The organism is Streptomyces sp. HD (assembly GCF_028369295.1).
Taxonomy (GTDB): Bacteria; Actinomycetota; Actinomycetes; order Streptomycetales; family Streptomycetaceae; genus Streptomyces.
The window spans coordinates 1-56570 of record NZ_JAQMYP010000025.1 but is presented as its reverse complement, the minus strand read 5'-3'; the positions used below and the strand labels follow the sequence as shown (position 1 = coordinate 56570).

Annotated in this window: 51 protein-coding genes and 2 pseudogenes; 28 read left to right on the top strand and 25 right to left on the bottom strand. The window is 70.2% G+C overall.

Going from position 1 to position 56570, the window contains the following annotated elements:
- Nucleotides 1-101 precede the first annotated feature (101 nt).
- Complete coding sequence (locus POF73_RS24080; RefSeq protein WP_272118946.1) at nt 102-884, bottom strand: metallophosphoesterase family protein; 783 nt, start codon at nt 882-884, stop codon at nt 102-104.
- Nucleotides 862-3951, bottom strand: a complete 3090-nt coding sequence (locus tag POF73_RS24075) for an FAD-binding and (Fe-S)-binding domain-containing protein (protein ID WP_272118944.1) — start codon at nt 3949-3951, stop codon at nt 862-864. The genes POF73_RS24080 and POF73_RS24075 overlap by 23 nt, the downstream gene beginning before the upstream one ends.
- 131 nt (nt 3952-4082) lie before the next feature.
- Here POF73_RS24075 and serC point away from each other — a divergent pair, with 131 nt between their 5' ends.
- Both serC and POF73_RS24065 read left to right on the top strand, forming a co-directional pair.
- Entirely contained in the window at nt 4083-5201 is a 1119-nt protein-coding gene (gene serC, locus POF73_RS24070) for a phosphoserine transaminase (protein WP_272118942.1), read from the top strand.
- 522 nt (nt 5202-5723) lie between these two features.
- Nucleotides 5724-6323: an effector-associated domain EAD1-containing protein gene (locus POF73_RS24065; RefSeq protein ID WP_272118940.1), complete on the top strand. Its 600-nt coding sequence runs from the start codon at nt 5724-5726 to the stop codon at nt 6321-6323.
- A 21-nt stretch (nt 6324-6344) separates the two neighbouring features.
- Here the strand turns inward: POF73_RS24065 and POF73_RS24060 are convergent, their stop codons facing one another.
- The 4 genes from POF73_RS24060 to POF73_RS24045 form a co-directional block, all read right to left on the bottom strand.
- On the bottom strand, nt 6345-7094 hold the full coding sequence (locus tag POF73_RS24060; RefSeq protein ID WP_272118938.1) for a PaeR7I family type II restriction endonuclease: 750 nt from the start codon (nt 7092-7094) through the stop codon (nt 6345-6347).
- Between the two features lie 10 nt (nt 7095-7104).
- Complete coding sequence (locus POF73_RS24055; RefSeq protein WP_272118936.1) at nt 7105-8787, bottom strand: Eco57I restriction-modification methylase domain-containing protein; 1683 nt, start codon at nt 8785-8787, stop codon at nt 7105-7107.
- A 212-nt stretch (nt 8788-8999) separates the two neighbouring features.
- On the bottom strand, nt 9000-9983 hold the full coding sequence (locus tag POF73_RS24050; RefSeq protein ID WP_272118934.1) for an alpha/beta fold hydrolase: 984 nt from the start codon (nt 9981-9983) through the stop codon (nt 9000-9002).
- A gap of 99 nt (nt 9984-10082) precedes the next feature.
- Entirely contained in the window at nt 10083-12932 is a 2850-nt protein-coding gene (locus tag POF73_RS24045; RefSeq protein WP_272118932.1) for an AfsR/SARP family transcriptional regulator, read from the bottom strand.
- Between the two features lie 202 nt (nt 12933-13134).
- On the opposite strand from POF73_RS24045, the gene POF73_RS24040 reads away from it, so the two are divergent.
- Together POF73_RS24040 and POF73_RS24035 are read left to right on the top strand one after the other, a co-directional pair.
- Nucleotides 13135-14109, top strand: coding sequence for a hypothetical protein (locus POF73_RS24040; protein WP_272118930.1), 975 nt, complete (start codon nt 13135-13137; stop codon nt 14107-14109).
- A gap of 3 nt (nt 14110-14112) precedes the next feature.
- Nucleotides 14113-14598 (top strand): peptidase inhibitor family I36 protein, encoded by a 486-nt coding sequence (locus POF73_RS24035; protein WP_272118928.1) that lies wholly within the window; start codon nt 14113-14115, stop codon nt 14596-14598.
- A gap of 94 nt (nt 14599-14692) precedes the next feature.
- Here the strand turns inward: POF73_RS24035 and POF73_RS24030 are convergent, their stop codons facing one another.
- On the bottom strand, nt 14693-16207 hold the full coding sequence (locus tag POF73_RS24030) for a cellulase family glycosylhydrolase (protein ID WP_272118926.1): 1515 nt from the start codon (nt 16205-16207) through the stop codon (nt 14693-14695).
- 197 nt (nt 16208-16404) lie between these two features.
- Here POF73_RS24030 and POF73_RS24025 point away from each other — a divergent pair.
- A pseudogene (locus POF73_RS24025) lies at nt 16405-16566 on the top strand (TetR/AcrR family transcriptional regulator C-terminal domain-containing protein); the annotation flags it as partial.
- A 54-nt stretch (nt 16567-16620) separates the two neighbouring features.
- Here the strand turns inward: POF73_RS24025 and POF73_RS24020 are convergent.
- On the bottom strand, nt 16621-17592 hold the full coding sequence (locus tag POF73_RS24020) for a WD40 repeat domain-containing protein (protein WP_272118924.1): 972 nt from the start codon (nt 17590-17592) through the stop codon (nt 16621-16623).
- A gap of 100 nt (nt 17593-17692) precedes the next feature.
- Here POF73_RS24020 and POF73_RS24015 point away from each other — a divergent pair, with 100 nt between their 5' ends.
- From POF73_RS24015 to POF73_RS24005, 3 genes and pseudogenes are all read left to right on the top strand, one after another.
- Nucleotides 17693-18373 carry an SGNH/GDSL hydrolase family protein gene (locus tag POF73_RS24015; RefSeq protein ID WP_272118922.1) on the top strand — a complete coding sequence of 227 codons (681 nt, stop codon included), beginning with the start codon at nt 17693-17695 and terminating at the stop codon, nt 18371-18373.
- An 87-nt stretch (nt 18374-18460) separates the two neighbouring features.
- Nucleotides 18461-18859, top strand: a pseudogene (locus POF73_RS24010) (Uma2 family endonuclease).
- Nucleotides 18860-19014: 155 nt separating this feature from the next.
- Nucleotides 19015-19764, top strand: a complete 750-nt coding sequence (locus tag POF73_RS24005) for an alpha/beta hydrolase family protein (protein WP_272118920.1) — start codon at nt 19015-19017, stop codon at nt 19762-19764.
- A gap of 55 nt (nt 19765-19819) precedes the next feature.
- Here POF73_RS24005 and POF73_RS24000 read toward each other — a convergent pair whose 3' ends face one another.
- Nucleotides 19820-20749, bottom strand: a complete 930-nt coding sequence (locus tag POF73_RS24000) for a nuclear transport factor 2 family protein (RefSeq protein ID WP_272118918.1) — start codon at nt 20747-20749, stop codon at nt 19820-19822.
- Between the two features lie 144 nt (nt 20750-20893).
- On the opposite strand from POF73_RS24000, the gene POF73_RS23995 reads away from it, so the two are divergent.
- Nucleotides 20894-21886, top strand: coding sequence for an aldo/keto reductase (locus POF73_RS23995; RefSeq protein WP_272118916.1), 993 nt, complete (start codon nt 20894-20896; stop codon nt 21884-21886).
- Between the two features lie 161 nt (nt 21887-22047).
- Here the strand turns inward: POF73_RS23995 and thpR are convergent, their stop codons facing one another.
- Nucleotides 22048-22620: an RNA 2',3'-cyclic phosphodiesterase gene (gene thpR / locus POF73_RS23990; protein ID WP_272118914.1), complete on the bottom strand. Its 573-nt coding sequence runs from the start codon at nt 22618-22620 to the stop codon at nt 22048-22050.
- A 114-nt stretch (nt 22621-22734) separates the two neighbouring features.
- Between thpR and POF73_RS23985 the strand changes: the two genes are divergently transcribed.
- Complete coding sequence (locus tag POF73_RS23985; protein WP_272118913.1) at nt 22735-23322, top strand: Uma2 family endonuclease; 588 nt, start codon at nt 22735-22737, stop codon at nt 23320-23322.
- A gap of 45 nt (nt 23323-23367) precedes the next feature.
- Nucleotides 23368-23898 carry a GNAT family N-acetyltransferase gene (locus POF73_RS23980; protein WP_272118911.1) on the top strand — a complete coding sequence of 177 codons (531 nt, stop codon included), beginning with the start codon at nt 23368-23370 and terminating at the stop codon, nt 23896-23898.
- A 28-nt stretch (nt 23899-23926) separates the two neighbouring features.
- Here the strand turns inward: POF73_RS23980 and POF73_RS23975 are convergent, their stop codons facing one another.
- Together POF73_RS23975 and POF73_RS23970 are read right to left on the bottom strand one after the other, a co-directional pair.
- Nucleotides 23927-25315: an MFS transporter gene (locus POF73_RS23975; RefSeq protein WP_272118909.1), complete on the bottom strand. Its 1389-nt coding sequence runs from the start codon at nt 25313-25315 to the stop codon at nt 23927-23929.
- 31 nt (nt 25316-25346) lie between these two features.
- Nucleotides 25347-25784, bottom strand: coding sequence for a MarR family winged helix-turn-helix transcriptional regulator (locus POF73_RS23970; protein ID WP_272118907.1), 438 nt, complete (start codon nt 25782-25784; stop codon nt 25347-25349).
- A gap of 119 nt (nt 25785-25903) precedes the next feature.
- Here POF73_RS23970 and POF73_RS23965 point away from each other — a divergent pair, with 119 nt between their 5' ends.
- Nucleotides 25904-26086, top strand: coding sequence for a ribbon-helix-helix protein, CopG family (locus tag POF73_RS23965; RefSeq protein ID WP_272118905.1), 183 nt, complete (start codon nt 25904-25906; stop codon nt 26084-26086).
- 19 nt (nt 26087-26105) lie between these two features.
- On the opposite strand, the gene POF73_RS23960 is transcribed toward POF73_RS23965, so the two are convergent.
- A complete protein-coding gene (locus tag POF73_RS23960; protein WP_272118902.1) occupies nt 26106-27557 on the bottom strand; it encodes an NCS2 family permease in 1452 nt (483 codons plus the stop codon).
- Nucleotides 27558-27684: 127 nt separating this feature from the next.
- Here POF73_RS23960 and POF73_RS23955 point away from each other — a divergent pair, with 127 nt between their 5' ends.
- The 3 genes from POF73_RS23955 (at nt 27685) to POF73_RS23945 (ending at nt 30812) form a co-directional block, all read left to right on the top strand.
- Nucleotides 27685-27981, top strand: a complete 297-nt coding sequence (locus POF73_RS23955; RefSeq protein WP_272118900.1) for a DUF2530 domain-containing protein — start codon at nt 27685-27687, stop codon at nt 27979-27981.
- A gap of 114 nt (nt 27982-28095) precedes the next feature.
- Entirely contained in the window at nt 28096-30495 is a 2400-nt protein-coding gene (locus tag POF73_RS23950) for a cation-translocating P-type ATPase (protein ID WP_272118898.1), read from the top strand.
- Nucleotides 30496-30584: 89 nt separating this feature from the next.
- Nucleotides 30585-30812 (top strand): hypothetical protein, encoded by a 228-nt coding sequence (locus POF73_RS23945; protein WP_272118896.1) that lies wholly within the window; start codon nt 30585-30587, stop codon nt 30810-30812.
- A 40-nt stretch (nt 30813-30852) separates the two neighbouring features.
- Here the strand turns inward: POF73_RS23945 and POF73_RS23940 are convergent, their stop codons facing one another.
- The 4 genes from POF73_RS23940 to POF73_RS23925 form a co-directional block, all read right to left on the bottom strand.
- Nucleotides 30853-31773, bottom strand: a complete 921-nt coding sequence (locus tag POF73_RS23940) for a hypothetical protein (RefSeq protein WP_272118894.1) — start codon at nt 31771-31773, stop codon at nt 30853-30855.
- Nucleotides 31774-31996: 223 nt separating this feature from the next.
- Entirely contained in the window at nt 31997-32932 is a 936-nt protein-coding gene (locus tag POF73_RS23935) for a hypothetical protein (RefSeq protein WP_272118892.1), read from the bottom strand.
- Between the two features lie 124 nt (nt 32933-33056).
- Nucleotides 33057-33836 (bottom strand): calcium-binding protein, encoded by a 780-nt coding sequence (locus POF73_RS23930; RefSeq protein ID WP_272118890.1) that lies wholly within the window; start codon nt 33834-33836, stop codon nt 33057-33059.
- Nucleotides 33837-33968: 132 nt separating this feature from the next.
- Nucleotides 33969-37181 carry a sacsin N-terminal ATP-binding-like domain-containing protein gene (locus tag POF73_RS23925; RefSeq protein ID WP_272118888.1) on the bottom strand — a complete coding sequence of 1071 codons (3213 nt, stop codon included), beginning with the start codon at nt 37179-37181 and terminating at the stop codon, nt 33969-33971.
- A gap of 254 nt (nt 37182-37435) precedes the next feature.
- Between POF73_RS23925 and POF73_RS23920 the strand changes: the two genes are divergently transcribed.
- The 4 genes from POF73_RS23920 (at nt 37436) to POF73_RS23905 (ending at nt 40538) form a co-directional block, all read left to right on the top strand.
- A complete protein-coding gene (locus tag POF73_RS23920; RefSeq protein WP_272118886.1) occupies nt 37436-38581 on the top strand; it encodes an FAD-dependent oxidoreductase in 1146 nt (381 codons plus the stop codon).
- Between the two features lie 74 nt (nt 38582-38655).
- The gene (locus tag POF73_RS23915) at nt 38656-39201 is read left to right on the top strand and encodes a GNAT family N-acetyltransferase (protein ID WP_272118883.1); all 546 of its coding nucleotides are present in this window, start codon (nt 38656-38658) and stop codon (nt 39199-39201) included.
- A gap of 219 nt (nt 39202-39420) precedes the next feature.
- Nucleotides 39421-40035 carry a hypothetical protein gene (locus tag POF73_RS23910; protein WP_272118881.1) on the top strand — a complete coding sequence of 205 codons (615 nt, stop codon included), beginning with the start codon at nt 39421-39423 and terminating at the stop codon, nt 40033-40035.
- A complete protein-coding gene (locus POF73_RS23905; protein WP_272118879.1) occupies nt 40032-40538 on the top strand; it encodes a hypothetical protein in 507 nt (168 codons plus the stop codon). The genes POF73_RS23910 and POF73_RS23905 overlap by 4 nt, the downstream gene beginning before the upstream one ends.
- 4 nt (nt 40539-40542) lie before the next feature.
- On the opposite strand, the gene POF73_RS23900 is transcribed toward POF73_RS23905, so the two are convergent.
- Genes POF73_RS23900 through POF73_RS23890 form a run of 3 tightly spaced genes read right to left on the bottom strand, consistent with a single transcriptional unit; the run spans nt 40543 to nt 42133 of the window.
- Nucleotides 40543-41061, bottom strand: a complete 519-nt coding sequence (locus tag POF73_RS23900; protein ID WP_272118877.1) for a GNAT family N-acetyltransferase — start codon at nt 41059-41061, stop codon at nt 40543-40545.
- Entirely contained in the window at nt 41058-41261 is a 204-nt protein-coding gene (locus tag POF73_RS23895; protein WP_272118875.1) for a DUF397 domain-containing protein, read from the bottom strand. The genes POF73_RS23900 and POF73_RS23895 overlap by 4 nt, the downstream gene beginning before the upstream one ends.
- Entirely contained in the window at nt 41258-42133 is an 876-nt protein-coding gene (locus POF73_RS23890) for a helix-turn-helix domain-containing protein (RefSeq protein ID WP_272118873.1), read from the bottom strand. Before POF73_RS23890 ends, POF73_RS23895 begins: the two co-directional genes overlap by 4 nt.
- A gap of 156 nt (nt 42134-42289) precedes the next feature.
- Between POF73_RS23890 and POF73_RS23885 the strand changes: the two genes are divergently transcribed.
- The 3 genes from POF73_RS23885 (at nt 42290) to POF73_RS23875 (ending at nt 44505) form a co-directional block, all read left to right on the top strand.
- Nucleotides 42290-42763 carry an ATP-binding protein gene (locus POF73_RS23885; protein ID WP_272118871.1) on the top strand — a complete coding sequence of 158 codons (474 nt, stop codon included), beginning with the start codon at nt 42290-42292 and terminating at the stop codon, nt 42761-42763.
- Nucleotides 42764-42998: 235 nt separating this feature from the next.
- Complete coding sequence (locus tag POF73_RS23880; protein WP_272118869.1) at nt 42999-43856, top strand: helix-turn-helix domain-containing protein; 858 nt, start codon at nt 42999-43001, stop codon at nt 43854-43856.
- 100 nt (nt 43857-43956) lie between these two features.
- Nucleotides 43957-44505: a Uma2 family endonuclease gene (locus POF73_RS23875; RefSeq protein WP_443049640.1), complete on the top strand. Its 549-nt coding sequence runs from the start codon at nt 43957-43959 to the stop codon at nt 44503-44505.
- A gap of 45 nt (nt 44506-44550) precedes the next feature.
- Here POF73_RS23875 and POF73_RS23870 read toward each other — a convergent pair whose 3' ends face one another.
- Nucleotides 44551-45477, bottom strand: a complete 927-nt coding sequence (locus POF73_RS23870) for a DUF3027 domain-containing protein (protein WP_272118867.1) — start codon at nt 45475-45477, stop codon at nt 44551-44553.
- Between the two features lie 347 nt (nt 45478-45824).
- On the opposite strand from POF73_RS23870, the gene POF73_RS23865 reads away from it, so the two are divergent.
- From POF73_RS23865 to POF73_RS23850, 4 genes are read left to right on the top strand one after another with little or no spacing between them, the layout of a single operon-like run.
- The gene (locus tag POF73_RS23865; protein WP_272118865.1) at nt 45825-47252 is read left to right on the top strand and encodes an MFS transporter; all 1428 of its coding nucleotides are present in this window, start codon (nt 45825-45827) and stop codon (nt 47250-47252) included.
- 59 nt (nt 47253-47311) lie between these two features.
- Nucleotides 47312-47785, top strand: coding sequence for a DUF2771 domain-containing protein (locus POF73_RS23860; RefSeq protein ID WP_272118862.1), 474 nt, complete (start codon nt 47312-47314; stop codon nt 47783-47785).
- Nucleotides 47786-47808: 23 nt separating this feature from the next.
- Nucleotides 47809-48480: a futalosine hydrolase gene (locus tag POF73_RS23855; protein WP_443049619.1), complete on the top strand. Its 672-nt coding sequence runs from the start codon at nt 47809-47811 to the stop codon at nt 48478-48480.
- On the top strand, nt 48470-49330 hold the full coding sequence (locus tag POF73_RS23850; protein ID WP_272118858.1) for a 1,4-dihydroxy-6-naphthoate synthase: 861 nt from the start codon (nt 48470-48472) through the stop codon (nt 49328-49330). The genes POF73_RS23855 and POF73_RS23850 overlap by 11 nt, the downstream gene beginning before the upstream one ends.
- 12 nt (nt 49331-49342) lie before the next feature.
- On the opposite strand, the gene POF73_RS23845 is transcribed toward POF73_RS23850, so the two are convergent.
- Entirely contained in the window at nt 49343-49726 is a 384-nt protein-coding gene (locus POF73_RS23845) for a cold-shock protein (RefSeq protein ID WP_272118856.1), read from the bottom strand.
- Nucleotides 49727-49891: 165 nt separating this feature from the next.
- Between POF73_RS23845 and POF73_RS23840 the strand changes: the two genes are divergently transcribed.
- Entirely contained in the window at nt 49892-50143 is a 252-nt protein-coding gene (locus POF73_RS23840; protein WP_062153452.1) for a hypothetical protein, read from the top strand.
- On the opposite strand, the gene POF73_RS23835 is transcribed toward POF73_RS23840, so the two are convergent.
- The 3 genes from POF73_RS23835 to POF73_RS23825 all read right to left on the bottom strand — a co-directional run bounded on the left by POF73_RS23835 (nt 50119) and on the right by POF73_RS23825 (nt 53661).
- Entirely contained in the window at nt 50119-50751 is a 633-nt protein-coding gene (locus tag POF73_RS23835; RefSeq protein ID WP_272118851.1) for an HAD family hydrolase, read from the bottom strand. The genes POF73_RS23840 and POF73_RS23835 overlap by 25 nt on opposite strands.
- Before the next feature lie 147 nt (nt 50752-50898).
- A complete protein-coding gene (locus POF73_RS23830; protein ID WP_272118848.1) occupies nt 50899-51945 on the bottom strand; it encodes a hypothetical protein in 1047 nt (348 codons plus the stop codon).
- A 75-nt stretch (nt 51946-52020) separates the two neighbouring features.
- Nucleotides 52021-53661 (bottom strand): substrate-binding domain-containing protein, encoded by a 1641-nt coding sequence (locus POF73_RS23825; protein WP_272118845.1) that lies wholly within the window; start codon nt 53659-53661, stop codon nt 52021-52023.
- A gap of 479 nt (nt 53662-54140) precedes the next feature.
- Between POF73_RS23825 and POF73_RS23820 the strand changes: the two genes are divergently transcribed.
- The coding region (locus POF73_RS23820) for a helicase-associated domain-containing protein (protein WP_272118843.1) at nt 54141-56570 on the top strand (2430 nt) is incomplete at its 3' end.

The window sequence follows — 56570 nt, the reverse complement described above, 5'->3', positions numbered from 1 at the left end:
GCGCCGGGAATGCGCCGGAGTGGGCCACCACCGGGCCAGGTACGGATGCAGCGTCCTGTGCGGCAGCCGGTTGATCGGGTAGCCCCACTCCCCCGGGCAGCCTACGAGGCCGTCTCCCGGCCATCCCTCGGTCCGAACACCCTCAGCGCGTCGGCGTCCGTGGCTCGGGCGTTGAGGAAGTGGTCCGCCCAGTCGGCGATGTCGGCGTAGGCACATTCCGAGGTCAGCCGGGCGATCGCGTGCGGGATGTCGTACGCGGTCACCCGGAGGTCGGCCCCCGGCCCCAGCAGGCACCAGTGGGCGCCCACGCGCCCGTACGGCATCCCGACGCTTCCCGGGTTGATCACCAGCCGCCCATGTGCGAGCCGCACATAGGGCATGTGGGTGTGGCCGCAGACCACAGTGCGGACGGAGTCGGCGACCCCGTCGAAGACCTCCGCCCACCGATCGGGGCGGGAGTCGACCAGGACGACCTCCTCGTCGTCGCGGGGCGTGGCGTGGCAGAAGAGGACGTCGCCGAGGCCGCGCACGCGCAGGGTGAGGGTCTTGGGGCGGGCGGCGAGGAATTCGACCTGCGCATTGGTGAGTTGAGCCGCCGCGTACGGGCCGATCGGGTCGGGGATCTCGTCGCGCTCGCCCCTTCGGTACTCGACCAGTTCCCGGTCCGCGTTGCCCGCGATCCACAGCACGCGATCGCCCTGCCGACGCAGGAGGTCGAGCACCTGGGCGGGCTGCGGTCCCGCCGTGATGTCCCCCGTGAGCACGATGCGCTCGGCCGCCGCGACCTCCGGCTCCGCCAGCACCGCCTCCAGGGCGGGGAGCACCCCGTGGATGTCGGAGAGGACGGCCACCCGCCCCAGCTCAACCGCCGGCTCGCCGGTCACTTCCGTCCCCACCCTCCAAGTCGTCCGTGCGCTCCAAGTCGTCCGTGCCCTCGAAGCCCTCCACGCCCTGCATGGGCTCCGTACGCCCCATGGGCTCCATCCCCTCCATGGGCTTCATGCCCTCCACGCGCTCCAGCCCCTCCGCCAGCACCTCCGCCAGATGCCGCCCCCGCACCCCGGCCAGCTGCTCCAGCTGGGTCCGGCACGAGAAGCCGTCCGCGAGTACGACCGCCCCCTCCTGTGCGTCCCGCACCGACGGCAGCAGCTGCTCCTCGGCACAGGCCGCAGAGACCTCGAAGTGGCCCTTCTCGAAGCCGAAGTTACCGGCGAGGCCGCAGCAGCCGCCGCTCAGTTCGCCGGAGAGCAGAGCGGCTTGACGCAGTCGGCGGTCGGGGGCGTCGCCGAGGACCGCGTGCTGGTGACAGTGGGTCTGGCCGACCACCGGGCGGTTCAGGCGGGGCGGGGTCCAGTCGGGGGCCAGCCGCTGGAGCGCCTCCGCGAAGGTCAGGACGCGGTCGGCGAGGCGGTGGGCCCGCGGATCGTCGTGCAGGAGTTCCGGCAGGTCGGAGCGGAGGGCTGCCGCGCAGCTCGGCTCCAGGACCACGACCGGGGAGGACGTCTCCAGCACCGGTTCCATCAGGTCGAGCGTGCGCCGCAGTACCGCGCGGGCGTGATCGAGCTGCCCCGTGGAGACGTACGTCAACCCGCAGCACACGCGCTCCCGGCCCCGTAGGAGGGACTTCGGGTCCAGTGCCACCGCCCTCGTCCCGTCACCGCCCGGCCCCGCCGTCAACCGCACCGTCGGCGGCAGTGCCACGCGCAGCCCGGCCGCCTCCAGCACCCGTACGGCCGCGTGGCCCACGGACGGCGAGAGGTGCTCGGTGAAGGTGTCCGGCCACAGGATGACCAGGTCGTCTTTCCCTCCCCCATCCACCCGCCCAACCGCTCTTCCGTCCACTCCCCCATCCACTCGACCAGCCGCTCCCCCTTCCAGTTCCTCGGCCTTCTGCCGCCGCTCCCACCACCGGCTGAACGTCCGCGTCGCCAGGCGCGGAATCTCCCGCTCCGGCGCGATCCCGCCGAGCCGTTTCGCCGCCCACGCCAACGGCCGTACGGCGGCCAGGGCGTTGACGAGCGTGGCGGTACGCGTGCGTGCCACGAGGCGGAGCCACTGCGGCAGCCGGCCCATGCTGTAGTGCGCGGCCGGGCGGCGGCGCCCCGCGTAGTGGTGGTGCAGGAACTCCGCCTTGTACGTGGCCATGTCCACCTCGACCGGACAGTCCGACCGGCACCCCTTGCAGGACAGGCACAGATCCAGCGCGTCCCGCACCTCGGTCGACCGCCACCCGTCGGTCACCAGTTCCCCGGCGAGCATCTCGTGCAGCAGCCGGGCACGTCCGCGCGTGGAGTGTTCCTCGGCGCCGGTGGCCCGGAACGACGGGCACATGACGGCGGACCCGGTCACCGACGTCGCACGGCACTTGGCGACCCCGACGCAGCGCCGTACGGCCGCCGAGAAGTCGCCGCCGTCGGCCGGGTAGCCGAAGGCCACGTCCACCGGCTCCCGGGGCAGCACGGCGAACCGGAGGTTCGCGTCCAGGGGCGCGGGACGCACCAGCATCCCCGGGTTGAGCAGGTCGTCGGGGTCCCACACCCCCTTCGCCCGCTCGAAGAGGGCCACCGTCTCGTCCCCGTACATCCTCGGCAGCAGCTCGGCCCGCGCCTGTCCGTCCCCGTGCTCCCCGGACAGCGAGCCCCCGTGGGCCACGACTACCTCGGCGAGCTCCTCGGAGAAGCGCCGGAAGCGGCCGACGCCCGTCTCCGTCAGCAGGTCGAAGTCGATCCGGACGTGGATGCAGCCGTCCCCGAAATGCCCGTACGGCGTCCCGCGCAGCCCGTGTGCGGTCAGCAGCGCGCGGAAGTCCCGCAGATACGCCCCGAGCCGCTGCGGCGGCACCGCGCAGTCCTCCCAGCCCGGCCACGCCTCGCTCCCGTCCGGCATCCGGGTCGCCGTACCGCTCGCGTCCTCCCGGATGCGCCACAGCGCCCGCTGCCGGCCCGGATCGGTGACGACCGCCGAGTCGAGCACGTCGGCGGCGCGCACGATCGCCTCCGCACGCGCGCGTGCCTCGCTCTCCGACTCCCCGCCCGTCTCCACGAACAACCAGGCCCCGCCCCGCGGCAGCACGGCCGACGCCGACTGCGGCACCAGGTCGGCCGCCATGCCCTCCACGGTCAGCGGCCCGTGGGGCAGCAGCCCGGCGGCGGCTTCCGCGGCCGCGCTCTCGTCGGGGTACGCCAGCACGGCGAGCGCACGCGCGCGTGGCGTCTCGACGAGCCGTACGACGGCCTCGGTGAGGATGCCCAGGGTGCCCTCGCTGCCGCAGAAGGAGCGGGCGACGTCGGCGCCGTTCTCGGGCAGCAGCGCGTCGAGCGCGTACCCGGAGATACGGCGGGGCAGCTCGGGGAAGCCGGTGCGCAGCCGGGCGAGCTCCCCTTCCGCCAGGTCCCGCAGTCCGTCCGGCGCACCGGCCCACCTCTGGCCGAGCCGCAGCCGTTGCCCGCGCGCGGTGCGTACCTCCAGCTCGCGCACACTGTCGGCGGTCGTGCCCCAGGCCACCGAGTGCGAGCCGCACGAGTTGTTGCCGATCATGCCGCCGAGCGTGCAGCGGCTGTGGGTGGAGGGGTCGGGGCCGAAGCGGAGGCCGTGCGGGGCGGCGGCGTCCTGGAGACGGTCCAGGACGAGGCCGGGTTGGACGACGGCGGTGCGGGTCTCCGGGTCCAGGGAGAGGATCCCGTTCATGTGCCGGGTGAAGTCCAGGACCACACCGGTGCCGGTGGCCTGACCGGCGATGGAGGTGCCGCCGCCCCGCGCCACGACCGGCACCATGTGGTCCCGGCACACCTCCAGCACAGCCGCGACGTCATCGGCGTCATGTGGTGCGACCACACCGAGTGGGACTCGCCGGTAGTTGGAAGCGTCCATGGTGGCCAGTGCCCGTGGGGTGACACCGAACCCGACCTCGCCTCGGACGACCCTGCGCAGTTCCGCCTCAAGTTCCGACATGCCTCCAGCAAATCAGCCGGCGTCCAGCGAATCAGCCGGCGTCCGGCACAACCCGGCCCGCCCACCGAAACGCCGTCTCATCCGACGGACGAGGTTTCGCCCAGGTTTCCCCCACCGGCTAACCTCACCCCGTGGCTGAGATCCAGATTCCCGCTGACATCAAGCCCGCCGACGGACGTTTCGGCGCGGGCCCCTCCAAGGTGCGGACGGAAGCGCTGGACGCGCTGGCCGCCACCGGAACCTCCCTCCTCGGTACCTCCCACCGCCAGGCCCCGGTCAAGAACCTGGTCGGCCAGGTGCGCGAGGGCATCAGCGAGCTGTTCCAGCTCCCCGAGGGCTACGAGGTCGTCCTCGGCAACGGCGGCTCGACGGCGTTCTGGGACATCGCGACGCACGGCCTGATCGAGAACAAGTCGCAGCACCTGAACTTCGGCGAGTTCAGCTCGAAGTTCGCGAAGGCCGCGAAGCTGGCCCCCTGGCTGGCCGAGCCCACCGTCATCGCCAGCGACCCCGGCACGCACCCGGAGCCGGCCGCCGAGGCGGGCGTCGACGTCTATGCCTTCACGCACAACGAGACCTCCACCGGCGTCGCCATGCCGATCAAGCGTGTGGCCGGTGCCGACGAGGGCGCGCTGGTCCTGGTCGACGCCACGTCGGGCGCCGGCGGTCTCCCGGTCGACGTCTCCGAGACGGACGTCTACTACTTCGCCCCGCAGAAGTCCTTCGCCTCCGACGGCGGCCTGTGGATCGGCGTCTTCTCCCCGGCCGCGATCGAGCGCGCCGAGCGTATCCACGCGTCCGGCCGCCACGTCCCGGAGTTCTTCAGCCTCCCCACGGCGATCGACAACTCCCGCAAGAACCAGACGTACAACACCCCGGCCCTGTCCACCCTCTTCCTGCTGAACCAGCAGCTGGAGTGGATCAACGGCCAGGGCGGCCTGGACTGGGCGGTCCGCCGCACGGCCACCTCCGCCCGGACCCTGTATGGCTGGGCCGAGGACATCAAGTACGCCAACCCGTTCGTCACCGACCCCGCCAAGCGCTCGGCGGTCATCGGCACGATCGACTTCACGGACGAGGTCGACGCCGCCGCCGTCGCCAAGGTCCTGCGCGCCAACGGCATCGTCGACACCGAGCCCTACCGCAAGCTCGGCCGCAACCAGCTCCGCGTCGCGATGTTCCCGGCGATCGACCCGGCGGACATCGAGGCACTGACGAAGTGCGTCGACTACGTGATCGAGAAGCTGTAGCCGTCTCCGCTACACAACACCGAAGGGCGCCCGGCGAACACCGGGCGCCCTTCGTCGTACGTCGGTCATCGGCACGCAGGCTAGAGGTTCTGCAACCACCAGACAGCCGCTGTCACCATGACAGCGCCTGCCGTGTACGCCGCCCCACGGACACATGCGAACAACGCGGTTCGGATCAACCGCTTGGAGGTTGACTTCCGCTCGGAGGCGGAGTTCTTCGGCATGGCTTCCAGAGCCTCCTGGTCATGCGCCCCAGGCTGGGCGCCCTGCATCCAGCGTCACCCCTCTCCAGCGGCTCGGGACGTGCGCGGCCACCCTGCGATGCCTTAGGGCGTCCGAGCACATGTTTGGATGACATGCGAGGGTTGCTGGACGTTTCTGGACGGTTCTGGACCGTCGACGGGGAGGTAAGCGGTGATTCGGTCCTTGAAGAAGCCAGGGCTTCCCCCGGGTGCTCTCAGGGAACTCAACGAAGCACTGCACGAGTTGCACTTGCGGGCCGGGTGGCCGACTTGCCCGGATATGGCGCAAGAGTCCGTCTACTCCAAGAGCCGCATCCATGCCGTGTTCAGCAGCACGGACCTGCCCTCGCTGAAAGTCGTTCGTGAACTGGCCCACGCCCTTGCCCAGCTGGCTGATCAGGACCCTGAAGAAGAGGTTTCCCGGTTCCACGAGTTGTGGATCTCAGCCGCTCGCGAGGATTCGGTCGTCCGGGGCGGCGAAGGGCCGCCGTTGCAGCCAACTCTCGGTGGTGGCCTTCCATCGGCGCGGGAGCCTCAGCGCGCCGATGGTTCATCGACGCCACTTCCCAATCTGGAACCATACAGGGCAGATTGGTCGGACATTTTCGAATCGGCCCTGTCCGCCGTGCTCTTGTCGCTCTTTCCCCAGAAGAGCAGGGCATACCAATTCCTGGACGAGGCCGGCCTGCCCAGCGATTACTACGTGGCGGGCGATCCGAGCACGATCGGCTACTGGGCCAACATCGTGGAGTATGTGCGCAGCAAGTCTTCCGTGGAGGGCTTGGAGAGGCTGATCGAGTCGGCAGCGCAGAACTCCGAAGGAGACCAGGAACAGCTACGTAAGCTCCTTCAGGCGCTACGCGACATTGTGCCGGACTGAGGGAACGGCGCACCGGTCCAGTTACAGCGGCAGAATATCCTCATCGATTCCAGGCAAGCCCAGCTCCTGCAGATACCTGATGCGCGCATTGATGCCTGCCGAGAAGTGACGCCAGTCGAGACCGACCACCGGCTCCACAGGCTTGGGATCCTCCTTCGAGGACGTGATGTAGCAGACGGAGTCGTACAAACCCTCGTCCATCAGGCGCTCACAGAAGATGGCGAACCTGTCTTGGTAGGACTTCCCCAGCCAGATCCGCTCGACCGGGAAGGGGCCCTTCCGCACCGACACCGAACTACGGGACTTGGGGTGATCCTCCATGATGAAGAAATACCCAAGCCAGGGCTTCTCTCCAGGAAAAGCATCTGCCAGTGCAGCACGGCGCAGGTCCACAGCGCTGCCTAGCGCTTCTTCGACCCGGTTGTTGTAGTTGTTTCCGAACGAAGGCCCGCCCAGAGCCTTGAGCTCGAAGGCAGCAACCAAGGTGTCGCCATGGGTCACCACGAGATCCCACTGCTTCTGGGGTCGATAGTACCCAGGAAGCTCCAGGCCCTGTTTCGTATTTACCCGGATATCCCCCGGCGCATAGCCGGCGTCAAGGAAGAACTTGGCAAGCAGCAAAGCGATATGGTCAAAATGCTTGCCTCCTCGCACCGAGCCGGCCGTCCCCGCCCCTACGGCGTCCCTGATGGCAGACAGCTCTCGCTGAGCGTTCTTGGCGTCCCAGTACGCGGCAACGGCCGCTTCGAAGTCTTCGCGACTGACGGTCACAACACGTCCCCTAGTCAGGAAAATGGTCGAGGCCGTACGCGCGCAGCGCGGCCTCGGTCGCGGCTTCCACGTCCCGCTCGTCGAAGGCCCTCGCCAGCGCCTTACGATCCTCTTCCTGCATTTCAGCGGGGTCCGGAACTCGGATCTTGCGGAGGTACTGAGCCTGGAAGCGGAGCGTTCCACCACGCATCTTGACGGCGTACGCCTCCACGAACGCCTCGGCGACCCTTGAAAGCAGGAGGCCACCAAGAACACGCATATCCCATACTTCCGACACGATGTAGTACAGGTTGTGATGAGGATACAGCCCGCCTTCATCCAATACCGGATGGATCGTCAGCTTCATGTCCGGAAACAGAAGCTTGGGCCGCCTCGCCAACTCGGGGTCGACTTTATCGATGGTCTTGTACCAGCGGCTCGGCTGCTTCATCGCCACATAGCGCTTGCCCAACACCTCGCGGTGTCGTTCGAAGTAAACGGCCAGTTTGGGATAGGCGTCAAGATCAACGAGTTGTCCCTGGGAATCCCAGGGGTTGACAAGGTAATTTCCACCCCAGTTGATCTTACCGCTGGTCGTGTCCTTGACCATGGCGAGGGGTTGCATGCGTCCTGGCTCGGCCGTTTTCCCATCATGAGTGATGAATACTTTGTCGGCGCCGGTCGCGACACCGATTCCCACACGGGTGCCGGTGCATTCATCCTCCAGGAGGCGAAAGCGATCGCTCAACTCCTCCAGCATGGCCAGGCGAGTCGGCGAAGCCGACGGCCAGGAGTCCTCGCCAGGGAACCAGTGCGGAAGACGAGCAGCGTGATAAGTCGGCTGCTCGACAAGGCCTTCGCTCGACTCCGCCGCCCACAGTGCGAACTCCCGGGCCGCCTCATCGCCGAATCCGGCCGTCGTGTCGGCCACGATGGCCGTACCTTGATCCCTGCGACTGACAACGGTCACAGCGGGATACGCGGAGACCTGCTCTTCGAAGGCGTCCACGTCATGCATCGTGAGCACCAGGTCCATGCTGTAGTCGCGGGTCACGAGTTTGCGGAGTCCACGGCCGTACTGGTTCCTCATCCAGCGGTCAGCGCAGATGAAGCCGAGCGTCCCGCCCTTCTTGAGCCTGCGCAGACCGGTCTCGTAGAAACCGATGTAGATGTCGGCCCGGCCGTTCATGCTGGTGCACGCCTTGCGATACGCCTTCATGCGGTCGTCCGGCACATCCTCCAACCGGATGTACGGAGGATTGCCCACGACAAAGTCGGCGGTTTCTGCGTTCGCCTCCTGCAGGAGGAAGTCCCCGTGCCTGATCCATGAGGAAACGACCTTCTCCACCTCGGAGGCACTCCAGCCGTCGTCGGTGAGTTGCGCTGCGACGGTCGCTCGGCTCCGTTCGACGTTCATCTCGACCAGATCGAAAGCCCTGATCGCGTCGATCGCGTCGAGGAGAGGACGGCCGTGGTTTCGACATGAGGCGCTGAGCCTCGCCGCAATAGGAGAGAGGAAGGCTCCTTGGCCGCATGCAGGCTCGATGATCCGTAGGTCGGCCAGGTCGAGCGCATCCTTGTAGCCGACCAGGTCAAGGATTGCCTCGACGACCCAGCGGCGGGTGAAGACCTCGCCATGCCGCACAGCTTCCTGCAGCGCCTCGGGAAGGGCGAGTGCGCCTGCAGGGGCGCTGCGAAGGAGCTCAGTTTCCACGCCCCGACCCTACCGCCCGGGCTGTGGGCGCGGCGCAGCTGCTGACCACCGCACTCGTGCTTCCGCAGCTCGCCCCATCCTCCCGGGAGGCCGCACGCCCACGGGGCGTCGCGCACTGTGCCCTGATCACCACAACACCGCAGGGCGCCCGGCGAACACCGGGCGCCCTTCGTCGTACCTCGGCCCTACCTCGGCCCTATCTCGGCCCTGCGTCAGTCCTGCGTGGGTCGGCCCCGCAGTCCGGTCAGGAACTCGATCAGTGCGGCGTTCACTTCCTCGGGCCGCTCCTGCTGGGTCCAGTGGCCGCAGCCCGGCAGGAGGATCGGCTCGCTGCGCAGGTTGGGCATCAACTCCGGGAGTTTGGCGATGAGTTCAGGTGTGCCCGGAAAGGCGGGGACGAGGTCACGGTCGCCGTACATGTACAGGGCGGGCGGGCTGACGACCGCGTCGTGCCAGGCGGCGGTCAGCTCCCAGTTGCGGTCGAGGTTGCGGTACCAGTTCAGGGCGCCGGTGAACCCCTTGGCGTAGCTCTCGGTGAGCTCGTCCAGGTCGTCCTCGGTGAGCCAGGCCGGCAGCACCTCGGGGTCGGTCATGTCGGCGAGCCAGCCCCGCTCCGGGTCGGCCACCAGGGCCTGGTCGGGGCGGCCGGCGTCGGGGGCGTCACCGGAGGCGGAGTAGAACAGCTTGCGCAGGGCGGTGCGCGTGTCCAGGGCGAACTCGGCGTCGGCGACCCCGGGCCGGTCGAAGTAGTTCCAGTAGAACCGTCCGCCGAACTGCTCCTGCATGGCGACGAGCGGCGGACGTTCCCCGCGGAACGGCGGCGGCACGCTCAGCCCCGCCACCCCGCGCACCACGTCGGGCCGCAGCAGCGCGGTGTGCCAGGCCACGGGCGCGCCCCAGTCGTGCCCGACGACGAACGCCCGCTCCTCGCCCAGGGCGTGGATCAGCCCGATCACGTCCCCGACGAGGTGCAGGATGCTGTACGCGTCCGCGCTCTCCGGGTGGTCACTACGGCCGTATCCCCGCTGGTCCGGGGCGACCACCCGGAACCCGGCGGCGGCCAGCGGCCCGAACTGGTGACGCCAGGAGTGCCAGGACTCGGGAAAGCCGTGCAGCAGCACGACGAGCGGCCCCTCACCCTCCTCCGCCATGTGCAGCCGGATACCGTTCACGTCGATCATGCGGTGCGAAACCATGGGGCGAGCTTACGCCTGTACGGTACACGCAGTTGCGGCCGCAACCCCTTGGCGCCGCCGGCTTCGGCCGATGGCCTTCCTCCCGTCGGCGGGCCGTGGTCACGTCACCGTCGGACCCAGGTCGTCCAGTTGGCGCTGGACGCGTTCGGCGAGGGCGCTGCGGTGCTGGTCTCCGTACATCGCCGCCGCCTCCTCCCATGTGGTGCGCGCCGCTGCCCGCCTGCCCAGGGCGTGGTACGCGTGGCCCAGGCGGTCGAGGGTGTCGGCGGCCCAGTAGTCGCCGCCGACGGCGCGGTACCGGGCCACGGCGAGCCGGTAGTGGTCCACCGCTTCCTGGTGACGGCCGGTGTGGTGGGCGATATAGCCGAGGCTGTCCAGGACGTCGGCCTCGATGCCCTCGTGCCCGATGCGCCGGGCCAGCGGCAGCGCCGCTTCGCAGTGGAGGCGGGCCTGGTCGTGGTCGCCGAGCCGGGCGCTGTACCAGCCCACCGAGTTGAGCGTGGCGGCCTTCGCCGCGGGGTGATCCAGCTCCTTGTGAAGCCGCAAGGCGCGGATGGAGTGCTCCAGGGCGTCACGGGGGCGGTCCTGCTGCCCGTACGCCTGCGCGATCGTCAGGTGGATACGGGCCTGGATGCCGCGAGCGCCGGCCCGCTCGGCCAGGGTCAGCGCATGCTTCAGGTGTCGCGTGGCCTCGTCGTGCGATCCGGCGTGGGCGGCGGCGTGCCCGAGCTGCCGGTGGACCATGACGTGCACATCCAGTGCGTCGTCGGAGTCCAGGGCGGCGAGGGCGGCCTGCCACAGCGCGACCTTGTCGTGGACGTGCCCCAGCAGACTCTGGAAGTGGTCCACGCTCCAGGCGATCTGCCACACGAGTCGCCGCCGGCCGAGGTCGGCCGCCAGGCGTTGCGCGGCGAGCAGATTGGGCAGTTCGCCGGCGAGCCACCGCACCGCCTCCGCCTGCGTGTTCAACCGTTGCGGCCGGCAACCGGGCTCGGGATCGCCGAGCCCGGGCGGCATCTCGTCCATCCCCAACAGCCGACGGGTCGCGCACGCGGTGTGCAGGTAGAACGCGATGAGCCGGCGCAGTGCGGCGTCCCGGTCGTCGGGTGAGAGGTCCGCACGGCCGCGCTCGGCGGCGTAGAGGCGTACGAGATCGTGCATCCGCCAGCGGCCGGGCTCGTGCTGCTCGACGAGGTGCAGGTTCTCCAGGGCGCGCAGCACCGCGCGGGTCTCCGAGCCGGGCAGGCCGGCCAGGGAGGCGAGCGCGAACAGCCCGATGTCTGCGCCGGGAGCCAGTCCGAGCAGCGCGAACAGCCGGGCCTGTACGGGGGTCAGGGCCTCGTAGGACCAGGAGAAGACGGCCCGTACGTCGGTGGAGAGGTCGCCCCCGGCGAAGGCGTCGAGGCTGCCGTGGCTGTCGCGGAGTTCGTCGGCGACGGCTCCCAGGGGGAAGGCCGGGTGGGCGGCGGCGCGGGCGGTGGCGACGGCCAGGGCGAGCGGGAGGCTGCCGCACCGGGTGATGATCTCCGCCACGGCGTCCGGTTCGGCGGCCACCCGCTGCGTGCCGAGCCGGTGGGTCAGCAGGTCGCGCGCCTCGGCCGGGGAGAGCACGTCCAGCGGAAGGGGGTGCGCGCCCTCCGCGGCGACCAGGCCCGTGAGCCGGCTACGACTGGTCACCACGGCCAGGCAGCCCGCCGAGCCGGGCAGCAGCGGCCGCACCTGATCGGCGTCCCGGGCGTTGTCCAGCACGATCAGGACCCGCCGCCCGGCCAGCAGACTGCGGTACAGGCCCACCCGTGCCTGAAGGTCCACCGGGAGGTGCGCGGACGGCACGCCCAGCGCGTCGAGGAATCCCCGTACCGCCTGATCGGGCGTCACGGCCGTCCCCGACGGGTCGAAGCCGCGCAGGTCGACATAGAGCCGACCGTCCGGGAAACGGTCGGCGACGCGGTGCCCCCAGTGCACCGCCAGCGCGGTCTTGCCCACCCCGGCCGTCCCCGACACCGCCGAGACGACCACCGCGGCCCTCCGTTGCGCCGTGGCGGCCAGGATGCCGTCCAGCCGGGCCAGTTCGTCCGCGCGGCCGGTGAACCCCCGTGTCTCCAGGGGCAACTGAGCCGGTACGGCCCGGCCGGACCCCGGCCCGGCACCGGCCGGCGTGCGCGGCGCGCCGCGTGCCGGGGGCGGGCCGGACTCGCCGCACAGGATCGCCTGATGCACCTGCCGTGCCTCGGCACCCGGATCCGCGCCCAGCTCCTCGGCCAGCCGCTTCTGCAGTACGGCGAAGCAGGCCAGGGCCTCCGGCCCACGCCCGGCGGCCCGCAGCGCCCGCATCAACGCCACGGTGAGCGGTTCGACCAGCGGATGCTCGGCGACCAGGGTCGTCAACTCGCCGATCACCCCGGCCGGGTTTCCCACCCGCAGCTCGACCTCGGCCCAGTCCAGCACCGCCTCGATCCGCTGCTGACGCCACCCCTCCCGGGTCCGCCGTACCCAATCCCCGGCGAGCCCCGCCAACGGCTCACCGCGCCACAGCCCGAGCGCCTCCCGCAGCACCGCCGCCCGCTGGGCGTCCGTGCGGTCCGGGTCCGCCTCGCGCGCCCGCTCCACCAGCCGCTGGAACCGGTGCAGATCGACCCGGTCGGCGGGCACGTCGAGCAGATACCCTCCCGGCCCGCGCCGCAGCTGCGCCTCTTCCTGCGGGGTGGCCGTCGCGGCCAGCATCCGGCGGATCCGGGCGACGTACGCGTAGAGCGAGGGCCGCACGTGGGCGGGCAGATCCTCCCCCCACACCCGGTCGATCAGCGTCTCCACCGCCACCCACCGGCCCGCGTCCACCAGCAACGCCGCCAGAACGGTGCGCTGTTTGGCCGGCCCCGGATCCACGACGGCTCCGTCCGCGCCGTGCAACTCGACAGGGCCCAGCACCACGAACTCCATCACGCCCATCCCCGAGGTCGCTCCGCGCAGTCCGGTCAGCGGTCCGCCACCGCCGCACCGGCCACCCGCGCTGACCAGTGAAGCAAGGTTCCCGCAAGGTTCCTGCCCACATTCACGCCACATCGTGTGGCCAACGGCCCGTGGCGCCGAGGGGCACAGGGGACTTCTCGGCCCGTCACGGGCGAGCGATGCCGGATCTGAGGAGGATGGTGTGCGTCGTCACCGGTTCCATCGGCACACTGCGCTGATCGTGGTCAGCATGGCGGCCGCGCTCGCGACGGTTTCCTGCCAGGCACCGTCGTCCTCGACCGACCCGGACGCCTCCGCGGCACGGCCGCTCACCGAGCCGGAGCGGCAACTGCTGTACGACGCCGAGCAACAGCTCACCCGTTCCTGCATGGCCGCCCGCGGCTTCCGGATGCAGCCCGTGCCGCGCCGGCCGCTCCCCGAGGACCGCGACTTCCCGTACGTCATCGACGACGTCCGGTGGGCCGCGCGGCACGGTTACGGGAGCGACCTGGAGGTCCGCCGTGAGCGGCTGCGCGCGACCGACCCCAACTCGCGCTACTTCGCCGGGCTGTCACAGACCGACCGCCGGCGTGCCGTCGCCGCCTACAACGGCGCCCAGTCCGCCGACCGGCTGGAGGTCCGGGCTCCGAACGGCATGACCGTCGGCCGCATCGACGACGGCTGTACCGCGCAGGCCCAGACACAGCTCTACAGCGACCTCGCCAAGTGGTTCCACGCCGATGTCGTCATCGGGGCGCTTCCTCCGCTGCGTCAGCAAAAGGTCGCGGCGGACGGGGAGTTCAAGGCCGCCGTGAAGAAGTGGTCGGCCTGCATGCGCGGCCGAGGAATGAACTACAGCGACCCCTACCAGCCCCGGGACGCCTTCAACGACACCACGAAGGCGACGGCGGCGAAGGACGGCGACGCACGCCGCCGAAAGGAAGTCCGCACAGCCGTCGCCGAGGCCGAATGCGCCCACGACAGCGGCCTCTCCGCAACCGCCCGACGCCTCGACCGGCACTACGACGCACAGCTGCGGAACCGGTACCGCGCCGAGGTCCGCAGCAAGCTCCGGCTGGAACGCGCGGCCCTGCAACGCGCCCGCGCCCTCCCGCCGGCCGACCGATCGACCCCAATCCCAACCCCGTCCACATCCACATCCACATCCAAGGAGTGACCAGTGACCAAGACCAAGATCACCACTGCATTGGCAGCGATAGGCCTCACCGCCCTGACGCTGTCCGCCCTGCCCGCCACCGCACAGGCGTCCGACCTCGACCGCGACCTGTCCGCACGGCGTGTTGCCGCCGAGGCGCCCGTGGGCCCCCTCGCGGACGGCAACCTCTACGCGTACGAGCACCAGAACAGGGGCGGCAGCTACTGCAAGTGGTCGCTCAACGACGGCAACTGGAACACCTGCTCCCCCGGCGGAAACATGCGCAACAAGGCAAGCTCCCTCCAGAACAGCGGTTTCCCCAGCGGGAACGACGACGTCATCGTCTACTACGGGCCCGGCCAAACGGGTGCCTGGTACTGCCTCGGGAACGGCCGCTACCTCGAAAACATCGTGCACATCAAATTCGGCCCCAACGGAGGCGGCGCCGGAGGGGACAACCAGTCCCTGAACGACAACATCGCCTCCCACAAGTGGGCCAGGGCCTGCTGAACGACGCCACAGCCGTCTCAAGCGGTACGACGATGAGGGGCGCCCGGCACTCACCCGGGCGCCCCTCGCGCTCACCCCGTCGTAGACCTCGCGCTCAGGTCGCCGTACAGCTCACACCATGCACACCCCCGCCCCCGGGCGCCCCCGAAAACCCGAAGCTCGCCGAGCCACCGGCCGCGATCGCCCCGTTGTGGTCGGCGTTCGAGACGGTGACGGTGCCCCCGCTCTGTGCGTACGACGCGTTCCACATGCTGGTGACCTTCTGCGCCCCGCCCCAAGTCCACGTCACCTTCCAGGACTTGACCGGCAAGGAACCCGTGTTCGTCACCTTCACCTCGGCGTTGAAGCCGCCGCCCCAGTCGCTGCTTACGGTGTAGACGGCACTGCAGGCCGCCGTGCCCCCGCCGGGATCCGGGTCGGGGTCGCCGCCTCCCCCGCTTCCCGGGAAGCCCGGCGCCTTGATGGTCGCCAGGTAGCCGTCCTTGACCGTGTCCACTGTCGACCAGTCGTCCTTCAGGATGCCGCCCGTGTCACCGGAGTTGGGGTTCCAGGACCAGAAGGTCCAGTGGAAGGAGTCCGCGCCGTGTGCCGAGGTCGACCTCAGATAGCTCGCCAGCGCGGTCAGCCACTTCTGGTCCACCGTCGACTGGAGTGTCGTACCGAACTCGCCGAGCCAGACCGGGGCGATGTTCTGCTTGAAGATGTAGCCCCAGTACCGGTCCCAGACGCCGGGCAGGTTGTCCGGGAAGGACGGGTCGCCGAACCAGGGCTGCTGGGCCACGCTCGTCGCGTAGTCGTGCGCGGAGTAGACCAGCCGGTTCGGGACGTCGAGCTGCACCGGGTACTGGGCCACGCCCATGAGGTTGCCGCCCCACCAGCCGCTGACGCCGTTGTACGACTGGACGCCCTCGACCATGATCAGAAGGTCAGGGTTGACGGACAGGACGGCGTTCCCGGCCCGTTGTGCGGCGAGCCGCCAGTCGCGCGTGGTGTCGCCGCAGCCCCAACAGGCGGGATCGTGGGGCTCGTTGTGCAGGTCGATGCCGATCACGGTGGTGTTGCCCTTGTAGCGCGTCGCCAGCGACTTCAGGTTGGCGATCCATGTCGACTCCGGGACCGAGGCCGTGTACCAGAGCGCCGACTGCCCGCCCGCGTCCGGCCGGTGCCGGTCCAGGACGATCTTCAGGCCGGCCTGGCCGGCGTACGCCACGATCCGGTCCAGGACCTGCACGGACGTCAGCCCCTGCAGATCGGCGTTCTTGCCGTCGGCGAAGTTGATGCTGTCCGGCATGGTGCCGGACTTGAGGATGTCGTCGCTGAAGGGGAGGCGGAGGGTGTTGTAGCCCAGCGATTTCATCTGGTCGAGCATGCTCTTGTAGTCGCGGGCCCACAGGCCGTGGACGACGTGGTTGCCGGTCTCGAAGCCGAACCAGTTGATCCCGGCGATACGGACCGGCTGCCCGGCCGCGTCCAGGATCTGCCGCCCGCTGGTGTGCCAGTAGCCGGCGCCCGCCTCGGCGGCACCGGCCGGCTGCGCACCGACCCCGGCCAGCGGTAACAGCAGCGCCGCGACCACCGCACACAGCCCTCTTCGCAAGCTGCGGAACATGTCCCTGCTCCTCTCGGAGAGGCGCGGCCCCGGAACGGATGGGAGCGCTCCCATGCACCGCGCACCTCCCAGGAAACTGACGCACCATCGGCACGTCAAGGAGGTGCGCGGCATCAGCCCGCTCAGTCAACGGCTCAGCTTCCGGAATCAGCGGCTGAGCTTCTGAAAAACGGCGCACCGCGAGCGGCAGGAACACCGCCATGCCCTCCGGGCGCTACCCCCTCACGGCCTCCCTCGACGAGAACACCTAGGGCCCCGACTTCGACCACTTCGAGTTCGGGTTGCAACGGATCCTGGACGGACTGGAGGTCTTTGTTGCCGGGCGGGGGGGGACGACGGCGACGACAGTGCCTGCCTAGGCCCTGTCGGCCAGGGCGTCGGCTCCGCGATCATGGCGATCCGGCTCAGGAGCCTCACCCCCGTCGCAGCAGCCTCCGCAGTCCGAAGACGACGACGCAGGCGACGACCACCGCGACGGCGCCGACCTTGATGTCCCCGCCCATGCCACCGCCCCCGTCGTCCGAGGAGGCCGAACTCCCGCTGCCGGAGGACGAGTCGGAGGATCCGGAGCCCCCGGGGGCGTCCTTCGCCACCACGGCACTGCCGGCCCCCTCGCTCCCGAGCATGATCTTGGTCCCGTCGGGCGAGTAGCTGATGGACTCCCCCTGCCCGAGGGGCACGCTGATGCGCTCCAGCCGCTTGAGCCTGCCGCCGTTCCAGTCGTACGCGATGCCGCCGAAGTAGCCGCGTACGGCGAGGGTCTTGCCGTCCGGCGAGAAGGCGGCGTCGGTGGCCCAGAGGTCGACGGGGGCGACGGGTTTGAAGACGTTCGTCCCGGAAGGGGAGAGCTCGGCCGGTGACTCGTACAGGTGCCCGCCGTCCTCCTGCTTGTCGATGATGTAGACGCGCCCGGTCTTGGGGTGCACGACGAGTGACTCGGCGTCACGCGTGCCGTCGGAGTACTTCACGACGTACTGCGTGGCACGGACGGACTGGTCCTTGAGCGTCTTGGGCTCGGGCAGCCGGTAGACCCACACATAGGGCCACTCGACACCGTCGTTGTCGCCGATGTCACCGACGTAGAGCTGGTTGTCCGGCCCCATGGAGATCGCCTCGACGTCACGCGGGGTGCCCACGCCGGTCATGGTGATCGTCGCGACGGTCTCGCCGGTGCTGCTGTCGACGGCGTAGAGGTAGGCGCCCTCGTCCTGGTCGTTGTGGGTCCAGTAGATGCCCGGGTGCTGCCGGGAGGCGGCGAGGCCGCTGGACTCGGTGATCCGCGGGTCCTTGATCGTGAAGTCCTCGTTCCCGTCGGCGGCGGAGGCGGGCAGGGTGAGGGCACCGGTGAGGAGGACCCCGGCGAGTATGGCGAGCGGTCGACGCATGCCCTCAAGCCTGCCATCCGCTCCGACCGTTCGGGCGGCGTGTCAGGCTTCACACCCCGCCCGCCACTACCGATAGGTAGCGATCGTCCATCATGAGCGGATGCTCAGGTTCATGCCCGTCGGCGACTCCCAGACCATCGGCAGCGCCGGCGAACACACATGGCGCTACCGCATGTGGCAGCACCTGCGTGAGACATACGACGGCCCCTTCGCCCTCGTCGGCCCGCGCGAGACCCTGTACGACAAGGCGACGGACGCGCCCACGTCGTACGAGTACGCCGACCCCGACCCCGCCTTCCCCCGCGCCCACCTGGCCGGCTGGGGCGAGGGCTGGCTGCACATGGCGCCGCTGATCGGCGAGGCGGTGCGGTCGTGCCGGGCCGATGTGCTGCTGGTCTCGCTGGGCCTGATCGACCTGGGCTTCTACACGAACGCCGAGCAGACGGCGGAGAACGTCCGCGGCTTCGTGGCCGAGGCACGGTCGGCGAACCCCCGGGTGCGGATCGTGGTCCTGCCGGTGATCCCGAACGTCCGCGCCGAGTCCGACGAGCCCTTCGGGGCCCAGGTGACCCGCTTCAACGAGTTGCTGGCGAAGACCGTCGCGGACCTGGACGAGCCCCGCTCCCCTCTCCTCCTGACCTCCCCTCCCCCGTCGTACGACATCAACCTCGACACGTACGACGGCACCCACCCGAACGCGAGCGGCGAGCACAAGATCGCGGAGGCGTTCGCGGAGGCGATGTACCAGGCCTGGGACCTGGGCGAGCCGTACGCGGCGTGAGTTTCCTCTCCGTGCCATGGTCACTGTGCGTATCGTTGTACTACGCGGCTACGCCTGTCCGTGGGGCAGCCGGGGAGGACCGTCACGATGACCGTCCTTCAAGACAGGATCAAGATGGCCGACGCGAACACCGAGCGCCTGGACGAGTGGTTCGAGCGCCTTGAGCGGATGCCCGTCCGCGAAGGATTCAGGGTCAAAGCAGGACGACAAAGGCCATTGGTGTCACCAGGACGTCGAGTTCGTCGCCGAGGTCATCTCCGAGGGCACTGCCGCCAACGACTACGGGCCGAAAAAGGCTGCCTACGCAGTGGCGAGGTCCCCGTCTACGTCATCGCCGATCCCTACCAGGGGCGGTGCTACGTCTACACCCACCCCAAGGACGGCGACTACGCCGTGAGGACGTCGGTGGACTTCGGCACCGACATCGACCTGACCGACACGGTGGTCGACCTCGTTCTCAAGACCGACGGCTTCCCCCGCGACTGAGCGAAACACGGCCGCCGGTGTTAAGTTGACAGCCGCCGTGCACCGTGACGCCCCGAGGAGGTGAGACCGATCAACGCACTGACAGGTCGGGCCCCCCTCCCCCGCATGGCCTAGGGGAGCGCCCGCAGCAGGCACCCCGAAAGGCTCGAAACGCTATGCGCTTCACCTCTGTTGTGACATCCTCCGACGGCGTCTCCGAACGACTCTTCACCCTCGGTGAGACTCCCGACGACATACCCGGCGTCCTGTGGACCCCGGAAGGCGCCACCGGTACCCGGCCCCTGATCCTGATGGGGCACGGCGGCGGTCATCACAAGAAGGCCCCCGGCATCGTGGCCCGCGCCCACCGCTTCGTGGCCGAGTGCGGTTTCGCCGTCGTGGCGGTCGACGTACCCGGCCACGGCGACCGGCCGGTCCACGAGGAGTACGACCGGATCGCCACCGAGAACCAGGCCCGCGTGGCCGCCGGAGAGGAACTCGCCCCGCTGATCGCCGACTTCCAGGCGCTCGTGGCCCGCCGGACCGTCCCGGAATGGCAGGCGGTTCTGGATGCGGTCCAGGAGGTCGAGTACGTCGGCCCCGGCCCCGTCGGCTACTGGGGTGTGTCCCTCGGCTGCGGCCTCGGCGTTCCCTTCGTCGCCGCCGAACCCCGGGTGCGCGCCGCCGTACTGGGCCTGGGCGGGGCACTCGGGTCGGCGGCCGAGGTTGCCGCGCGGATCACCGTCCCGGTGGAGTTCCTGCTGCAGTGGGACGATGAGCGCGTGCCGCGCGCCCAGGGCCTGGCGCTGTTCGACGCGCTGGCCTCGGCCGAGAAGACCCTGCACGCCAACCCCGGCGGGCACGCGGAGCTCCCGGCCTTCGAACTGGACAGCACGCTGCGGTTCTTCGCCCGCCACCTCGGCTGAGAAGAGGGAGGCGGGCGCAGACCAGTGACCTCGTGACGAGCCACTGGGACAGGGTCTAGAACATGGTGTTGTCGTTCGCGGACGTGGCCGGCACATCCTGGATCACGTCCCAGTGCTCCACGATCTTCCCGGCCCGCACCCGGAACAGATCCACGATGGCCTGCCCCCGCTCTCCCGGCGCGTTCACGTAGTGGCTGTGGACGGCGACCAGGTCCCCCTCGGCGATCACCCGCTTCGGCGTGACCTTCAGCTGCGGGAACGCCTCGAAGAACCCGCCCAGGCCGGCCTTCACGCCCGCTACGCCGTCCGCGATCGACGGGTTGTGCTGGTGGTACTCGGGACCCCAGTACCGGTCGATCGCGGACAGGTCCTTGCGGACCAGCAACTGGTCGAAGGCCTTCGTGACCAGCTGCTTGTTGTACGCCGTCAGCCACGCCGGCCCCGGCTGCTGCGTGCGCGGCCAACTCTCCGTCGAGAACATGTCGTTGCCGTTGGCCGAGGTCGCGGGGACGTCCTGCCCGACGTCCCAGTGCTCGGCGATCCGCCCGCCCTGGAAGCGGAAGATGTCGAACACGGCCTGCCCCCGCGCCCCCGGTGTCGCGACGACGTTGGAGTGCACCAGCACGAGGTCGCCCTCGGAGATGACCCGCTTGATGTCGTACCGGAAGTCCGGGAACTGCTGGTGGACCGAGACACCCAGGTTCTTCAGCGTCTCCGCCCCGTCCGGCGCGAGCGGGTTGTGCTGGATGTAGTCGGGGCGGACGTAGCGGTCGACGACCTCGGTGTCGCCCTGCTCGAACACGCCCTTGAGGACGCGCTCGGCGACGGCCTTCTGGTAGCCGAGGCTGGCGGCATCGCCGTAACCGACATGACGGACGGAGGCGGTGTGCGGTGCCGCGACCGCCGGTACGGCGGCGGCGCCCAGGACGGCGGCGGAGGCGAGGACAGCCACGAGGGCACGGCGAACTGACGTGGTGGGGGGCATGGTGTTCTCCCGTCAGGGACATGGGAAGGAGATATTGAAAGTTCAAGGTTGCACTTCCCGAAGGAAAGCACTATCCCTCAGTTAGTGTCAACACCGTCAGGACCCCTTGCCTAGAGCGCACTCCACACAGCTAGCGTTCAAGCCATGAAGTACACGCAGCTCGGACGCACGGGACTCAAGGTCAGCCGCCTCGTCCTCGGCACCATGAACTTCGGTCCGCAGACGGACGAAGCGGACAGTCACGCGATCATGGATGCGGCCCTGGACGCGGGCATCAACTACTTCGACACGGCCAACGTGTACGGCTGGGGCGAGAACAAGGGCCGTACCGAAAGCATCATCGGCAACTGGTTCGCGAAGAGCACCGCCAACCGCGACAAGGTCGTCCTCGCCACCAAGGTGTACGGCAACATGGGCGCGGACGGCGCGGCTTGGCCCAACCACGACAAGCTGTCGGCCGTGAACATCCGGCGGGCCGTCGACGCCTCACTGAAGCGGCTGCAGACCGACTACATCGACGTCTACCAGTTCCACCACATCGACCGCGCCACTCCCTTCGAGGAGATCTGGCAGGCCATCGACGTGCTGGTCCAGCAGGGGAAGATCCTCTACGTCGGGTCGTCCAACTTCCCCGGGTACAAGATCGCCCAGGCCAACGAGATCGCCGCCCGGCGCGGCGGCACCATCGGCCTCGTCAGCGAGCAGTGCCTCTACAACCTCTTCGAGCGCCGCGCCGAGATGGAGGTCATCCCGGCCGCGCAGGAGTACGGCCTCGGCGTGATCCCCTGGTCGCCGCTGCACGGCGGACTGCTCGGCGGCGTCATCAAGAAGGAGGTCGAGGGCGGCCGGCGCGGCTCCGGGCGGGCCGCCGAATCCCTCGCCGACCCGGCCGTACGGGCGAAGATCCAGGCCTACGAGGACCTGCTCGACAAGCACGGCCTGGAGCCCGGCGAGGTCGCGCTGGCCTGGCTGCTCACCCGCCCGGGCGTGACCGGCCCGATCGTCGGCCCGCGCACCGCCGAACAGCTCGAATCCGCGCTGCGGGCGTCCGAGCTGGAGCTGAGCGAGGAGCTGCTGGCCGGGCTGGACGAGGTGTTCCCGGGCCCGGGTCCGTCTCCGGAGGCCTTCGCCTGGTAGGGGTTCGCCGGTCCGGGTCGCGTCGTTACGGGGTTCGTGCGGGCGCGGCGGTGGCGCTCGGTCACTTGCCGAGGGCCGCCGCCAGTCCCACGAAGACGAACATCAGCACGAGTGCACCGGCCATGATCCGGTTACGGGTTTTCGGGTCCACGGAACCGAGCCTAACCGGCCGCTGCGAGCGGCCAGCGACCGACCGCCTCGTACCGGGGCTGCTCACCCTCCACCCCGGACCTCGGCAGGTTGCTGCGCACCAGCACGAGCTCGGCCACCGTCCAGATACGGCTCGTGAACGCGTCGAGAGCCGAGACGTACGGCCGTACGTCCACCGCCGACCGGCTCCTCGCCACCGTCAGATGGGGCTTGTACCTGCGGTGCTCCCCCATGTCCACCCCGGCCTTGCGGCCCGCCGCCTCACTCCGGTCCGCCAGCAGCCGAAGGGCCTCCAGGTCCCCCTCCGCACCCGCCCAGAGCGCGCGCCCACGCCCGAACTGACCGCCGCCGCTGAGCCCCAGCCGGAAGGCCGGCGTACGGTGCGCGGCGCGCTCCAGCCGGGCCGACAGGTCGGGTACGAGGTCGTCGTCGACCTCGCCGTAGAACGCGAGGGTGAAGTGCCAGCCGGGGCGGCCGGTCCAGCGCAGACCGTCGGCGCCGGGGAGCTTCCGCAACGCGGCCACTTCCAGGGCGAGTTCCTGGACCACTTCCTCGGGGGGCAGCACGGCGGCGAAGAGTCTCATGCGTCCAGTCTCACTGCCGAACACATGCACGCCCACCCGTGTCCCGGTCACCGTGCGTATCGTTGTACTGCGCGGCTGACCGTGACCGAGCGGCGGCCGGCGAGGAGCGCCACGATGACCGTCCTTGACGACAGGATCGAGATGGCCGAAGAGTGCGGCGAGCTGACTCTGGACGTCATGTTCGAGTGCGTTGAGAAGATGCCCATCCCCGAGGGAACGAAGGTAGAGATCGTCGGGGGGAACATCTTCATGTCACCGCAGCGGCAGAACCATTGGGAGATCATCTTCGGCATCGCGAAGCAGTTGGATGCCAAGTACTCGCAAAAGCGCTTGGCGTCGGACGTGCGGATCGACTTCCCCGGGCATCTGAACGGCTTCGCCTGTGACCTGGCGGCCATGGCCGAGCGGTCCGTGAAGGACAGCAAGGGCCGCTGGCGCTACCAGGACGTCGAATTCGTGGCCGAGGTCATCTCCAAGGACACGGCCGCCAACGACTACGGGTCGAAGAAGGACACCTACGCCGCGGCCGAAGTACCGGTGTACCTGATCGTGGACCCGTACGCAGGCGAGTGGCATCTGCACACCCTGCCAAAGGACGGCAAGTACCACAGCGACGTCAGCTTCTCCTTCGGCGAGGACATCGACCTGACCGGGACCGCCGTCGGCCTGGTCCTCAAGACCGACGAGTTCTCCCGCGACTGACCCGGACGCCCCCTGGGGTGATCTCGAACGGGAGATCATGGGGGCATGGAATCCCGGAGCACGATCACCATCAGAGAAGGCGGACCCGACGACGTCCCCGTGATACTCGGCATGCTCGACAGCGGCGTGGAGTGGCTGGTCGCGCAGGGGCGCACCGGGCAGTGGGGGACGAAGCCGCTGTCGCAGAGCCCGAGGACGGTGGAGTCGGTCACCCGCTACATGGACGAGGGCGAAGCCTTCATCGCCGAGGTCGACGGCGTACCGGCCGCCACCCTCACCCTCACCGACTCGCCCGGCGCCTATCTGGCCCACCTCCCGCCGCCCGGCGAGCCCGAGCGCTACATCCACTGGCTCGCCTCCGACCGCCGCTTCAAGGGGTACGGCGCGGGCAGCGCCCTGCTGGCGCACGCCGCAGAGGTGACCCGGCGGGCGGGCGTCTCCCTGCTGCGGGTGGACTGCTACGCGGGCGGCGACGGCAAGCTCGTCCGCTACTACGAGGGCAACGGCTTCGTCCGCACCGAGACCTACACGGGTTCGGAGGACTGGCCGGGGCAGGTGCTGGCCCGGAGGGTCTGACCTCCGGGCCGTCGGCGACGGCGTGCGCTCAGGCCGCCGTCGCCAAGTGCTCCTCCTGCCGTTGCCGGGGCACGAACCGCACCTGCGGATGGCCGTGATGCCAGCCGACCGACAGCCGCAGTCCGCCGACGCGGGCCAGGACCAGGGCGATGGTGAGGGCCGCGGCGGCGGTGACGGCACCGCCCGCCGCCAGGCCCGCCCGGACGCCGTACGCGTCCGTGATCCAGCCGGCGATCGGCGCGCCCAGCGGTGCGCCGCCCATGAAGACCATCATGTAGAGGGCCATCACACGGCCCCGCATGACCGGGTCGGTGGCCATCTGGATGCTGCTGTTGGCGGTGACGTTGACCGTCATGCCGAAGATGCCGATCGGGACCATGAGCAGGGCGAACAGCCAGAGGGAGGGCGCGAGGGCCGCCACGATCTCCATCGTGCCGAAGGCCACCGCCCCCGCGATCAGCACCCGCATCCGGGCCGTACCGCGCCGGGCCGCGAGCAGCGCGCCCGTCAGGGAGCCGACCGCCATCAGCGTGTTGAAGAGGCTGTAGGAACCCGCGCCCGCGTGGAAGACGTCGTCGGCGAAGGCGGACAGATAGACGGGGAAGTTGAAGCCGAAGGTGCTGACGAACCCGGCGAGGACGATGGGCCAGATCAGCTCCTGGCGCCCCGCGACATAGCGCAGTCCCTCCCGCAGCTGGCCCTTGCCGCGCGGGGCCCGCTCGACGGCGTACAGCTCGCGCGCCCGCATCAGCAGCAGTCCGGTGATGGGCGCGACGAAGGACAGGCCGTTGGCGAGGAACGCCCAGCCGGTGCCGACACCGGTGATCATCAGGCCGGCGACGGCGGGGCCGACCAGCCGGGCCGACTGGAAGTTCGCCGAGTTCAGGCTGACGGCGTTCTGCAGCTGGTCCGGGCCGACCATCTCGGAGACGAAGGACTGGCGGGCCGGGTTGTCGACGACGGTGGCGAGGCCGACGGCGAAGGCGGCCAGGTAGACGTGCCAGACCTGGACGTGCCCGGTGAGGGTGAGGACGGCGAGCGCGATACCGGTGACCGCCATCGAGGTCTGCGTCACGAGCAGCGTACGGCGCTTGGGCAGCCGGTCCACGAGGACGCCGCCGTAGAGGCCGAGGAGCAGCATCGGCAGGAACTGCAGGGCCGTCGTGATGCCGACGGCGGTGGCGGAGCCGGTGAGGCTGAGCACCAGCCAGTCCTGGGCGATGCGCTGCATCCAGGTGCCGGTGTTGGAGACGACCTGGCCGAGGAAGAAGAGGCGGTAGTTCCTGACCTTCAGCGAGCTGAACATCGAGGACCTGCGGGGCTTGGCGGTGTCGAGGGGACTGGCGGTCTTGCGGGCGGATATGGAGTCGTCGGGGTCTGGTGCGGGGGCGGAGTCTGCTCCGGGTCCCGAACTCAAAGGTGTTCGCCTCCTTGCGGCCGACTGCTGCTTACAGATGTGCGAGCTTCTCCAGCACGGGGGCGGCGGCGCGCAGTTTCGCCCACTCGTCCTCGTCGAGGGCCTCGACCAGGGTGGCCAGGAAGGCGTTGCGCTTGCGGCGGCTCTCTTCGAGCATCGCCTCGGCCTGCTCGGTCTTCGTGACGACCTTCTGGCGCCGGTCCTCGGGGTGCGGCTCCAGTCGGACCAGTCCCTTGGCCTCCAGCAGGGCCACGATGCGGGTCATCGACGGCGGCTGGACGTGCTCCTTGCGGGCGAGCTCACCGGGGGTGGCCTTGCCGCAGAGGGAGAGGGTGCCCAGCACCGACATCTCGGTGGGGCTCAGCGACTCGTCGACCCGCTGGTGCTTGAGCCGACGCGACAGTCGCATCACTGCGGAGCGCAGGGAGTTCACGGCGGCAGCGTCGTCGCCATGGGTAAGGTCCGACATGTTCTTTAGCGTAACTCATTACCCTGACTAAAGACCACTCGGCGCACTATCACTCATCTGGGTGATCCGGTGGCGGAACGTGACCCACCGCACCGTCACGTGCGGCAACCCTCGTGTCCATGGGGACCAGCGTGCTCAGCCTGCGGATAGACCATGAGCTGCTCGAACGACTCAAGGAGCATGCGGCGAAAAGAGGAATGAGCGTCCAGGACTATGTCGTCCGGACGCTCATCCGCGATGACTTCGACGAGCGGTTCCAGACCGCCGTCGACGAGACCGAGAAGTTCTACGGCCTTACGTGAGCGGTCTTGCGTGGCCGCCTTATGTGAGTCCCAGCGCCGGCATCAGGTAGTAGAAGGTGAAGACGGCGGAGACGACGTACATCGCCACCGGCACCTCCCTGCCCCGCCCGGCAGCCAGGCGCAGCACCGCGAAGGTGATGAAGCCCATGCCGATGCCGTTGGTGATCGAGTAGGTGAACGGCATCATCACCATCGTCACGAAGGCCGGGATCGCGACCGTGTAGTCCGCCCAGTCGATCTCCTTGACGGAGTTCGCGAGGATCAGGAAGCCGACCGCGAGCAGCGCCGGGGTGGCCGCCTGCGACGGGACCATGGTGGCGACCGGCGTCAGGAACAGCGCGACACCGAAGAGGGCGCCAGTGACGACGTTCGCGAAGCCCGTGCGGGCGCCCTCGCCGACGCCTGCCGTGGACTCCACGAAGGCGGTGGTGGCCGAGGAGGAGCTGGCACCGCCCGTGGCGACCGCGAAGCCGTCCACGAACAGGACCTTGTTGATGCCCGGCATCTGCCCCTGGGCGTCGGTCAGCTTCGCCTCGTCGCTGACGCCCATGATCGTGCCCATGGCGTCGAAGAAGCAGGAGAGGAGGACCGTGAAGACGAAGAGAGTGCCGGTCAGCGCGCCGACCTTGTCGAAGCCGCCGAACAGGCTGAACTGCCCGATCAGGCCGAAGTCCGGGCTGTCGAAGGGGTTGCCGGGCCACTTCGGGGTCGTCAGCCCCCAGGACGGCACGTTCGCGACGGCCTCGATGACGACGGAGAGCACGGTCATCGCGACGATCGAGATGAGGATCGCGCCGGGGACCTTGCGCACGATCAGCGCGAGGGTCAGCAGCGCGCCGAGGATGAAGACGAGCACCGGCCAGCCGTTGAGGTGACCGTCGGCGCCGAGCTGGAGCGGGACCGTGGTGTGGGCGGCGTCGGGGATGCGGGAGACGAAGCCGGAGTCGACGAGGCCGATCAGCATGATGAACAGGCCGATACCGATGGAGATGGCCTTGCGCAGGCTGTAGGGCACGGCGTTCATGACGCGCTCACGCAGTCCGGTGGCGACGAGCAGCATCACCACGAAGCCGGCCAGGACCACCATGCCCATGGCGTCCGGCCAGGACATGCGGGGTGCCAGCTGGAGGGCGACGACCGAGTTCACGCCGAGACCGGCGGCGAGCGCGATCGGTACGTTGCCGATGACGCCCATCAGCAGCGTGGTGAACGCCGCCGTCACCGCCGTCGCGGTGACCAGCTGTCCGTTGTCCAGCTGATGGCCGTACATGTCCTTCGCGCTGCCGAGGATGATCGGGTTCAGCACGATGATGTACGCCATCGCGAAGAAAGTGGCGAAACCGCCGCGGATTTCGCGGGACAGGGTGCTGCCGCGTTCGGAGATCTTGAAGAAGCGGTCGAGTGCGCCGCTCGCGGGCCCGGCTCCCGGCTGTTCAGGGGTGGGGGCCTTGGCAGGAGCCGAGGTGGACATGTTTTGGTTGTTCCTACGAAGAGAAGTGGTCAGGCATAAACCGTTTCAGTATGAACATATAAAGCCGCCTACGGCTATCTCCGCGCGTAGATCCGCTTGGATCCGTTCGCCTCGTAAGCTGTCCCCCATGGCCGCATTCTTTTCGGGATCCCCCAAGCACGAGGCGCCGGAGCCCCTGGAAGGGCCCGTTGTCGCGACCATCGTCGGCGGCACGATCATCTGGTTCGTCCTCTTTCTCGTACAGCTGCCCTTCTACGGCTGGTTCGCCGACCGCGACGCCACCTGGTGGGTGTGGACCTGCCTGGCCGGCGCCGGTCTCGGACTCATCGGCATCTGGTACGTCCGCAGGCGCGACGCCGCACTCAAGCGCGCGGCCGCCGGCGAGGAGCCCCGGCAAACGGCCGGCGAACCGCAGTCGTCCTGAGGTGCCGCGCCCTACAACCAGGGCACGACCACGGCACGACACCGGTCCTACCCAGGTCGGAACTTCCGCCCACTCAACGGGTGAAGCCGTAAATCCGCACGTACCGTCGAATGCATGACGCATACCGACGCGGGCGCCGAAGTGGACAGCTCTGCGCATCCCGTGCCCGTCCCGGTGGCGAAGGGCGGGCTCACCGCGGCCGAGGTGGCCGAGCGGGTCTCGCGGGGGCAGGTCAACGACGTACCGGTGCGCAGCAGCCGGTCGATGGCCGGCATCGTCCGCGCCAACGTCTTCACCCGGTTCAACGCGATCATCGGCGTGCTCTGGCTGGTCATGCTGTTCGTCGCGCCGATCCAGGACAGCCTGTTCGGCTTCGTGATCATCGCCAACACCGGCATCGGCATCATCCAGGAGTGGCGGGCGAAGAAGACCCTCGACTCGCTCGCGGTGATCGGCGAGGCGCGGCCCACGGTACGGCGGGACGGGGTCACCGGCGAGGTCAGTACGTCCGAGATCGTGCTGGACGACCTGATAGAGATCGGGCCGGGCGACAAGGCCGTCGTGGACGGCGTGTGCGTCGAGGCCGACGGGCTGGAGATCGACGAGTCGCTGCTCACCGGCGAGGCCGATCCCGTCGTCAAACGGCCCGGCGACCAGGTGCTGTCCGGCAGCTTCGTGGTCGCCGGCGGCGGCGCCTTCCAGGCCACCAAGGTCGGCCGCGAGGCCTACGCCGTGCAGCTCGCCGAGGAGGCGTCCCGCTTCACCCTCGTCCACTCCGAGCTGCGCTCCGGCATCTCCACCATCCTCAAGTACGTGACGTGGATGATGATCCCGGCCGCGATCGGCCTGATCGTCACCCAGCTGTTCGTGAAGAACAAGGACCTGGACGACTCCATCGCCCGCACCGTCGGCGGCATCGTGCCCATGGTCCCGGAAGGGCTGGTGCTCCTCACCTCCGTCGCCTTCGCGATCGGCGTCATCCGGCTCGGCCGCAAGCAGTGCCTGGTGCAGGAACTCCCCGCCATCGAGGGCCTCGCCCGCGTCGACACGGTCTGCCTGGACAAGACCGGCACGCTCACCGAGGGCGGCATGGACGTCACCGAGCTGCGGCCCCTGGGCGGCAGCGACGAGGAGTACGTACGGAAGGTGCTCGGCGCCCTCGGTGATTCCGACCCCCGCCCGAACGCCTCCCTCCAGGCCGTCATCGACGCCTACCCGGACGACGCCGAGGACTGGCGCTGCACCGAGTCGCTGCCCTTCTCCTCCGCCCGCAAGTACAGCGGCGCCACCTTCAGCGAGGGCAACGGCGAGGCCGGCACCTGGCTGCTGGGCGCCCCCGATGTGCTCCTGCCCGCCGAGGACCCGGCGCTGGCCGAAACCGATCGCCTCAACGAGCAGGGCCTGCGGGTGCTGCTGCTCGCCCGCGCCCGCCGTGACCTGGACGATCCCGCCGTCGCCGAGGGAGCCGAGCCGGCCGCCCTCGTCGTACTGGAACAACGGCTGCGGCCCGACGCCGCCGACACCCTGCGCTACTTCGCCGAGCAGAACGTCCGGGCCAAGGTGATCTCCGGGGACAACGCGGTGTCGGTCGGCGCGGTCGCGAACCAGCTGGGGCTGACCGGCACGACCGTCGACGCCCGCAAGCTGCCCCGCGACGAGGGCGCGATGGCGACGGCGCTGGACGACGGCACGGTGTTCGGGCGGGTCACCCCGCAGCAGAAGCGGGACATGGTGGGCGCGCTCCAGTCCCACGGGCACACCGTCGCGATGACCGGCGACGGCGTGAACGACGTCCTCGCCCTCAAGGACGCCGACATCGGGGTGGCGATGGGCTCGGGGTCGGAGGCGACCCGGGCCGTCGCGCAGATCGTGCTGCTGAACAACAGCTTCGCGACGCTGCCGTCGGTGGTCGCCGAGGGCCGCAGGGTCATCGGCAACATCACGCGCGTGGCGACGCTGTTCCTGGTCAAGACGGTCTACTCGGTGCTGCTCGCGCTGCTGGTGGTGTGCTGGCAGGTGGAGTACCCCTTCCTGCCCCGCCACCTGACCCTCCTGTCCACCCTGACCATCGGCGTACCGGCCTTCTTCCTGGCCCTCGCGCCCAACAAGGAACGCGCGAAACCCCATTTCGTACGGCGGGTCATGCGGTACGCGATCCCGGGCGGGCTGGTGGCCGCGGTCGCGACCTTCGGGACATATCTGATCGCCCGTCACTACTACACGGGCGAGGGCGCGTTGGACGCGGAGACGAGCGTCGCGACGCTGACGCTGTTCCTGATCTCGATGTGGGTGCTGGCGATCATCGCCCGCCCGTACACGTGGTGGCGTGTGGCGCTGGTGACCGCGATGGGCCTCGGGTTCCTGGTGGTGCTGGTCGTGCCCTGGCTCCAGGAGTTCTTCGCGCTGCGGCTGGTGGGGATGACGATGCCGTGGATCGCGGTGGGGATCTCGGTGGGGGCGGCGGTCGTCCTGGAGGTCACGTGGCGGTGGATCGATCGCCGGTTCCCGGCGTAGCCGGGGTGCCTCGCATCGGTCGGTGAGGAGTTCTTAAGCTGAGGCGGTTGATCATGTAGACGTCTCAGCTGCAACGGGAGTGACGAACCATGCGGGACTGGCTCCAGCAGGTCCTCGGCGAACTGGTCGAGGGGGCCGTCGGATGCGTCCTGCTCCTCTTCCTGCTCGTGTGGTGGGTCGGCGGTCCGGGGGTGACCGCCCTCCTCTGGAGCGAGGGCGACAAGCGCCTCGCGGTCGAGTTCCTGGCGGCCTGGGCGGTCATCACCGTTCTGTACTTCCCGGTGTCCCGCCTGATCCGCCGCGCCCGGCGCGCTTGAGCCCCCGCTCCAAGTCCCCAGAGGGTCCTGAGGCGTCGTCCTACTGGACGTCGACGAAGTCACCCGTGGCGGTGGCCGCCGGCGTCGTCGTCGTACCGGCGAAGGTGTAGCGGAAGTAGCCGTCGACCGACGCGGTGACCGTGGTCTTCAGCTCGCCCGTGGCGTTGGTCTTGATGGTCTTCACCGTGGTGTAGGTGTTGCTGTCCTTCTTGCGGAACTGCAGGTTCACCGGCTGGCTCACGTAGCCGTTGTAAGTGCCGCGGTCCCAGTTGGCGCGGGAGAGCTTGCCGGTGACCGTGATGGGCTTGCCCTTCTTCACCGGCTCCGGCGCGGCGTTCACCGTCAGCTTGGAGTGGCGCTGGACCAGCGTGGTGGCGAGGCCGTCCTGCTTCTTGTAGCCGACCTTGGTGATGTCGAAGGTCTCACCCGCGGGCTTCTGCCCGTTGAAGGCGGTGGCCTCCGCGGCGGCCCTCCAGGTGCCGGCGTCCGAGTTGGCGAGCTCGTGGGAGCCCGGGTAGAAGTCGATGGTGCCCTTGCAGTCGGCGGTGGTCGCGGAGGTCGCGGTGCACTTGGCCGGCTTGTTGCCGTAGAGCATGTTGTCCGGCGCGGCGGAGGAACCCCGGTAGAGGATCGGGTCGGTGATGAAGTCCGCGGCGGTGATCTTGACGTCGGCGCCGTGGGTCATCGTGTACGTCACCGTGGTGGCGACGTGGTTGGTCGTACCGACCTTGACCGCCTTGGCGATCTTGAAGTTGGAGAAGGAGACGTCCAGGGCGTACGGCTGGTCCTCCGCGGCCACGGCCCGGCCGGACTCGGCCTGCGCGGCCTGGCGGACCTTCGCGACGGCCGCGCGGTAGGAGACGGCGGAGTCGTCGGCCTGCGCGGCAGGCACTGCGAAGGCGGAGAGGGCCAGGGCGCCGGAGAGAGCGGAGACGGCGGCCACGGTGGCTCTGTTGCGCATGCGTTCCCCTGATACGGAAAGGGGCCCCGCTGGTCATCGCTCGCTGCACTGGCGGTCGCGTCGGGGCCCGAGTGATCGTGGGGCCTGTTGGCCCATGTGATCAGATGGGCGGCGCGGGGTTCCGGTTGTGTCGGAGCCGGGGAAATTACGTGAGCTGCGTCACGAACTCCCGGTGGCGGCCGGGGAGTTCATGACGCAGCCCGCAGTTCTCCTGCCCTACTGCCTACTGCACGTCGACGAAGTCACCCGTGGCGGTGGCCGCCGGGGTCGTCGTGGTGCCCGCGAAGGTGTAGCGGAAGTAGCCGTCCACGGACGCCGTGACCGTCGTCTTCAGCTCGCCGGTCGAGTTCGTGTTGATGGTCTTGACCGTGCTGTAGGTGGTGCTGCCCTTCTTGCGGAACTGCAGCTTCACCGGCTGGCCGACATAGCCGTGGTACTTGTTGTCCTCCCAGTTGGCCCGGGAGAGCTTGCCGGTGACCGTGATGGTCTTGCCCTTCTTCACCGGCTCCGGCGAGGCGTTCACCGTCAGCTTGGAGTAGCGCTGGACCAGCGTCGAGGCGAGGTCGCCCTTGTCGGCGAACCCGACCTTGGTGATGTCGAAGGTCTCGGCGTTCGGGTCCTGGCCGTTGAACGCGATGGCCATCGCCCCGGCCTTCCAGCCGCCGGCGTCGGAGTTGATGAGCTCACCGTCGCCCGGGTACACGTCGATCGTGCCGGTGCAGTTGGCCGTGGTCGCCGAGGCCGGCGTGCAGTTGCCGTAGTCGATGCCGAACAGCACGTTGTCCGGCGCGTCGAAGGCGCCCTTGTAGATGTACGGGTCGCTGTAGAAGTCGCCGGCGGTGATGTCGACGTCCGCACCGTGGGTCATCGTGTACGTCACCTTGGTGGAGACGTGGTTGGTCGTACCGACCTTGACCGCCTTGGCGATCTTGAAGTTGGAGTAGGCGACGTCCAGGGCGTACGGCTGGTCCTCCGCGGCGGCGGCCGCGGTGCTGAGGGCGCTCTTGCCGGAGGAGGCCTGCGCGGCGTGCGCGGCCTCACGGATCTTCGCGACGTCCGCGCGGCTCACGGCGTCGTCGGCGGCCTGCGCGGCCGGCACGGCGAGGGCGGACAGGGCCAGGGCGCCGGAGACGGCGGCCACGGTGACTCGTATGCGCATGTGTTGTTCCCCTGGAGAAGGCCGGAGCAGGCCGGCGAAAGAGGGAGAGGGAGAGAACCGCCCGGCCCCGGAGAGAACCGGGACCGGGCGGCGCGGAAAAGCGGGACCTGCTTACTGCACGTCCTTACTGCACGTCGATGAAGTCACCCGTGGCGTTGACCGCCGGGGTGGTCGAGGTGCCCGCGAAGGAGTAGCGGAAGTAGCCGTCGACCGACGCGGTGACCGTGGTCTTCAGGTCGCCGGTCGAGTTCGTCTTGATGGTCTTGACCGTGCTGTAGGTGGTGCTGCCCTTCTTGCGGAACTGCAGCTTCACCGGCTGGGTGGAGTAGCCGTTGTAGGTGCCGCGGTCCCAGTTGGCGCGGGTCAGCTTGCCGGTGACCGTGATGGTCTTGCCCTTCTTCACCGGCTCCGGCGAGGCGTTGACCGTCAGCTTCGACAGACGCTGGACCTGGAAGGTCTTGGCGTTGTCCTTCTGGACGTAGTCGGCGTCGTTGCCCGCCGCGATCGCCCAGACCTTCCAGCTGCCGGCCACGCTGTTGATCAGGTTGGCCGCCGGCTCCAGGTCGAAGGTGGACTTGCAGTTCGACGTGGTGGCGTTGACCACCGTGCAGGTGGCACGGCCGTCGCTGCTGTTGGCCACGGCGCCGGAGTCGGAGCTGTCGATGTCCGCGCCGTGGTACAGGATCGCCTGGGCCCAGTCGACGCCCGAGGCGTCCTTGACGGTGAAGGAGACGGTGATGGTCTTCTTCGCGGTCGCGCCGACGACCGCCGCCTTGCCACCGTTCACCACGACGTTCGAGATCGCCGTGTCGCCGTGGATCTCATCGGCCTGCGCGGCCGGGACGGCGACGACGGAGAGAGCCAGGGCGCCGGTCAGAACGCCAAGCGTGGCACGCATGCGCATGTGTTTTCCCCACAAGTGATCAGGGAGTCTGTTGACTCACTGATCAGATTCGCAACACATGCGAATGGTTGTACGGTCGGTGAAAAATTTGTGCGGGAGTTTCCGCGGAGGTTTCAAACCCGGTTCGCCGCCTCAGTCGAACCACCGATCCCGCGCCAGCTCCGCCGTCCGCGACGGATCCTCCAGCAGCGCCGCCACCTCGAACCGCCGCGGCCACTGCCGCGCGGCCCACGCGAGTCCGGCGGCCACGCCCTCAAGGGTCGAGGCATGCAGCGCACCGTCGTTCGTCAGCCGCCAGTCGATCTCCACACCGTCCACGACGAGCTCCTCGTGCTCGATGTACGACTCGGGCGTCCGCGCCCCCAGCAGCACCCGTACCGACTCCGGTACGTCGTGCTCGGTGCCCTCGGAATCGACGTCCCCGGTGACGGACTCGCTCAGCCGCCGCACCTGGAACAGTTCGGCCAGCTCGGCGGCGCGCGCGGGCCGTACGGGGAGCAGGGGCACGCCCTCCGTGAAGGGCAGCAGGTCAGGGGAGTCCACGACCACGGCATCCGCCGCGTCCACGACCTCGACCCGGCCGTCGATGACGGCCCGCACCTCGTCCGGCAGGGTCACCTGCTCGGGGTCCAGGTCCGCCAAGGCCCCGTACAGGGCGTGCAGTTGGGCGGAGGAGACGGGGCGGTCGGGGTCGGCGAGGCGGTCGAGGAGCTCGGCGGCGCCGCCCGGCTCGTCGAGCAGCGCGGCGACGGACGTCCGCACGCCCAGCGCCCGCAGTACCTGCTCGTCGTCGAAGCCGGTCGCGTCGGCCTCCTCGTACAGGCCCCGCAGGAGCGGGTCACCGCCGGAGGCCAGCAGGCCCGCCGGGCGGCGGCCGTCCAGCACCGGGTTCCCGCGCAGCCACCAGGCCGTGTACGGCCGTACGACCTCGTGCGTGCCGTCCGGCAGCAGGATCCGCACCTGCTGGGTCAGCGCGTCCCGCAGCGGCGGCTGGGCGAGCAGCGCGAGGGCCTGCGGCCACTTGTCGTCGTCCACCAGGTCCAGATCGCGTACGGCGATGAGCTCGGTGGCGACGGGCGGTACGGGCGTGTCGGGGAAGCGGTCGAGGATGTCCTCGCTCCAGACGTCCACGGCGTCCAGCAGACCGGCGTCGTCGGGCTCGGCGAAGTCCCCTTCGCGGGGCTCCAGTTCGTCCGGGTCGAGGACGATGTCGGTCGCCCGGACCAGGGCGAAGTTCGCGAGGACCCCGCAGGCGGCGAGCGGGCCTTCGCCCCACTTGTCGGCCAACTCACCGTCCACGGTGGCCAGTTCGCCGTCCCGCATGACCTGGTGGAAGGGGCTGCCGGGAAGGACGAGTTCACCGGCCGGTGCCGGTTCCCCCTCCTCGTCGGGCAGCGCGAGGGCGCCGAGCCACGGCTCGTCACCGGGCTCCAGGCCCGCGTCCCGCACGAGCGCGAGCACGGTGTCGGCGAGCTCCTCGGCGTCGGGGGCGTCCTCCTCCCAGCTCACGCCGCCGTCGTCGTCGAGGGAGGCGGCGACGGCGGCCCGCACCTGGGGCGTGGTGAGGACGGCGCGGGGCGTGGCCGGCAGGGCGCCGAGCTTCTCCAGGAGCGGGTGCGCGGCGTCGGGGTGGGCGACCTTGAGGCCGAGGCGGGCGAGGATCTCGGGGTCGACGGGGGCGCCGTCGCTGGTGGGCAGCAGCACCTGCCGGGGGCCGATCGTCGTGCGCCCGTCGGCCAACGGCACCGGCAGCCCGGACAGCCGCTCCGGGTCGACCCCGGCGAGGCTGTCGTAGAGCCGCCGCCACCAGCCCGGCGCCTTCTCAAGACCGGCGAGACGGTCGATCGCGTCGGTGAGCGGGACGCGGGCGACACCCAGTGTGCGCAGTTCCACGCGGCGTTCCAGCCCGGCGGGCAGCAGCGTGGGCAGCACCTCGGCCAGCACCCGCACCGTGTCGGCACCAGCGCCCTCGACGACCTCGGCGTCACGCGGCCGCAGCGACTCGGGCAACTCGGAGTCCTGCTCGTGCGGCTCGGCGGCGGGCTGTGCGAGGGCCGAGTCGCCGGGCGCGGGGAAAGCCGGGTGGGCGGGCGGGAGGAATGCCGAGTGGGCGGGCGGGAGGAATGCAGTGCGGGGCAGACGGTCCAGGATCGCCTGGCGCAGGGCGCCGTCCAGTTCGCCCTTGCCGAGCGGGCCGGGCACGAGTCCGATGATGCCGTCACTCACCGGACGCCAGTCGGCGAGCAGTTCGGCGTACGCGTCCGCCGCCCGCTGTACCAGGAAGTCGGTCAGCGGGCCGGGGGCGGCGTGGCGGCGCGTGGTGTCGAGGGGGAAGGAGGCGATGAGGAGGGCGGGGACGCCGAGGGCTTCGTCGCTCGGCGTCGGCGCGTGCAGGACGGGGGCGGTGCGGGGCCGGGCGGGGGTGCTGTCGGCGGCGTTGACGGGCACGGCCCAGGTCAGCGACCAGTGGGGGCGCAGCCGCTCCTCGACCGGGCGGTCGGCGAGGAGGTCGGGCGTGAGGGGGCCGTGGGCGGCGGCCGTACGCCAATGAGTGACTCCGTTGTGCGAGTCCTCCACGACCGTGAAGGCGCCGTCGACGCGGCGGCGCAGCGTGCGCGGCTCGTCGTCGCCGACCTCGACCACGACCTCCTCCAGGCCGGGCAGGGCGAGGAGCAGCGCGTCGTCCACGGCCTGGAGCAGCCGTTCGGCGAGGTCGGCGGCGGCGGTGTCGCGCAGGGGGAGGATGACGGCGGTGTCGTACGGGTCCGGAGCGGTGCCCTCGGCGGCGAACGGCAGCCTCAGCAGCGGCACATGTCCGTCGCGCCGCCGGATCTCGTCGCCGAGCCCCGGGCTGTGCCGCGCGGTGTTGCCGGCCAGCTCCCGGGCCTCGGCGAGGGACCACCGCACACCGCCGTGCCGCCCGACCACGGCGGGCTCGTCGGTGACGGCGAGGACGGCGGCGAACCCGACGCCGAAGCGGCCCACGGACGCGGTGTTGTCGCGCTTGGCGGAGGCGCGCAGGGTGGACAGCGACTCGACGCCGCCCGCGTCCAGCGGGGCGCCGGTGTTGGCGGCGACGAGCACCCCGTCGCGCAGGGTGAGCCGGAGCCGCCCGGCGACGTTCGCCCTGGCTGCGGCGTCGGCGGCGTTCTGAGCGAGCTCGACCACGAGCCGGTCCCGGTACCCGCCGAGGACGAGATCCTCCTCGGCGTTGGCGTCCTCACGGAACCGGGCGGGACTGGTGGCCCAGGCGTCCAGGACCCCGCGACGCAGACGGGCCGTACCGAAGGGGTCGGCACCTTCGGCCGCGGGCCGCACGAACTTGCTCACGTTGACTCTCCTCATCGGCTGACGATGAAGGTACCGCCTGGGCAGGGCGGGTGCAGATCAGAGGGGACGCGGGCAGGGCGGGCTCCGGGGCGCGAGGTCATCGGCGGCTCGGGACGGATCAGGGCGGATCGGCGCTGTCGGTCATCTGTAGGTGACTGTCGCGGGCTGTCGGTCCGATATCGGCGACTTGTCGGTGCGGGTTGACACCTTCCGGAGACGAGACGGCCGACCGGAGCTCACCGGGCGGCCCCCGATCCGAGGGAGCCACCATGCACAGCCACAACCCCGTCACGATTATTGGCGCCGGACTCGGCGGGCTCACCCTGGCCCGCGTCCTGCATGTCCACGGCATCCCGGTCACGGTCTACGAGGCGGAGTCGTCCCCCTCGGAGCGCAGGCAGGGCGGGCTGCTCGACATCCACGACTACAACGGGCAGCTCGCTCTCAAGGCGGCCGACCTGATGGACGAGTTCCACGCCATCGTCCTGGAGGGCCGCCAGGCGATGCGGGTCCTCGACCGGGACGGGACCGTCCTGATGGACAGGGCCGACGACGGCACGGGCGGACGCCCCGAGGTGCAGCGCGGCGAGCTGCGACAGATACTGCTCGACTCGCTCCCGGCCGACACCGTCCGCTGGGGACACAAGGTGACCGGCGCCCGCAGCCTGGGCGAGGGGCGCCACGAGGTGACGTTCGCGGACGGCGGCAGCGTCGTCACCGGCCTGCTGGTCGGCGCGGACGGCGCCTGGTCACGGGTCCGGCCGCTGCTCACCACCGTGACACCCGAGTACGCCGGCACGTCGTTCGTCGAGACCTACCTGTTCGAGGCCGACACCCGGCACCCGGCCGCCGCGAAGGCGGTCGGCGGCGGCTCGATGATGGCGCCCTCGCCCGGTGCGGAGATCTTCGCCCACCGGGAGAGCGGCGACACCCTGCACACCTACGTGGTTCTGTCCCGGCCGCAGGAGTGGTTCGCCGCCATCGACTTCACCGACCCCGCCGAGGCGACCGCGCGGATCGCGGCGGAGTTCGGCGGCTGGGCATCCGAACTCACCGCGCTGATCACCGAGGGCGACACCGCGCCGGTCATGCGCCCCCACTTCACCCTGCCGACCGGGCTCCGCTGGGACCGGGTGCCCGGCGTGACCCTGCTCGGCGACGCCGCCCACCTCTCGGTCCCGAACGGCGAGGGCGCCAACCTGGCCATGCTCGACGGCGCCGAACTCGGCAAGTCCCTCGCCGCCCACCCCGACGACATCGAGGCCGCGCTCACCGAGTACGAGCAGGCCATGTTCCCGCGCAGCGCCGAGGCGGCCACCTTCGGAGGGGCCGAGATCCACAGCATCGACTCGGAGAAGAACACGGCCCAGGGCCTGATCGACATGTTCAACGAATTCGAGAAGCGCCAGTCCTGACCACCGTGCTGATCCGCCCTGCGAGGCCGCCCACCAGTTCCCTCCGGCCCCGCAGGACGGATCATCATGTGGGCATGTCCGAGAACCAGTTCTCCGCAGCGCCGACCGCGATACGACTCCCCGGCTACACGAAGGCCGACCAGCAGGAAATCCTTGGCACCGGCGACGACCCCTTCGGCGTCGACGGGGCCGGTCTGACCTGGCTGCCCAAAGACGAACACTTCGGCATCAGACACGGCGACCGACTCGTGGCCCACGCCGGCCTGCTACGGCTGCCGGTCGCGATCGGGAACGCCGAGACGGCGGAGACAGAGGTGATGGGCGTCGGCGGAGTGGCCGTCGCTCCCGACCTACGGGGCCAGGGGCTGGCCCGCCTCGTGATCACAGCGGCACTCGACCACGCCAGGACGATGGGCCCGCAACACGCCCTGCTGTTCTGCCGCCCACCCCTCGTCCCGCTGTACCAGCACCTCGGCTGGCACCCGCTCGACACGGACGTACTCGTCGAACAACCCGAATCCCGCGTGGTGACCATGCCACTGCGCACCATGGTGACGCCCCTCCACGACAACGCACACTGGCCCTCCGGCTCGGTGCGTCTGTTCTCCCTGCCGATGTGAGCCTCGCTCCCGGGAATTTGAGGCCTTTCTGAGTTTCCCTGGATCTATTGCGTCAAGGACTTACAGAGATATAGGAATGTCGCGCACACAACTCCCGGGGAGGCGCTGCAAAAGCGCTGTGGTGACGTGTACCCAGTTCCTTTATTTGGGACTACTTGACCAGATCCACCGAATCGGGGCCAAATGAAGCGTGCCATATCGCGCACCGCACTTCCCGCCATGACCGCGGCGGCCGTACTGCTGGCGGCAGCAAACGCCGGTGCCGTCACGCCAGATGACGAACCGGCACTGCCTGGCGACGCAAAGGTCGTTCTGAACGACGGAACCGTCGTCGGCGCCAACGACGAGATCGAGTTCACTTTCACCGGCGACAAGCCCGCCACGAAGACCCCTCAGGCCACCAGGGCCTGCCCCGAGGTGAATGACCCTCCGACCTACAAGGTGAAGGGCACGCCGTACTTCCTGCCGGACAAGAGCAAGCCTCAGTCGACGTGGCTCCTGCCTCGTCAAACGGTGAGCTGGGCGATCACGGGATCCCACACCTTCACCTTCGACGTCTCCGGTGGATACGAGGCGGAAGCCAAGATCATCGTCGCAAAGGCCAAAGTGAGCGTCGACGTCAAGGTCGGCAACTCGTGGACCTGGACGGGCACGCAGACGGTTACCGACACGAACACCACCAGCAAGGGATACCGGGCCGTCCTCGGGCAGGTGGGCTGGAAGCTCACCGCCGTGAAGACGTGGATCGGCGCACCCTGTAACGTCAAGACGAAGACCATTGTTGTGAAGGCCCCCCGCAAGGGTGACATGTCAATCGGGCGGCAGAATTCGTGAAGCGAACCAACGGGCAACGGAAAGTCGCGTTGCTGTGTCTTGTAGCCTCGGTGGCGCTGATCGGCGCCTGCGATGCCGATAAGTCCATCGACTCGTCGACACCCAAGCCCCGTACGAGTCAGTCTTCACCGAGCGCGGTTCCGGACGCCGAGGCCGCAAAGGCGGTTCTGGATCAGGCCTTCATCGGAATGGAGGCACTCGGAAGCGGGGGCGGCCGCCTGCAGCCGCATATCGGAAATACTCTGCCCACGACACCAGCGAACGTGCTGAGTGTGACATTCGCTTTTACCTGCACAGGGAAAGGCAAGGTCGCCTTCGCTTTCACCGTCAATGGTAGAGACGCAGCCAAGACAGCACATACCAGCATCTGTGACGGTTCGATCTTCCAGCAGAGCATAGAGGTCTCGAAACCCGGCCTCATCAGCTTCGAAGGCGAACTGACCGGCTCGGACAACGGCAGTTTCGCCTATTCCTTCTACACGGAGAAGAAGCAACTGCCGTAGCGCGTCAGACGGGCGGGTCGGTGCGGAGGAGGCTGTACGTCACCAGGTCCCGCCACGCGCCGTCCCGCCAGCCGATGCCGCGCATCACGCCTTCACGGCTGAAGCCGGCCTTCTCCAGCGCCCGTTGCTCGGCGATGTTGTCCACCTCGGTGTCGGCCTCGATCCGGTGGAACGTGCTGTGCGCAAACAGATAGCGCGCGAGCAACCGGTGCGCCTCGGTGCCGTAGCCCTTGCCGCGAGCCTGCGGCAGCAGCGCGATCCCCATCGTCCAGCAGCTGGCCGCCGGTGTCGTCTGCCGACGCCGCCAGTTCACGAAGCCGAGAGGTTCGCTGTCGCGGACGACCATGAGCGTGCCGCCGTCGTCGCCGATCAGCTGGTTCTCCGCCCACCTTCGCCGGAACCGGCCCGGATCGAACCACCCGTACCACCCGAACTCACCCGCCACCGCCGGATCCTGGGTCGCCTGCTCCAACACCGCCAGGTCGTCCTCGCGGACAGGCCGCAGCGCCGGTTGATCGGTCACAGCGCGGAGACGAAGCCGGTCCAGGCCTGCGGGGTGAGGGCGAGCCGGGGGCTGGAGTCACGGAACTTGGAGTCACGGATGTGGATGGTGCGGGGCGCTACCGCGATCTCGACGCAGGACTCGCCGTCGGTACCACTGCTGTAGCTGCTTTTGAACCACGCCAGTTCGGAGGCGTCCCCGGCGGAGGCCTTGCGGATCATGTTTCTCCCAGCAGTTGCTCGATGAAGGCCAGCGACTCCCGCGGTGGGAGAGCCTGCGCCCGGATGGTGCCATACCGCAGCTCAAGGATGCGAAGCTGCTTCGGCTCGCTGGTCGGCCGCCCGTTGAACGCACCGTCAGAGCGCCCCACCGCCGCACCGTCCGGGAACTTCAGCAACTCGATCTTGCCGTCCAGCCCCGGGTGAGCATCGGTGTTCGTCGGCATGACCTGGAGTGTGACGTTACGCAACCGCCCCACCTCCAGCAGACGTTCGAGTTGCTGTCGCCAGACCATTGTGCCCCCGACCCGTCGGCGCAGCGGCGCCTCTTCCTGGACGAAGTGGAGTGATGGGGCCGGGTCGCGCTCGAAGACCGACTGCCGGGCCAAGCGAGCGGCCACCATACGTTCCACGTCGTCCGGCGAATACGGCGGCTGCGCTGCCTCGAACAAGGCGTGGGCATGCTCTGGCGTCTGCAAAAGCCCGTGGACGCTGTTGCACTCGTACACACCGATCTCGACCGCCGAAGCCTCCATCTCCCCCAGCGCCCGCACTTTCTTCGGGTACCGGACCCTCTTCACGTCCTCCCACGTCGCCGAAACCAGCCCACCGGCCCCCAACACCTCGTCGGCCCTGTCCAGGTACTCCTCCCGAGGAATCCGCTTCCCGCCCTCGACCTTGTAGACCAGGTCCTCCCCGTACCCGACCGCCTTCGCGAAGTCGGCGGCCCGCATCCCCACCGCCTCGCGCCGCAGCTTCAACTGCCGCCCCACGGTCGCGATCACCGCCACGCCCCACTCGTCGTCCGGATCCACCTCCCAACCCGGCTCGTCCGCCTCGCTCTTGAGCCGTCCCGTGTCCACCTCGACCGACATCCCGTACCCCTCCGTTCGTACCGCCGCGATGCAGCAGCGCCCTACCCGCGCCCCCGTCCCGACAGCCTGGACACCACTGGACAAGCTCCGGACAGTCACCTGACGCACCCGCAGAGTCACTGTTCACAGTAAGCACGCACCACCACGCTGAGTGACGTGAATCTGGAAACCGACGAACTCGTCACCCCGGTCCGCAACTTCAGCCAGCAGCTGTCCTCCACACCACGCGGAGCCCGCCTCGCCCGCCTCCTCGCCACCGAGCAACTCCGCAGCTGGGGGTTGCCGTTGGACCCGGCGGCACACGTGATCGCCGAGCTGGCATCGAACGCGGTCAAACACGGCCGCATCCCCGGCCGAGACTTCCTGCTCCTGCTCTACGTCGTCGGCGACACCCTCCGTATCGAGGTCACCGACACCCGCGCGGACCGCCTCCCGCAGCCCGAACAGCCCACCGCCGACGCGGAGTCGGGCCGTGGACTCACGATCATCGGCGCCCTGGCCGACCGCTGGGGAGTCACCGCCGGGCTGCCTCCCCGCAAGACGGTCTGGGCCGAGATCGACCTCTCACCGGCACACGGAAACCCGTACTCCGGTGCCACGGGCGGTCTCCCCAAAGAAACACGAAGGTGAAAGAAACCCCACCAAGCCCCACCCATCCCTCCCGACCGCCCGCAGCGCGCAAACTCACCCAACCGGGTGAACATCACCAACTCGGCTGGATTCGGGAGCTGTTGCCTGCCTTACGCTCGGCGCAGCACAACCGCAGATATGCCACGCAGATATGCCCAGACACGCAAACGGCCCTCGCCGGGACGGCAATCCCAGTGCGAGGGCCTGACCACCTAGGAAGACAAGCCCCTTCCCGATGGATACCCAAAACCCTAGCGTGCCCTCGCGCCCCCAGTCCCGTACCGCGGGCAAAAACCACCCCCACGCGGGCGGTCTCATCCACGACAACGCCCGTCACACCACCCGCTTCACGGTGATCGGCAACCACCTGGCCCAGCACCCGGAGCTGTCGGGCCTCGCGATCGGACTGGCCGTCTACATCCAGTCCCTCCCCGCAGGCGCCCGCGCCGACATCAAGACCCTCGCCGCCCGCTTCCCCGAGGGCACGACCCGTATCGCCGCCGCCTTACGCGAACTGGAAGCCCACGGCTATCTGCGCCGCGAACGCCACCGCACCCCCGCCGGCCGCATCGTCACCCGCACGGTCTCCTGCAACCAGCCGGGTCATCGCCACGCCCAGGCCCGCCCGGCCCCCGCCCCAGCCTCCGCCTCCGCCTCCGCCCGGAAGAAGCGAACCCCGGCACCCCGCAAGCCCCTCCCCGCCGTACCGCAGCCCGGCTACCCGGCCCCGCCCCTCCTCCGGGCGGCCACCGACCTCCTCGCGGATCTCCGCCACCACGACCCCCGCCTACTGCTCAGCGAGCGCGACACCGCCCACCTGGCCCCCGGAGTCGCCGCCTGGCTGGAACGGGACGTCACCCCTGCAGCCGTACGCCACGCCCTGACCACCGCGCTACCACCCGAGCCCCTGTGCCGCCCGGCAGCCCTACTGGCCCACCGCCTCACGGCTCAGCTACCGCCCCTGCCCCCGTTCACCCCGCCGCCCGCGGTCCGCCACCCACTCCAGACCTGCGAAGGCTGCGACCGCGCCTTCCGCTCACCCGCCCAAGGACTCTGCCGTGACTGCCGCACTGCCCTTGCCGCCGCCGCCTGAGCCCGCTCGGAGAGGCACGGCATCAACTACGCTGGCGCCAGGTTCGTGGGCCGTGTTGAAGCGCCTGGAGGAAGCCGTGACCGCCGAACTCCCCGAGTGGATGATCCCGCCCAGGCCGAGCGGCTGGGAAGCGGACGACCTCGACCACCTCCCCCAGGCACCCCGGCACACCGAACTCATCGACGGAGCCCTGATCTTCATGATGTCGCCGCAGCGGTCCTGGCACTCCCGGCTGGTGGAGAACCTGACCTTCGCGCTTCGGCAATCGGCCCCCGAGGGATTCGAGACCGAGCGCGAGATGACCGTCCGGCTCGACAAGAAGAGCCGCCCCGAACCCGACATCCTGGTCACCACCGCCGCATACGACCCCGACCGCACCTGGTACGCACCCGCCGACGTCGCCCTGGTCATCGAGGTCGTCTCGGAGGAGTCGGCGGACCGCGACCGGTCCCTGAAGCCCTTCAAGTACGCACAGGCCGGGATCGCCCACTTCTGGCGCGTCGAGGACGAGGCCGGCGCTCCCACCGTCCACACCTACGAACTGGACACCATGACCAGCACGTACGTGGCCACCGGAATCCACCGTGCCCGTCTGAAGGCCGCCGTCCCCTTCCCGACCGACATCGACCTCAAGAGCCTCGTGCCCTGATCTCGGCCGGGAAGAGAAAACGTCGCGCTTCTCGCAACACTCGCCCTACGAGTGCCCCAGCTCCGCCGCGTCCCCGTCCACGCCGACCGACACCGACCCCGAATCCGCCGCCGGCCGCAGCGGGAACGGGTCCACCCGCGTCTCGTCGATCACCGGCGGAGCCGGACGTGGCGGCTTGGGCATCACCGCGGCCTCGGAGTGACCCCCGCAGCCGTACGTCAGGGACACGACCCGGCCGTCCGCCGGGGAGAACTCGTTCGCGCAGACTCCGAAGGCCTGGCCGAGCGAACCGCCGATCGGCGCCAGGAAGCCACACGTCACACAGGACGCCGGGGCGGCCTGGGCCATGGGGGTCTTCGCGCCGTACGACTCCTCCCAGCGGTCCGCCGCGATGTGCAGGCCGTAGCGGGACAGGACGCGGGCCCGGCGCATGCCGAGCTCCTCCGCCACCGCCGCGATCGAGCCCCTCGACGGGGCCGCCGGCAGATTCGCGGGGGCACCGGCCGTGACCTCCGCGTCCTCCGCCTCCACCAGCTCCGCCATCTCGTGCGAGACGGCCGCGCTCGGCACCGGCTCGTCCTCGCCGGAGTAACCGGGCTCCAGACGGAGGTCCTCGGCGTCCGTGGGGAGCAGGTCGCCGGGGCCCATGTCGCCGGGGCGCAGGCGCTCGCTCCAGGGCACCCACTCGGGGGCCAGCAGCGCGTCCGGGCCGGGGAGGAGGACCACCTCGTCCAGCGTCACGAATTTCGCGCGCGACGCCCTGGCCACCGTCACCGCCCAGCGCCAGCCGCGGTACCCGAGCTCCTTGCACTCGAAGAAGTGCGTGACAACGCGGTCACCCTCGGAGGCCAGACCCGCGTGCTCGCCCACGACGCCGGGCGCGGCGGCCTCCTCGGCGGCGCTGCGGGCGAGGTCGACCGCCTCGGCGCACAGACGGTCGGGGGTGCGGCTTCGCGTTGTCGCTGCGCTCACAGGTATCGCTTCTCTCCTACGCCGTCTCTCGGGTGCGGTTGCCTTGAGGCGGTCGAGCGGACGGAGCGGACCTGTGGGCCGCGTCGACGTCCGCGTCCGAATCGCGCTCGGGCGCACCTACGTCATCCATTGTGCGGGATGGCTGAGATACGCACGCTACCTGTTCGCGAGCGCTGGGCCTACACCGACGGCCCTTTCAGCGTGCCCGGCGGCCGCCGGAACCCGTACCGCCGACCCGAGAGTTGCCGTCCGCCAACCTTGCACCGGGTCGAGACCTTGCCCATAACCTGCCCCCCATACGCGCCGTAACCGCACTACGCACCCTCATCTCGGGGCACTATTGCGTCGTGGCGACCGCACGGCCGCCCCAAGGAGCCACCGGTGTCGGTGGGGCCAAGGGGGGCCGGAAAAGAGGTGGCGGAACGAGCCGGATCGGCGGCTCCCTCCGCGCGGTGGGCCGTGCCCTGCACTTCCCGTTCACCGGCACCGCCCGTGGCATCCGCAGGGCCACCCACGCCCAGGGCGCCGGCGAGTCCGGCCTCGGCAAGCTGATCGAGCTCCACGGGGTGAACGGCGCCGGGGACATGATGATCACCGTCGCCCTCGCCTCCACCGTCTTCTTCTCCGTACCGACCGACGAGGCCCGCGGGCGCGTCGCGCTCTACCTCGGCATCACCATGGCACCGTTCACGCTGCTCGCGCCCGTGATCGGCCCGCTCCTCGACCGTCTCCCGCACGGCCGCCGCGCCGCGATGGCCGGCGCGATGCTGGCGCGGGCGCTGCTCGCCCTGGTCCTGTCCAGCGCCGTCGTCAGCGGTGACCTCCAGTTGTATCCGGCCGCCCTCGGGGTGCTGGTGGCCTCCAAGGCGTACGGGGTCGTGAGAAGTGCCGTCGTGCCCCGGCTCCTGCCACCCCGCTTCTCGCTGGTGAAGGCCAATTCCCGGGTCACCCTGGGCGGGCTGCTCGCCACCGGTATCGCCGCGCCCATCGGGGCGGGGCTCCAGTCGATCGGGCCGCGCTGGCCGCTCTACGGCGCCTTCGTGATCTTCATCGCGGGTACGTTCCTGTCCTTCTCGCTGCCGCACAAGGTCGACTCCGCCAAGGGCGAGGACACCGCGCTGCTGGCAGCCGACGAGCAGCATCTGCACGGGCCGCACCGGCAGCCCGTCAAGCGGCCCAACCTGCGCACGGTCGGCATCGCCGTCACCCACGCCCTCGGCGCCAACGCCTCCATCCGCTGTCTGACCGGCTTCCTGATCTTCTTCCTCGCGTTCCTGCTGCGCGAGCACCCGATGTCCGGCCAGAGCGCCGCCGTCTCGCTCGGAATAGTCGCCGTCGCGGCCGGTGTCGGCAACGCTCTCGGTACGGCGGTCGGGGCGTGGCTCAGATCCCGGGCGCCGGAGATCATCATCGTGACCGTCGTCGGCTTCGTGCTGGGCGTGGCGATCGCGGCCGCGATCTTCTTCGGCTCGATCCTGGTGGCCTTCCTCGCGGCGGTCGCCGGGTTCGCGCAGGCGCTGGCCAAGCTGTCGCTGGACGCGCTGATCCAGCGGGACGTGCCGGAGCTGGTGCGTACGTCGGCGTTCGCGCGCTCCGAGACGCTGCTGCAGGTGGCCTGGGTGCTCGGCGGCGCGGTCGGCATCGTGCTGCCGCTGGACGGCTCGCTGGGCCTGCTGGTGGGGGCGGGGATCGTCGCCGTCGGGTGGCTGACCACCGTCAAGGGCCTGATCAGCTCGGCGCGGCACGGCGGCCACGCCCGTACTCACGTGGTGTGACCTACGGCACGCCGTACCCACATGAGGAGGTCGCTGGACGTGCCCGATAGCCTTCCGCCATGACCACGCTGCAATCCGTAGTGCGACGCCGCCGCGCGCTCGCTGCCGCCGGCGCCGTTTCCGCCGGACTGCTCGTCCTGTCGGCCTGCGACAAGCCGACGCCGCTGGCCACGGTGACCGTCGGCACGTCCTCGGTCCACTCGGAGGCGACCTGCGGTGGTGAGGGCGACTCCCTGAAGACCGCCGACCTGGCGAAGTGCCTGAAGGACAAGGACATCGAGTCCATCAAGGTGGACCCCGACGACACCGTCCGCTTCGGCGTCGACCCGGAGGTCGCCGACGAGGGCTGGACCATCCTCATGAACGGCCAGCCGCTCACCGACTCCAGCACGAAGACCTACCGCACCATCCCGGGCAGCGTGTTCTTCAACGCCCAGTACGGCGCCAGCGGCGACTCGACGCTGGTGTCGATCAAGGAGGGCGAGCAGGACGTGACGGGGCTGTGGACCTTCAAGCTCAAGAAGGACGCCTGACCACGTCTGCTGTACGGGTCCTCGTGGCCACCGCGGTCCCCGCCGAGCGGGACGCGGTGGCCGGGGCGCTGGCGGGACGTTCGGCGGACACCGCCGGGCTCGCCGGCGTCGAGGTGATCGCCGCCGGTGTCGGCCCCGCGCTCGCCGCGGCCTCCACCGCCACGTCCCTCACCACGGCCGCCCTGGCAGGCGCCCCCTACGGCCTGGTCGTCTCGGCCGGGATCGCCGGCGGCTTCGCGCCGCACGCCCCCGTCGGCTCGCTGGTCGTCGCCGACGAGATCACGGCCGCCGACCTCGGCGCGGAGACCCCCGACGGCTTCCTGCCGGTCACCGAGCTGGGCTTCGGCACCGTCACCCACCGTCCGCCCGAAGCACTCGTACGAGAAGTGGCGGCCGCCACCGGCGCGCGCCCCGGCGCCGTCCTCACCGTGTCCACGGTGACCGGCACCGCCGTCCGCGCCGCCCGGCTGCGCGAGCGCCACCCCACCGCCCTCGCGGAGGCCATGGAGGGCTTCGGCGTCGCCGAGGCCGCGGCCGCGCACCGCACGCCCGTGCTGGAGCTGCGCGCGATCTCCAACCCCGTGGGCCCGCGCGACCGCGCCGCCTGGCGCATCGGCGACGCGCTGGCGGCCCTCGCCGAGGCCTTCGGGAAGCTCGCACCCGTCCTGGAGAGTTGGCAACCGCATGACCGGTGAACAGCAGCGACAGCCCTTGAAGATCGCGTACTCGCCCTGCCCCAACGACACGTTCGTCTTCGACGCCCTCGCCCACGGCCGGGTGCCGGGGGCGCCCGCGCTGGACGTGACCTTCGCGGACATCGACATCACCAACGGCATGGCCGAGCGCGGCGAGTTCGACGTACTGAAGGTGTCGTACGCCGTGCTGCCGTACGTGCTCGACGAGTACACGCTGCTGCCGTGCGGCGGTGCGCTGGGCCGGGGTTGCGGGCCGCTGGTGCTGACGCGGGAGGCCGACGTCGATCTCACGGGCCGTACCGTCGCGGTGCCGAGCGAGAAGTCGACGGCGTATCTGCTGTTCCGTCTGTGGGCGGCGGACACGCTGCCCGGTGGGGTCGGCGAGATCGTGGTGCTGCCGTTCCACGAGATCATGCCGGCCGTGCGGGACGGGAAGGTCGACGCGGGGCTCGTCATCCACGAGGCGCGCTTCACGTACCAGAACTACGGGCTGCACAAGCTCGCCGACATGGGCGAGCACTGGGAGCACTCCACCGGGCTGCCCATCCCGCTGGGCGCGATCATCGCCAAGCGGTCACTGGGCGCGGGGACTCTGACGCGGCTGGCCGACTCGATCCGTACGTCGGTGCGGGCCGCGTGGGACGATCCCGAGGTCTCCCGGCCGTATGTGATGGAGCACGCGCAGGAGATGGACCCGGGCGTCGCGGACCAGCACATCGGGCTGTACGTCAACGAGTTCACGCACGACCTCGGCGTGGACGGCTATGCGGCGGTGCGGGGGCTCCTCACACGTGCGGCGGCCGAGGGGCTGGTACCGCCCCTCGGCCCGGATGCGCTGGATTTCCCTTAAGGATTCAAGGGCCTATACGTCGAGTTGGTCGGCGACCGCCCGCAGCAGACCGGCGATCTTCTTGCCCGCGGTTTTCTCGGGGTAGCGGCCTCGCTCCAGCATCGGCGTGATGTTCTCCAGGAGGGTCGTCAAATCCTGGACGATGGACGCCAGCTCGTCCGGCTTCTTACGGGTGGCGGCCGCGACCGACGGAGTCGGATCCAGGACCGTGACCGAGAGGGCCTGGTCACCGCGCTGACCGGCGACGACCCCGAACTCCACGCGCTGTCCCGGCTTGAGTGTGTCTACTCCGGCGGGGAGAACCGAGGAATGGACGAAGACGTCACCGCCGTCGTCGCGGGAGAGAAAGCCGAAGCCCTTCTCACTGTTGAACCACTTGACCTTGCCGGTAGGCACGTCTGTCCTCGTCCTCGTACTCGTCGGAAAACTGCTTCGGAAAACGGCTCTTGATAGCACTACAGCGGGTCGACCACGACCCGCCGGTACCAAGGCTAATGGTCCCCGGGCCGGTGACAAGACGTCGCCCGGTTCTTCCCTCGCGCAGGGAACTACCCTGGTCCGGTGCGCGACAAAACCCAAACGAATTCCGCCGCTCCCGGTGACCGACTGATCCGTGCCGGTGCGGTCGTGTTCTTCATCGGTGCCGTGGCCACTCTGGTCACGGTGGCCCCGTTCCTGCTCGGTACGACTCCATTTCCGACGTACATGTTCGGACTGAGCATGTTGATGGGCGTCGGATTCCTCGTCGCCGGAGCGGGGGTGCTGCGCTCGGTCGCGGCGGGGCGGCGTCAGGCGCGGGGCGTTTCGAGGTAACCGGCGAGCCAGTCGGGGAAGTTCGTCAGGTCGGCGAGGACGACGTCCGCGCCGAGTTCGCCGAGCTCGGCGGCGCTGAACGGGCCGGTCGCCACGGTGACGGACAGGGCGTCGGCCGCGCGGGCGGCCCGGATGTCTCCCTGGTGGTCACCGACGTAGACGCTCGCGCCGTGCTCGCGCAGGGCCTCCGCCTTCTGTTCGGCCCAGAGGTTGCCGATGACGGCGTCGGGCTGGATGCCGAGGTGTTCCAGGTGCAGTTTCGCGTTCGGCTCGTACTTGGCGGTGACGACGATCGCGCGTCCGCCCGTGTCCCGTACGGCGGCTATCGCCTCGCGGGCGCCGGGCAGGGCGGGCGTCGCGGCGATGGCGATCGTCGGGTACATCTCGCGGTACACGTCGGCGATGGCCGCGATCTGCTCCGCCGGGAACCAGTTGATCAGTTCCTCTTCCAGCGGGGGTCCCAGGCGGGTGATGGCCAGGTCGGCGTCGATGTGCGTGCCCGTGCGTTCGGCCAGTGCGGTGTAGCAGGCATGGATGCCGGGGCGGGAGTCGATGAGGGTCATGTCGAGGTCGAAGCCGACGGTCAGTGGAGAGGCCATATGGGCCATTGTGCCCAGGCGCCTTTGCCGGTAGACGCCGGGTGGGTGTGATGTGCGCCCAGTAGTCCGGTGGCGTGCGTTGTGTGGCGGCTGCGGGTGGCTCGCGGCTTGTCGCGCCCACGCGGCGGAGCCGCAAATCGATACAGCCCCGCGCCCCTAGGGGCGTTTTTGTGAGCGCCAGATGATGAACAGCGCCGACGCCACCGCTGCGCCCCGCACGACCCACGGCCAGGTATCCGCGATCGCGGCGTTCGTCTGGCCCTCCGCGATCGGGGCGCCCCAGCGGCCGTTGGTGCGGCCCCAGAGCCAGGCGACGCCTGCTGTGAGGGAGAGGCCGGGGAGGATGATGACCGCCCACTTGGTCTCGGCGTCGCTCAGGCGGCGTGAGCCCCAGGCGATCAGCCAGCCCAGGAGCAGGGCGATGAGGTTGCCGAGGACGGCGCCGATGATCAGGAGGGCGGCGGCGAGCAGGAGGAGGGGGTTGCTCCAGCGGCCGGTGGGGAGGGCCGGGCGGCGGGGCAGGAGGCGGCGGCGGGATTTCGACGCCTTCTCCTCGGCCTTTTCCACCGCCCTTTCCGCGGGCGCCGTGTCCGGCTCCTCGGCCGGGTCCTTCTTGCGCAGCGGTGCCTCGTCCTTCGCGGGCGGGCGTCGGAGCATCTCCGGGATCTCGATGCCGCCGACGAAGCCGGGGACGTCCTCGCCGGGGCCGAAGGGGCTGCTGTCCACGCGCCACCAGTCGGGCTGGGTCGCGCTGCCGCCGAGGTCGGCCGTACTGGCGAGGTGGGGTGGCGGGGCGGCGTCTCGCGGGGGCGCCGGGGGCTCGGCGGGTCGGGGGCGCGGCACGATGCGGCGCAGGCCCCTGGGGCGCTTGCCGCCGGTGTCGCCGCCGTCGGTGTCGTCGTCCCGGCTCTCCGGTTGTACGGGTACGGCGGCGGGGGTCCGCGGGGCGGAGGCGGGGTTGCCTCCCCCGGAGGGGGTACCCCCGGCGGCCGCGACGACCTCGTCCGGGGTGCCGATGCGGGCGATGATGCGGCGGACCGCGGCGGGGGTGTCGACGGGGGCCTTGGCGCGCCGCCGGTCGATCTCGCCGCGCAGCTCGGACACCAGGCGCATGCGGGTGGACGACGGCAGCTGCCGTTGCTGGGCCACGTCGCCGACGCGGCTCAGATACTCGTAGACGACCTGGTCGCTCTCGATCCCCACGAAGTCCCCTCCGGGGTGGGTGCGTTGGTTACCCCTCGGGACGACGTTAGCGCAGTACAGGGCGCCCGGTGCGGCTCAGGCCGGGCGGCACTCGCCGGAGTTCCGCACCTCGGAGCAGAGGCCGTGGCCGTGGTCGCGGAGGATGTCGCGGCCGCTCTGCTGGGTGAGGAAGTTCAGGAAGGCGGCGGCGACGGAGCCGGCCGGGGCCTCGCCGTAGGTGTAGGCGAACTCGGTCTGCCAGTAGGGGTAGTTGGTGTCCTCGACGCCTGCCGCCGTCGGTTCCCGGCCGTCGATGGTCACCTTGACGAGGCCCGCGGCCGCCTTGCCGCCGTCGACGGCGGTGGCCTCGCTGTAGCCGATGGCGCCGGGTGTCGAGGCGGTCGTGTTGAGCATGGTGTCCGTGCTGGTGACCTCGCAGCGGCCGTACCGCCTCGGTTTGAGGGCGGCGCAGTCGGTCTCGGTGAACTGGGGCGGTTCCTTGCCGCCGAGGACCTTGGCGACGAGGGTGCTGCGGGTGCCCGAGCCGGGGTCGCGGTTGACGAGGTGGACGGGCACGTCGTTGCCGCCGAGCTCGGACCAGTTCTGGACGCGGCCGGCGAAGAGCTCGCGTATCTGGCCCAGTTTCAGGTTCTCCACGCCCGCGTCCTTGTTGACGACCAGGGTGAAGACGGAGAGCGCGACGGGCTTGGGGATCAGCCGGGGGTGGCCGTCGGAGGCGAGGCCGTCGGTGAAGGCGACGTGGTCGCGCAGGCCCTCGCCGACCGGGACACCGGCCTCCCGGCCGGCCTTGTCCAGGTCGGTGATGCCGTCGGTGCTGCCCTTGAAGGTGTCGTCGGCGAGCGGGATGTGCACGTCGGCGCCGTCGCAGCGCTTGAGGTAGTCGCGGGCGGCGGCCCGCACCGCGGGTGCGAAGGCGGTGGAGCCGTGCAGGTACAGGGTGCCCTCGACGCAGTCGAGCGGGGGGCGCTTCTCGTCGCGGAAGAAGAGCGTGTAGTTGGCCTGGACGACGACGGCCGCGATCAGGATCCACAGCAGCCACCAGGCGGGCCGGGAGGCGAAGACATGGCTCTCGGTCCTGGTCGCCTTCAGCCTCAGCAGCCGCATCAGCGGGTCGTACCAGCGGTCCTGTCCGTCGGTGCCCTGGACGACGGGGTCCGGGAAGGGGTCGGTGCTGTTGTCCGCGGGCCAGCGTTCCAGCACGACGAGCACCTTGTACTCGGCGCCCCGGGGCAGCGTCACCTTCGGCAGCCGGATGGTGCCGGTGCGGTCCCCCGCGTTGTTGTTGCGGCGGAAGCCGGGCTTGGCGACGGTGCGGACACTGTCGCCTTCCGTGACCTCCTCGAAGAAGAAGTCGCGCAGCGCGTTGTTGCTCGGGTCGGTGAGGACCACGGCGGCGACCCGGCGGTCCCGGAAGGTGACCTTGATGCCGAAGGGGTCGGCGGGGTCGGCCAGATAGTCCTCGGAGACGATCTTGGCCGAGCCGGCGTTCTCGATGCGCAGCAGGACGAACGAGGGGTCCTTGAGCTGGTGGCCGTCGTGCCGCATGTCCCCCAGGACGTCGGCGTACGGCTTGTCGGCGGCGTCCGCGGCCAGGGTGTCCATCTGGACCCGGTAGCCGAGCCGCTTGCGGCCGACGACGGCGAACTCCCACAGGAACGCGGCGACGGGAAACGCGAGACTCAGGATCGCGATCCACTGCTCGGCCTGCTCGCTCATCGCCGAACCCCCCAATTCGCTTGAGCCCTGAAGTAGTTGACCGGGAGCCCAGGGTGACCAGTGGGTGCACCGCGTTGCCAGAGGTGCCTGAATCCTCCGGATGGTGTTCATCCGGCCGCCATCTCGGAAACGTTCCGTTCGCCCGGGAGGTGCGGACTGTGCGGACAGGGCCCGCTTCCCGGCCGACCGGGCCGAGGGGCGAAGGGCGAAGGGCGAAGGGCGAGGGGCGAGGGGCGAGGGGCGAGTCGAGCCTCTTGGCCGACCGAGTCGGGGGTGCGGGGGCGAAGGCCCGGAGATGCGAGGGCGAAGGCCCGGAGATGCGAGGGCGAAGGCCCGGAGATGCGAGGGCGAAGGCCCGGAGGTGCGGGGGCGGAGCCCCCGGGACGCGCGCCCCGACGCACCCGCGCCGAGGCGCACACCCGCACCCACCCGCGCCTCGTCGGCCCACCCGCCGGAGGCGACCCGCTAACGTGGGCAGGATGAGCGACCCGGCTACACCGCCCCGTTCCCTCGCGGAGGCTCTCCGCACTCGGGACGACGCCTCGCTGGCCGTGCTCCTGCGCAGCCGGCCCGACCTCATCACCCCCGTGCCGACCGACCTCACGCAGCTGGCGACCAGGGCCGGCACGCGGGCCTCCGTCGTGCGTGCCCTGGAGCGGCTGGACCGGTTCGCGTTGCAGACGGCGGAGGCGCTGGCCGTGGCGGCGGACCCGGCGTCGTACGACGAACTGCTCGGCCTGATGACCGGCGACGAGGGCGACCCGGCGGTGGCCGCCGCGCTGCCGCACGCCCTGGGGACCCTGCGCGACCAGGCCCTGGTGTGGGGCGGCGACGACCGGCTGCGACTGGTCCGTACGGCACGCGAACTGCTCGCGCCCTCCGCACAGCACCCGTCGCCGACCGGGCTCGGCCCGACCGTGCCGGAGGCGTCGGCGGGGATGTCGCCGGGCCGTATCCAGGAGATCGTCACGACGGCCGGGCTGCCCTCGACGCACGACGCGGTGTCGGCCGTGGCGTCGCTCAGCGCCCTGTTCACCGACCGGCGACGTATGACGGCCCTGCTCGCCGACGCCCCGGAGGAGTCCCGGGAGGTGCTGTCGCGCCTGGTCTGGGGGCCGCCGTACGGCCAGGTCACCGCCGACCCCGCGCCCCGCCTGCGCTGGCTCCTCGACCGCGGCCTCCTCCTCCCGACGACACCCGGCACGGTCGTACTCCCCCGCGAGGTCGCCCTGCATCTGCGCGCCGGGCGCGCGCACCGCGCCGCCGAGCCGCTGCCGCCGCCCGTCGAGACGGCCTCGACGCACCCTCCACAGGTTGTGGACGCGACGGCGGCCGGGCAGGCGTACACCGCGCTGGCCACCGTCGAGGAACTGCTGAAGGACTGGCACGAGGGCGGGCCGGCGGTGCTGCGGGCCGGCGGGCTCAGCGTGCGCGACCTCAAGCGGACCGCGGTCGCCCTGGACGTCCCCGAGCCGGTGGCCGCCTTCTGGGTCGAGCTGGCCTACGCCGCGGGCCTGCTGGCCTCCGACGGCGAGGCCGACGAGCGGTACGCCGCGACCCCCGCCTACGACGAGTGGCTGGACCAGCCCTCCGCCCAGCGCTGGGCACGGCTGGCGGAGGCATGGCTGACGGCGACCCGCACGGCGGGGGTGGTCGGCGGCCGGGACGCGAAGGACCGGGCGCTGTCCGCGCTGGGCCCCGGCCTGGACCGCTCGGCCGCGCCGGAGGTACGGCACCGGGTGCTGGCCCTGCTCGCCGCGCTGCCGGAGGGGGCGTCGCCGTCCGCCGAGTCGGTGCTGGCCCGGCTGCGCTGGGAGCGGCCGTTGCGCGGCCCCCAGCAGGACGACGACCTGCGCAGCAGGCTCGCCCGCTGGACACTGACCGAGGCGGAGCTGCTCGGGATCACGGGGCGGGGGGCGCTGTCGGGCCACGGGCGGGCGTTGCTGACTGCGGAGGCGGCGAAGTCCGCCGGGAAGCCTGCGGGGCGCGGCGGCCGTGCCATCACCGGCCCCTCGGCCACCGGCCCCTCGGCGGCCGGCCCGTCGGCCACCGGCCCGTCGGCGGCTGGCCCGTCGGCCACCGGCCCGTCGGCGGCTGGCCCCTCGGCCACCGGCCCGTCGGCGGCTGGCCCCTCGGCCACCGGCCCCTCGGCCACCGGCCACGACACCGGTACTCCGGCCGCGGCGACCCACGACACCGGTACTCCGGCCGCGGCGACCCACGACACCGGTACTCCGGTCGCGGCGACCCACGGCACCGGCGCCGCCGCACCTGCCGCGCCCGGCTCCGCTCCCACCGGCCCCGGCGACAAGCTCCCCGTGCACCACGAGCACCCCCGCCCGGCCACCGCCCCCGAGCCCCTCTCCCCCGCCGAACAGGCCGTGGCCTCCGCCGCCGCAGCCCGTCTCCTCACCCCCCTCCTCCCCGAGCCCCTCGACCACGTCCTCCTCCAGGCCGACCTCACCGCCGTGGCGCCCGGCCCGCTGCAGCGGCCGCTCGCCGACACGCTCGGCGTGCTCGCGGACGTCGAGTCCAAGGGCGGCGCGACGGTGTACCGCTTCACACCCGGCTCGGTGCGCCGCGCACTCGACGCCGGCCGCAGCGCCTCCGACCTGCACGCCTTCCTCGCCGAGCACTCGCGTACGCCGGTGCCGCAGCCGCTCGCGTACCTCATCGACGACGTGGCCCGTAAGCACGGGCATCTGCGGGTGGGCGCGGCGTCGGCGTACGTCCGCTGCGACGACGACGCGATGCTGAACGAGATCCTCGCCGACAAGCGGGCCGCCGGTCTGCGCCTGCGCCGTCTCGCGCCGACCGTGCTCGCCGCCCAGGCGGAACCGGCCGCGCTGCTGGAGGGCCTGCGCGCGATGGGCTTCGCGCCGGCCGCCGAGTCGGCCGAGGGCGACGTC

Excerpts from the sequence above, each read along its gene's own strand:
- POF73_RS23940 (WP_272118894.1), bottom strand. The coding sequence starts at position 31,773 with ATGCGCAACAGAGCCACCGTGGCCGCCGTCTCCGCTCTCTCCGGCGCC.
- POF73_RS23925 (WP_272118888.1), bottom strand. The coding sequence starts at position 37,181 with ATGAGGAGAGTCAACGTGAGCAAGTTCGTGCGGCCCGCGGCCGAAGGT.
- POF73_RS24030 (WP_272118926.1), bottom strand. The coding sequence starts at position 16,207 with ATGTTCCGCAGCTTGCGAAGAGGGCTGTGTGCGGTGGTCGCGGCGCTG.
- POF73_RS23875 (WP_443049640.1), top strand. The coding sequence starts at position 43,957 with ATGATCCCGCCCAGGCCGAGCGGCTGGGAAGCGGACGACCTCGACCAC.
- POF73_RS23860 (WP_272118862.1), top strand. The coding sequence starts at position 47,312 with ATGACCACGCTGCAATCCGTAGTGCGACGCCGCCGCGCGCTCGCTGCC.
- POF73_RS23890 (WP_272118873.1), bottom strand. The coding sequence starts at position 42,133 with ATGTCGGTCGAGGTGGACACGGGACGGCTCAAGAGCGAGGCGGACGAG.
- POF73_RS23950 (WP_272118898.1), top strand. The coding sequence starts at position 28,096 with ATGACGCATACCGACGCGGGCGCCGAAGTGGACAGCTCTGCGCATCCC.
- POF73_RS23850 (WP_272118858.1), top strand. The coding sequence starts at position 48,470 with ATGACCGGTGAACAGCAGCGACAGCCCTTGAAGATCGCGTACTCGCCC.
- POF73_RS23955 (WP_272118900.1), top strand. The coding sequence starts at position 27,685 with ATGGCCGCATTCTTTTCGGGATCCCCCAAGCACGAGGCGCCGGAGCCC.
- POF73_RS23980 (WP_272118911.1), top strand. The coding sequence starts at position 23,368 with ATGGAATCCCGGAGCACGATCACCATCAGAGAAGGCGGACCCGACGAC.
- POF73_RS23825 (WP_272118845.1), bottom strand. The coding sequence starts at position 53,661 with ATGAGCGAGCAGGCCGAGCAGTGGATCGCGATCCTGAGTCTCGCGTTT.
- POF73_RS24015 (WP_272118922.1), top strand. The coding sequence starts at position 17,693 with ATGCTCAGGTTCATGCCCGTCGGCGACTCCCAGACCATCGGCAGCGCC.
- POF73_RS23965 (WP_272118905.1), top strand. The coding sequence starts at position 25,904 with ATGGGGACCAGCGTGCTCAGCCTGCGGATAGACCATGAGCTGCTCGAA.
- POF73_RS23930 (WP_272118890.1), bottom strand. The coding sequence starts at position 33,836 with ATGCGCATGCGTGCCACGCTTGGCGTTCTGACCGGCGCCCTGGCTCTC.
- POF73_RS23945 (WP_272118896.1), top strand. The coding sequence starts at position 30,585 with ATGCGGGACTGGCTCCAGCAGGTCCTCGGCGAACTGGTCGAGGGGGCC.
- POF73_RS24050 (WP_272118934.1), bottom strand. The coding sequence starts at position 9,983 with ATGGTTTCGCACCGCATGATCGACGTGAACGGTATCCGGCTGCACATG.
- POF73_RS24000 (WP_272118918.1), bottom strand. The coding sequence starts at position 20,749 with ATGCCCCCCACCACGTCAGTTCGCCGTGCCCTCGTGGCTGTCCTCGCC.
- POF73_RS24020 (WP_272118924.1), bottom strand. The coding sequence starts at position 17,592 with ATGCGTCGACCGCTCGCCATACTCGCCGGGGTCCTCCTCACCGGTGCC.
- thpR (WP_272118914.1), bottom strand. The coding sequence starts at position 22,620 with ATGAGACTCTTCGCCGCCGTGCTGCCCCCCGAGGAAGTGGTCCAGGAA.
- POF73_RS24005 (WP_272118920.1), top strand. The coding sequence starts at position 19,015 with ATGCGCTTCACCTCTGTTGTGACATCCTCCGACGGCGTCTCCGAACGA.
- POF73_RS23970 (WP_272118907.1), bottom strand. The coding sequence starts at position 25,784 with ATGTCGGACCTTACCCATGGCGACGACGCTGCCGCCGTGAACTCCCTG.
- POF73_RS24045 (WP_272118932.1), bottom strand. The coding sequence starts at position 12,932 with ATGGGCGTGATGGAGTTCGTGGTGCTGGGCCCTGTCGAGTTGCACGGC.
- POF73_RS23985 (WP_272118913.1), top strand. The coding sequence starts at position 22,735 with ATGACCGTCCTTGACGACAGGATCGAGATGGCCGAAGAGTGCGGCGAG.
- POF73_RS23935 (WP_272118892.1), bottom strand. The coding sequence starts at position 32,932 with ATGCGCATACGAGTCACCGTGGCCGCCGTCTCCGGCGCCCTGGCCCTG.
- POF73_RS23895 (WP_272118875.1), bottom strand. The coding sequence starts at position 41,261 with ATGATCCGCAAGGCCTCCGCCGGGGACGCCTCCGAACTGGCGTGGTTC.
- POF73_RS23915 (WP_272118883.1), top strand. The coding sequence starts at position 38,656 with ATGTCCGAGAACCAGTTCTCCGCAGCGCCGACCGCGATACGACTCCCC.
- POF73_RS24075 (WP_272118944.1), bottom strand. The coding sequence starts at position 3,951 with ATGTCGGAACTTGAGGCGGAACTGCGCAGGGTCGTCCGAGGCGAGGTC.
- POF73_RS23910 (WP_272118881.1), top strand. The coding sequence starts at position 39,421 with ATGACCGCGGCGGCCGTACTGCTGGCGGCAGCAAACGCCGGTGCCGTC.
- POF73_RS23960 (WP_272118902.1), bottom strand. The coding sequence starts at position 27,557 with ATGTCCACCTCGGCTCCTGCCAAGGCCCCCACCCCTGAACAGCCGGGA.
- POF73_RS24065 (WP_272118940.1), top strand. The coding sequence starts at position 5,724 with ATGGCGCAAGAGTCCGTCTACTCCAAGAGCCGCATCCATGCCGTGTTC.
- POF73_RS23995 (WP_272118916.1), top strand. The coding sequence starts at position 20,894 with ATGAAGTACACGCAGCTCGGACGCACGGGACTCAAGGTCAGCCGCCTC.
- POF73_RS23920 (WP_272118886.1), top strand. The coding sequence starts at position 37,436 with ATGCACAGCCACAACCCCGTCACGATTATTGGCGCCGGACTCGGCGGG.
- POF73_RS23835 (WP_272118851.1), bottom strand. The coding sequence starts at position 50,751 with ATGGCCCATATGGCCTCTCCACTGACCGTCGGCTTCGACCTCGACATG.
- POF73_RS23880 (WP_272118869.1), top strand. The coding sequence starts at position 42,999 with ATGGATACCCAAAACCCTAGCGTGCCCTCGCGCCCCCAGTCCCGTACC.